General features: G+C 69.6%; 51 protein-coding genes, 2 tRNA genes and 1 pseudogene (1 of these 54 only partly in view). 22 read left to right on the forward strand and 32 right to left on the reverse strand.

The genetic code is table 11. The features are described from left to right. Positions 1–228: 228 nt before the first annotated feature. Positions 229–639, forward strand: coding sequence for a VOC family protein (locus IU476_RS17310; protein WP_195101367.1), 411 nt, complete (start codon positions 229–231; stop codon positions 637–639). Positions 640–650: 11 nt separating this feature from the next. On the opposite strand, the gene IU476_RS17315 is transcribed toward IU476_RS17310, so the two are convergent. From IU476_RS17315 to IU476_RS17335, 5 genes are all read right to left on the reverse strand, one after another. After that, positions 651–726: transfer RNA gene (locus IU476_RS17315), tRNA-Thr, on the reverse strand. Between the two features lie 57 nt (positions 727–783). After that, complete coding sequence (locus IU476_RS17320; RefSeq protein WP_195101368.1) at positions 784–2,001, reverse strand: DNA polymerase III subunit delta'; 1,218 nt, start codon at positions 1,999–2,001, stop codon at positions 784–786. Positions 2,002–2,070: 69 nt separating this feature from the next. After that, positions 2,071–2,595, reverse strand: a complete 525-nt coding sequence (locus IU476_RS17325) for a mycothiol transferase (RefSeq protein ID WP_195101369.1) — start codon at positions 2,593–2,595, stop codon at positions 2,071–2,073. A gap of 96 nt (positions 2,596–2,691) precedes the next feature. Continuing rightward, entirely contained in the window at positions 2,692–5,592 is a 2,901-nt protein-coding gene (gene topA, locus IU476_RS17330) for a type I DNA topoisomerase (protein WP_438944024.1), read from the reverse strand. Between the two features lie 241 nt (positions 5,593–5,833). Then, positions 5,834–6,040 carry a cold-shock protein gene (locus IU476_RS17335; RefSeq protein ID WP_019044597.1) on the reverse strand — a complete coding sequence of 69 codons (207 nt, stop codon included), beginning with the start codon at positions 6,038–6,040 and terminating at the stop codon, positions 5,834–5,836. Between the two features lie 434 nt (positions 6,041–6,474). Here IU476_RS17335 and IU476_RS17340 point away from each other — a divergent pair, with 434 nt between their 5' ends. After that, the gene (locus tag IU476_RS17340) at positions 6,475–8,871 is read left to right on the forward strand and encodes a DEAD/DEAH box helicase (protein ID WP_195101370.1); all 2,397 of its coding nucleotides are present in this window, start codon (positions 6,475–6,477) and stop codon (positions 8,869–8,871) included. A 299-nt stretch (positions 8,872–9,170) separates the two neighbouring features. Here the strand turns inward: IU476_RS17340 and IU476_RS17345 are convergent, their stop codons facing one another. From IU476_RS17345 to ssd, 7 genes are all read right to left on the reverse strand, one after another. Then, a complete protein-coding gene (locus IU476_RS17345) occupies positions 9,171–9,557 on the reverse strand; it encodes an Rv3654c family TadE-like protein (RefSeq protein ID WP_195101371.1) in 387 nt (128 codons plus the stop codon). After that, positions 9,554–9,865 carry a TadE family type IV pilus minor pilin gene (locus tag IU476_RS17350; RefSeq protein ID WP_195101372.1) on the reverse strand — a complete coding sequence of 104 codons (312 nt, stop codon included), beginning with the start codon at positions 9,863–9,865 and terminating at the stop codon, positions 9,554–9,556. Before IU476_RS17350 ends, IU476_RS17345 begins: the two co-directional genes overlap by 4 nt. 71 nt (positions 9,866–9,936) lie before the next feature. Then, a complete protein-coding gene (locus tag IU476_RS17355; RefSeq protein WP_195102009.1) occupies positions 9,937–10,122 on the reverse strand; it encodes a DUF4244 domain-containing protein in 186 nt (61 codons plus the stop codon). 354 nt (positions 10,123–10,476) lie between these two features. After that, the gene (locus IU476_RS17360; protein WP_195101374.1) at positions 10,477–11,079 is read right to left on the reverse strand and encodes a type II secretion system F family protein; all 603 of its coding nucleotides are present in this window, start codon (positions 11,077–11,079) and stop codon (positions 10,477–10,479) included. 433 nt (positions 11,080–11,512) lie between these two features. Further along, positions 11,513–12,184, reverse strand: coding sequence for a type II secretion system F family protein (locus IU476_RS17370; protein ID WP_324194106.1), 672 nt, complete (start codon positions 12,182–12,184; stop codon positions 11,513–11,515). A gap of 433 nt (positions 12,185–12,617) precedes the next feature. Beyond that, the gene (locus IU476_RS17375; protein WP_195101381.1) at positions 12,618–13,805 is read right to left on the reverse strand and encodes a TadA family conjugal transfer-associated ATPase; all 1,188 of its coding nucleotides are present in this window, start codon (positions 13,803–13,805) and stop codon (positions 12,618–12,620) included. 28 nt (positions 13,806–13,833) lie between these two features. Then, on the reverse strand, positions 13,834–14,943 hold the full coding sequence (gene ssd, locus IU476_RS17380; protein WP_195101383.1) for a septum site-determining protein Ssd: 1,110 nt from the start codon (positions 14,941–14,943) through the stop codon (positions 13,834–13,836). 369 nt (positions 14,944–15,312) lie between these two features. On the opposite strand from ssd, the gene IU476_RS17385 reads away from it, so the two are divergent. Further along, positions 15,313–16,155, forward strand: a complete 843-nt coding sequence (locus tag IU476_RS17385) for an HAD family hydrolase (RefSeq protein ID WP_228823885.1) — start codon at positions 15,313–15,315, stop codon at positions 16,153–16,155. Positions 16,156–16,588: 433 nt separating this feature from the next. Here IU476_RS17385 and IU476_RS17390 read toward each other — a convergent pair whose 3' ends face one another. The 5 genes from IU476_RS17390 to IU476_RS17410 are packed head-to-tail and all read right to left on the reverse strand — an operon-like array spanning position 16,589 to position 22,569. Then, positions 16,589–17,338, reverse strand: a complete 750-nt coding sequence (locus tag IU476_RS17390; protein ID WP_195101387.1) for a Fic family protein — start codon at positions 17,336–17,338, stop codon at positions 16,589–16,591. Positions 17,339–17,395: 57 nt separating this feature from the next. Continuing rightward, positions 17,396–19,087, reverse strand: coding sequence for a dipeptide ABC transporter ATP-binding protein (locus tag IU476_RS17395; RefSeq protein ID WP_195101389.1), 1,692 nt, complete (start codon positions 19,085–19,087; stop codon positions 17,396–17,398). A gap of 5 nt (positions 19,088–19,092) precedes the next feature. Next, positions 19,093–20,049 carry an ABC transporter permease gene (locus IU476_RS17400; protein WP_195101391.1) on the reverse strand — a complete coding sequence of 319 codons (957 nt, stop codon included), beginning with the start codon at positions 20,047–20,049 and terminating at the stop codon, positions 19,093–19,095. After that, entirely contained in the window at positions 20,042–20,968 is a 927-nt protein-coding gene (locus tag IU476_RS17405) for an ABC transporter permease (RefSeq protein WP_195101393.1), read from the reverse strand. Before IU476_RS17405 ends, IU476_RS17400 begins: the two co-directional genes overlap by 8 nt. 8 nt (positions 20,969–20,976) lie before the next feature. Then, a complete protein-coding gene (locus IU476_RS17410; protein ID WP_228823813.1) occupies positions 20,977–22,569 on the reverse strand; it encodes a peptide ABC transporter substrate-binding protein in 1,593 nt (530 codons plus the stop codon). A gap of 349 nt (positions 22,570–22,918) precedes the next feature. On the opposite strand from IU476_RS17410, the gene acs reads away from it, so the two are divergent. The 5 genes from acs (at position 22,919) to IU476_RS17435 (ending at position 28,276) form a co-directional block, all read left to right on the forward strand. After that, entirely contained in the window at positions 22,919–24,874 is a 1,956-nt protein-coding gene (gene acs, locus IU476_RS17415; protein WP_195101395.1) for an acetate--CoA ligase, read from the forward strand. Between the two features lie 144 nt (positions 24,875–25,018). Further along, positions 25,019–26,230: a Na+/H+ antiporter NhaA gene (gene nhaA, locus IU476_RS17420; protein WP_195101397.1), complete on the forward strand. Its 1,212-nt coding sequence runs from the start codon at positions 25,019–25,021 to the stop codon at positions 26,228–26,230. 36 nt (positions 26,231–26,266) lie between these two features. Beyond that, positions 26,267–26,788 carry a phage holin family protein gene (locus IU476_RS17425; protein WP_195101399.1) on the forward strand — a complete coding sequence of 174 codons (522 nt, stop codon included), beginning with the start codon at positions 26,267–26,269 and terminating at the stop codon, positions 26,786–26,788. Between the two features lie 24 nt (positions 26,789–26,812). Then, a complete protein-coding gene (locus tag IU476_RS17430; protein ID WP_195101401.1) occupies positions 26,813–27,760 on the forward strand; it encodes an alpha/beta fold hydrolase in 948 nt (315 codons plus the stop codon). A 90-nt stretch (positions 27,761–27,850) separates the two neighbouring features. Continuing rightward, complete coding sequence (locus tag IU476_RS17435) at positions 27,851–28,276, forward strand: carboxymuconolactone decarboxylase family protein (RefSeq protein ID WP_195101403.1); 426 nt, start codon at positions 27,851–27,853, stop codon at positions 28,274–28,276. Here IU476_RS17435 and IU476_RS17440 read toward each other — a convergent pair. The 4 genes from IU476_RS17440 to nth form a co-directional block, all read right to left on the reverse strand. Then, positions 28,273–29,466: a MarP family serine protease gene (locus tag IU476_RS17440; RefSeq protein WP_195101405.1), complete on the reverse strand. Its 1,194-nt coding sequence runs from the start codon at positions 29,464–29,466 to the stop codon at positions 28,273–28,275. The genes IU476_RS17435 and IU476_RS17440 overlap by 4 nt on opposite strands. Then, positions 29,463–30,236 (reverse strand): NUDIX hydrolase, encoded by a 774-nt coding sequence (locus tag IU476_RS17445; RefSeq protein WP_438944033.1) that lies wholly within the window; start codon positions 30,234–30,236, stop codon positions 29,463–29,465. The genes IU476_RS17440 and IU476_RS17445 overlap by 4 nt, the downstream gene beginning before the upstream one ends. Positions 30,237–30,562: 326 nt before the next feature. Further along, entirely contained in the window at positions 30,563–31,207 is a 645-nt protein-coding gene (locus IU476_RS17450; RefSeq protein WP_438944025.1) for a redoxin family protein, read from the reverse strand. Then, complete coding sequence (gene nth, locus IU476_RS17455; protein ID WP_195102016.1) at positions 31,204–31,884, reverse strand: endonuclease III; 681 nt, start codon at positions 31,882–31,884, stop codon at positions 31,204–31,206. Before nth ends, IU476_RS17450 begins: the two co-directional genes overlap by 4 nt. Positions 31,885–32,131: 247 nt before the next feature. Between nth and IU476_RS17460 the strand changes: the two genes are divergently transcribed. Further along, positions 32,132–32,374: a hypothetical protein gene (locus IU476_RS17460; protein WP_187686278.1), complete on the forward strand. Its 243-nt coding sequence runs from the start codon at positions 32,132–32,134 to the stop codon at positions 32,372–32,374. 187 nt (positions 32,375–32,561) lie between these two features. After that, positions 32,562–33,236, forward strand: coding sequence for a Crp/Fnr family transcriptional regulator (locus IU476_RS17465; RefSeq protein WP_011206875.1), 675 nt, complete (start codon positions 32,562–32,564; stop codon positions 33,234–33,236). On the opposite strand, the gene IU476_RS17470 is transcribed toward IU476_RS17465, so the two are convergent. The 3 genes from IU476_RS17470 to sp36 form a co-directional block, all read right to left on the reverse strand. Beyond that, the gene (locus tag IU476_RS17470) at positions 33,233–34,024 is read right to left on the reverse strand and encodes an MBL fold metallo-hydrolase (RefSeq protein ID WP_195101409.1); all 792 of its coding nucleotides are present in this window, start codon (positions 34,022–34,024) and stop codon (positions 33,233–33,235) included. The two genes, IU476_RS17465 and IU476_RS17470, sit on opposite strands and share 4 nt — an antisense overlap. A 65-nt stretch (positions 34,025–34,089) precedes the next feature. Then, complete coding sequence (locus tag IU476_RS17475; protein ID WP_195101411.1) at positions 34,090–34,548, reverse strand: RidA family protein; 459 nt, start codon at positions 34,546–34,548, stop codon at positions 34,090–34,092. Next, a complete protein-coding gene (gene sp36, locus IU476_RS17480; RefSeq protein ID WP_195101413.1) occupies positions 34,548–34,712 on the reverse strand; it encodes a Sp36 family protein in 165 nt (54 codons plus the stop codon). Before sp36 ends, IU476_RS17475 begins: the two co-directional genes overlap by 1 nt. Before the next feature lie 332 nt (positions 34,713–35,044). On the opposite strand from sp36, the gene bagA reads away from it, so the two are divergent. Both bagA and bagB read left to right on the forward strand, forming a co-directional pair. Then, complete coding sequence (gene bagA / locus IU476_RS17485; protein WP_195102018.1) at positions 35,045–36,064, forward strand: ATPase BagA; 1,020 nt, start codon at positions 35,045–35,047, stop codon at positions 36,062–36,064. Further along, entirely contained in the window at positions 36,064–37,308 is a 1,245-nt protein-coding gene (gene bagB, locus IU476_RS17490) for an ATPase BagB (RefSeq protein ID WP_195101414.1), read from the forward strand. Before bagA ends, bagB begins: the two co-directional genes overlap by 1 nt. 84 nt (positions 37,309–37,392) lie before the next feature. On the opposite strand, the gene IU476_RS17495 is transcribed toward bagB, so the two are convergent. Next, positions 37,393–37,716 carry a WhiB family transcriptional regulator gene (locus IU476_RS17495; RefSeq protein ID WP_024800988.1) on the reverse strand — a complete coding sequence of 108 codons (324 nt, stop codon included), beginning with the start codon at positions 37,714–37,716 and terminating at the stop codon, positions 37,393–37,395. 549 nt (positions 37,717–38,265) lie between these two features. Here IU476_RS17495 and IU476_RS17500 point away from each other — a divergent pair. Further along, entirely contained in the window at positions 38,266–40,632 is a 2,367-nt protein-coding gene (locus IU476_RS17500) for a penicillin-binding protein (protein ID WP_195101416.1), read from the forward strand. 110 nt (positions 40,633–40,742) lie between these two features. Here IU476_RS17500 and IU476_RS17505 read toward each other — a convergent pair whose 3' ends face one another. Continuing rightward, positions 40,743–41,207, reverse strand: coding sequence for a GatB/YqeY domain-containing protein (locus IU476_RS17505; protein ID WP_195101419.1), 465 nt, complete (start codon positions 41,205–41,207; stop codon positions 40,743–40,745). A 116-nt stretch (positions 41,208–41,323) separates the two neighbouring features. On the opposite strand from IU476_RS17505, the pseudogene IU476_RS17510 reads away from it, so the two are divergent. From IU476_RS17510 to IU476_RS17530, 5 genes and pseudogenes are all read left to right on the forward strand, one after another. Continuing rightward, positions 41,324–42,287, forward strand: a pseudogene (locus tag IU476_RS17510) (metallophosphoesterase). Continuing rightward, complete coding sequence (locus tag IU476_RS17515) at positions 42,200–43,684, forward strand: DUF8017 domain-containing protein (protein WP_500048429.1); 1,485 nt, start codon at positions 42,200–42,202, stop codon at positions 43,682–43,684. Before IU476_RS17510 ends, IU476_RS17515 begins: the two are co-directional and overlap by 88 nt. 55 nt (positions 43,685–43,739) lie before the next feature. Continuing rightward, a tRNA-Pro gene (locus IU476_RS17520) sits at positions 43,740–43,813 on the forward strand. Between the two features lie 335 nt (positions 43,814–44,148). Continuing rightward, the gene (locus tag IU476_RS17525; protein WP_195101422.1) at positions 44,149–45,411 is read left to right on the forward strand and encodes a hypothetical protein; all 1,263 of its coding nucleotides are present in this window, start codon (positions 44,149–44,151) and stop codon (positions 45,409–45,411) included. Between the two features lie 51 nt (positions 45,412–45,462). Beyond that, positions 45,463–47,979, forward strand: a complete 2,517-nt coding sequence (locus IU476_RS17530) for an ATP-binding protein (protein ID WP_195101424.1) — start codon at positions 45,463–45,465, stop codon at positions 47,977–47,979. A 56-nt stretch (positions 47,980–48,035) separates the two neighbouring features. Here the strand turns inward: IU476_RS17530 and IU476_RS17535 are convergent, their stop codons facing one another. Further along, on the reverse strand, positions 48,036–48,668 hold the full coding sequence (locus tag IU476_RS17535) for a TetR/AcrR family transcriptional regulator (protein WP_195101425.1): 633 nt from the start codon (positions 48,666–48,668) through the stop codon (positions 48,036–48,038). A gap of 163 nt (positions 48,669–48,831) precedes the next feature. Between IU476_RS17535 and IU476_RS17540 the strand changes: the two genes are divergently transcribed. Further along, positions 48,832–50,229, forward strand: coding sequence for a lipase family protein (locus IU476_RS17540; protein ID WP_438944026.1), 1,398 nt, complete (start codon positions 48,832–48,834; stop codon positions 50,227–50,229). A gap of 42 nt (positions 50,230–50,271) precedes the next feature. On the opposite strand, the gene IU476_RS17545 is transcribed toward IU476_RS17540, so the two are convergent. After that, positions 50,272–51,870, reverse strand: a complete 1,599-nt coding sequence (locus IU476_RS17545) for a succinic semialdehyde dehydrogenase (RefSeq protein ID WP_195101426.1) — start codon at positions 51,868–51,870, stop codon at positions 50,272–50,274. Between the two features lie 135 nt (positions 51,871–52,005). Here IU476_RS17545 and IU476_RS17550 point away from each other — a divergent pair, with 135 nt between their 5' ends. Continuing rightward, positions 52,006–52,827, forward strand: coding sequence for a crotonase/enoyl-CoA hydratase family protein (locus tag IU476_RS17550; protein WP_195101427.1), 822 nt, complete (start codon positions 52,006–52,008; stop codon positions 52,825–52,827). 34 nt (positions 52,828–52,861) lie between these two features. On the opposite strand, the gene IU476_RS17555 is transcribed toward IU476_RS17550, so the two are convergent. From IU476_RS17555 to IU476_RS17570, 4 genes are all read right to left on the reverse strand, one after another. Beyond that, entirely contained in the window at positions 52,862–53,629 is a 768-nt protein-coding gene (locus IU476_RS17555; protein WP_195101428.1) for an SDR family NAD(P)-dependent oxidoreductase, read from the reverse strand. 19 nt (positions 53,630–53,648) lie between these two features. After that, a complete protein-coding gene (locus IU476_RS17560; protein ID WP_195101429.1) occupies positions 53,649–54,332 on the reverse strand; it encodes an acetoacetate decarboxylase family protein in 684 nt (227 codons plus the stop codon). Positions 54,333–54,435: 103 nt separating this feature from the next. Continuing rightward, the gene (locus IU476_RS17565) at positions 54,436–54,633 is read right to left on the reverse strand and encodes a ferredoxin (RefSeq protein ID WP_195101430.1); all 198 of its coding nucleotides are present in this window, start codon (positions 54,631–54,633) and stop codon (positions 54,436–54,438) included. Beyond that, entirely contained in the window at positions 54,630–55,835 is a 1,206-nt protein-coding gene (locus tag IU476_RS17570) for a cytochrome P450 (RefSeq protein ID WP_195101431.1), read from the reverse strand. The genes IU476_RS17565 and IU476_RS17570 overlap by 4 nt, the downstream gene beginning before the upstream one ends. A 337-nt stretch (positions 55,836–56,172) precedes the next feature. Between IU476_RS17570 and IU476_RS17575 the strand changes: the two genes are divergently transcribed. After that, a complete protein-coding gene (locus tag IU476_RS17575) occupies positions 56,173–56,562 on the forward strand; it encodes a carboxymuconolactone decarboxylase family protein (protein ID WP_195101434.1) in 390 nt (129 codons plus the stop codon). A 13-nt stretch (positions 56,563–56,575) separates the two neighbouring features. Continuing rightward, positions 56,576–57,671 carry the 5' portion of an FAD-dependent oxidoreductase gene (locus tag IU476_RS17580; RefSeq protein WP_195101436.1) on the forward strand. It continues 401 nt past the right edge of the window, so only the first 1,096 of its 1,497 coding nucleotides appear in the window; its start codon is at positions 56,576–56,578; its stop codon lies off the right edge, out of view.

The following is a 57,671-nucleotide window of genomic DNA, read 5'->3' on the forward strand; positions in this document are numbered from 1 at the left end:
TTCAGTGCTATCTGATTCACGAGTCCGCATCGCCCGAAGCTAGGCCGCCACGCCCGGCTCCCACTACCCGCGTTGGTTGTGGAGCCGAGATGGCGACGGAGCGGCTGGCGTCGGGGCGAACCGAGGCTGAGTCCCCGGCCTTCGCGGTGGACGCTGGGCGAGAGGAATCGATGCTGGCTACGATCTTTCCCGTTCACCGACCCCCACGTTGATAAGGGAGACCCGCCTATGCCCGCCCTGCTGAATTCCGCGCATGCCGTAACCAAGCTTCCCGCGCAGGATCTCGACCGAGCGCGGCGGTTCTACCGTGACGTGCTCGGCCTCGAGGCCGTCGAGGAACGCGAGGGCGGGCTGCGTTACGTGTGCGGGACGACGGAGTTCCATCTGTTCCTCTCCTCCGGCGCCGCATCGGGAACCTCGACACAGATGGGCTTCGAGGTCGACGATCTCGACCAGGTCATGGCCGAACTACGTGAACGCGGACTCCGTTTCGAAGCCTTCGATATCCCGAACTTCAAGGTCGACGGCGACGTGGTGACCGTCCCCAGCAACTACCCCAGCAAGGGAACCGGCGAGCGCGGCGCGTTCTTCCGCGACAGCGAGGGCAACCTCCTGGCCCTCGGCCAAGCGATTCGATGACGTGGCGAGTATGGAGCCGCCTGGGGGAATCGAACCCCCGACCTTTTCATTACGAGTGAAGCGCTCTACCGACTGAGCTAAGGCGGCGTGCCTTTCGGCGGGTGAGAGTCTATCTGCTTGCGGGCGGAATGTGAAAACGGGTGGTCATCGGGTGGGGGTGCGGGCGGCTATGAGGCCGGCGACCATGGCGGCTACGGCGAAGCGGGGTTTGACGTTCTGGTCGAGCGCGGTGCGGCAGTCCAGGACGGCCTCGATGGAGCGGAGTAGGCCCTCGGGGCGGACCTCGGTGGCGAGGTCGCGGATCTGGTCGGGGAGGTCGGGGTGGGTGAGGGCGACGCCCGACGAGGCGGCGGGGTGGGCCGCGCCGAAGCGGACGGCGAGGGCGTCGCGGTAGAGGCCCGCGACGTCGATGAGGGCGCGGTCCAGGGAGTCGCGGCTGGTACGGGTGGCGCGCGACTTCTGGCGGCGTTCCAGGTCTTTGAGGGCGCCGGCCGAGCCGCGGGTGGCGGAGGCGGTGCCCTTGCCGGTGCCGCCGGCGCCCAGGGCGGTCGCGAGTTCTTCCTTCTCGCGCTCGTCGCGGGCGGCGCTCATCTGTTTGGCCTCTTCCTCGGCCGTCTTCACCAGCTCGTCGGCGGCCGCGTAGGCGGCGCCCGGGCGGGCGGTGGCCGATACCAGGGCCAGGGCACGCTGGCGGCGGGCCTGCGCCTCGGGATCGGTGGCCAGCCGACGGGCGCGGCCGACGTGACCGCCGCTGATCGAGGCGGCCCAGGCGGCCTTGTCCGGGTCCAGGCCGTCACGTTCGCGCAGCACTTGGGCCACGGCCTCGGTGGACGGGGTGACGAGGTGGACGTGGCGGCAGCGGGAGCGCAGCGTGACCGAGATGTCCTCCGGATCGTCGGAGGGGGCGCACAGCAGGAACACCGTGCGCTCCGGCGGCTCCTCGACCACCTTCAGCAGCACGTTGCCCGCGGCCTCGGTCAATCGGTCCGCGTCCTCGACCAGCACCACCTGCCAGCGGCCGGTACTGGGCCGGCGCGAGGCCACCTGCACGATGTCGCGCATCTCCTTGGTGCCGATGCTCAAGCCCTCGGGGACCACCCGCCGCACATCGCCGTGCGTGCCCGCCATGGTGGTGGTGCAGGCGTGGCAGTGGCCGCAGCCGGGCGTGCCCGAGTCGGTGCACTGCAGGGCCGCGGCGAAGCACAGCGCCGCGACCGAGCGGCCGGACCCCGGCGGCCCGGTGAACAACCACGAGTGCGTCATCGCCGACGACGCGACACCGCTGCGCGCGGCCACCGCCGCAGCGGTCAGCTCGGACTCGACCGCATTCTGGCCCACCAGCCGATCGAAGACACCCACCACGCCGTACACCCTAGCCGCCGCCACCGACAACCCCGACGAACAAGCAGAGCGAGCCCGCCGCCCGAAATCTCAGGACGCGCGCTGATGCGTCGTGTTCGCCCCGTCGAGCGCCTCACGGATGATGTCCGCGTGCCCGCTGTGGTGCGCGATCTCCCGCAGCATGTGCAGGAACGTGAAACGTACTGTCTGCCAAACCCTTTCGGGAGCCCACGGCGCGGTCGGAACCGGGATCGAGGCGTCGAGGCTGTCCACCGTGCGGATCAGGTCGGCGGTGTTCTCCGCCACCGCGTCCCACTCCTTCAACAACCCCTCGACGGTCTCCTCCGGAGCCAGCTTGTACTCCGAATCGAATTGCGACACATCGATTTCCGCGTTCTCGTCACGCTCGACGATCACCGTCGACCAGTGCTGTTCGACGTGCACGAGATGGTGCAGCAGCCCGCCCAGCGTCAGCTCGCTGACCGTCGTGCGCTGCCGCGCTTGCGCATCGTCGATGTCGCGCAACGTGATTCGGAACAGCTCACGCTGGTTCGCCAGCATCTCGATCAGTGATTCGCGTTCCCGGCCGGCCTGTTCGGTGGATGGTGCGGTCATCGAATGTCCTTCCGCTGGCGTGCCCGAATGGCTGCACACGCTACGGCAGAATATGGGCGCGAATCGGACATCGTCCGATTTCCGCTAGCGGAACGCTCAGGCCTTCTTCGCGGCCGCCTTGGTCGCCTTCTTCGCGGTCGACTTCTCGGCCGTCTTCTTCGCCGCCGTCTTCTTGGCCGTCGTGGTCTTCTTGGCGGCGGTGGTCTTCTTGGCGGCGGCCTTCTTCGTGGTCTTCTTGGCCGCCTTCTTCACCGGTCCCCGGGCGCGGCGGTCGGCCAGCAGCTCCGACGCGCGCGCATCGGTGATCGACTCCACCTCGTCGCCCTTGCGCAGGCTGGCATTGGTCTCGCCGTCGGTGACGTACGGACCGAACCGGCCGTCCTTGATGACCATCGGCTTCCCGCTCGCCGAGTCGGTGCCGAGTTCGCGCAGCGGCGCCGCACTGGCCGCCTGCCGCCCGCGCCGCTTGGGCTCGGCGTAGATCTTCAGCGCCTCCTCCAGCGTCACGGAGAAGATCTGGTCCTCACTCGTCAGCGACCGAGAGTCGGTGCCCTTCTTCAGATATGGGCCGTAGCGGCCGTTCTGCGCGGTGATCTCCTCACCGGAGGCCGGGTCCGTGCCCACCACCCGCGGCAGCGACAGCAACAGCAGCGCGTCGTCGAGGGTGATCGTCGACAGGTCCATGGACTTGAACAGCGACCCGGTGCGCGGTTTGGGACCGGCGGCCTTCTTCGACCCCTTCTTGGCGGTCGTGTCCTCCTCCGGCTCGGGCAGGATCTCGGTGACGTACGGCCCGAAACGGCCTTCCTTCGCCACGATCCGGTGCCCGGTCTCGGGATCGACGCCGAGTGTGCGGCCTTCCTGCGGGGTCGAGAACAGCTTCTCCGCGACCTCGGGGGTCAGCTCGTCGGGCGGCAGGTCGTCGGGCAGGTTGGCGCGCTGCGAGACCGGGTCACCGTCCGGGTCGTCGGGATTGACGACCATCCGCTCCAGATACGGCCCGAAGCGACCGACGCGGACGACGACATCGCGCCCCTCCTCGTCGGTGAACAGCTTGATCGAGTTGACCTCGCGCGCATCGATGTCGTCGAGCTGCTGCCCGACCATCTGCTTGAGCCCGCCCGACCGCGCGACCGACCCCTCGGCCCCCGAATCGCCGCCGAAGTAGAAGCTGGACAACCAGTTTCCGCGTTGCTCGCGGCCGCCGGCGATGGCGTCGAGATCGTCCTCCATCGCGGCGGTGAAGTCGAAGTCGACCAGTCTGCCGAAGTACGCCTCCAGCAAACCCACCACCGCGAACGCCACCCACGAGGGCACCAGGGCGTTGCCGCGCTTGTACACGTAACCGCGGTCGAGGATGGTCTTGATGATCGAGGCGTAGGTCGACGGGCGGCCGATCCCCAGCTCTTCGAGCGCCTTGATCAGCGAGGCCTCGTTATAGCGCGGCGGCGGGTTGGTGGTGTGCCCGTCCGGGGTCAGCTCGGTGGCCGAGACGCCCTGGCCCTCGGTCAGCGCCGGCAGCCGCGACTCGGCGTCGTCGGACTGGCCGCCGGACTCCTCGTCGACGCTCTCCACATACGCCTTGAGGAAGCCGGCGAAGGTGATGGTGCGACCCGAGGCGGAGAACACGCACTCCTCGCCGGTGCCCGCGTGGCCGGTGATCCGCACGGTCAGCGTGGTGCCGCGGGCGTCGGCCATCTGGGATGCGACGGTGCGCTGCCAGATCAGCTCGTAGAGCCGGAACTCGTCGGTGTCGAGGCGGGAGGACAGCTGGCCGGGCGTGGCGAAGGTGTCGCCCGCCGGGCGGATCGCCTCGTGTGCCTCCTGCGCGTTCTTGACCTTGCGGTTGTACTGCCGCGGCGTCGGATGCACGAACTGCGCGCCGTAGAGCTGCGTGGCCTGCGCCCGCGCCGCCGCGATCGCCGACTCCGACAGCGTCGTGGAGTCGGTACGCATGTAGGTGATGTAGCCGTTCTCGTACAGCCGCTGCGCCACCCGCATGGTGCGTTCGGAGCCGAAGCGCAGTTTGCGCGCGGCCTCCTGCTGCAGTGTGGAGGTCATGAACGGGGCGTACGGGCGGCGGGTGTACGGCTTCGACTCGACCGAGCTGACCTGGAAGTCGGCCCCCGCCAAGGCCTCCGCGAGCCGGCGCGCGTAGCCCTCGTCCAGAACCGTTACGCCACTGGTCTTCAGCTGTCCGTCGGCCCCGAAGTCCCGGCCGCCCGCGACGCGGGAACCGTCGACGGTGACCAGGCGCGCGCCGAACGTGCGCGGATTGGCCGCGTCACCCTCGCCGGTGCCGGCGTCGAATTTGGCGGCGATATCCCAGTACTCGGCCGAGCGGAACGCCATGCGCTCGCGCTCGCGCTGCACGATGATCCTGGTCGCGACGGACTGCACGCGGCCCGCCGACAGTCGCGGCATGACCTTCTTCCACAGCACCGGACTGACCTCGTAGCCGTACAGCCGGTCCAGGATGCGCCTGGTCTCCTGCGCGTCGACCAGGTCGTTGTCCAGGTCGCGGGTGTCGGCGGCGGCGGCGCGGATGGCCGGTTCGGTGATCTCGTGGAACACCATGCGCCGCACCGGCACCTTGGGCTTCAGCGTCTCGAGCAGGTGCCAGGCGATGGCCTCGCCCTCGCGGTCGGGGTCGGTGGCGAGGTAGAGCTCGTCGGCGTCGGCCAGCAGGCTCTTCAGCTCGGAGACCTTGGCCTTCTTGTCCGGGCTGACCACGTAGATGGGCTCGAAATCGTTGTCGACGTCGACGCCCAGGCGGGCCCAGGACTGGCCTTTGTATTTGGCGGGCACGTCCGCCGCACCGCGCGGCAGGTCCCGGATGTGGCCGACGGACGCCTCCACGGTGTAGCCGCGGCCGAGATAGGGGGCGATCTTGCGGGCCTTCGTCGGCGACTCGACGATGACGAGACGACGCAGGGGGCGGCCCTGGTCGGGCGCTGCCTGGGGCTTCGGCGCTGCACCGCGGTCTCGTGTTGCCACCGGCGAACACACCTTTCCTGTCGACCCGCGCGGCGCGGGCGGCGCAGCACGCGGCTGGGGCAAGCGGCGGAGAACAGATGTCCCCCGCCAGTCACGTTTATACCGTGTCGTAGCGCCACACTTCTGTTGCGGCGTGTTGGATAGCCCCGTTTTGCGGTCGAGTGTACTGCCCCAGATACGGCTCGTCCCCCACCGCGTCGGCGGTGAGGGACGAGCGATCTGACCTGTTGGGTTGACCCGCTCAGCTGAGCGCGCGAACTCCGGTGGCCTGCGGGCCCTTGGTGCCCTGGCCGACCTCGAATTCGACCTTCTGGTTCTCCTCGAGGGTACGGAAGCCCGTGCCCTGGATCTCGGAGTAGTGGACGAAGACGTCAGCGGAGCCGTCCTCGGGCGCGATGAAGCCGAACCCCTTCTCCGCGTTGAACCACTTCACAGTTCCCTGTGCCATTCTGTTCCTTCTCTTTCCATACCGGAACGGCGGACAAGTTTGGTTCGTCCACCGGGTCCGTTCCGACCGCTGTACTCTGTTCCCCCTGCAGGAAGCTCAAGCACACCGTTCGCAACATCGATCCTGCTGATGGTTTGGACCTTTGATCCGTTCCCTCGAACACAGAAGCTTGCGACCAGGAACCAGTGAACCATGTCTCCGAGCAATTCAACAGTCGAGTTACCGACAATTTGCAAAAAAGATGATCTTGCGAATGTGCAGGTGAGGGCGACAATGCCCAAATCCAGACTTGAAGTAGGTTTGCTTCCGGATAACCGAGCGAGCGTCAGGCAAACAGGCTGTGACGCAGATCGCTACTCGGTAGTGAAATGCCAGGTAGGACCGATGCAACACACACGATTCACACATTCTCTGCGCACCGAGGTCTCGACCCGATGAATCCGACCGACCCGTCTGCTCAGGCGGGCGCCGGCAAACAATCGAGCTATGGTCGATCGTTGCTGAATCGTGTCCTTTCCGGACTTCCGGATGGCGAGGCTCGTCTAACTCATGTGACCGACTTACCCGCGCGGCCCGCGCGAGTCACCGAGTGGCCGACCTGGTTACCGCGGGAAGTGGTCGAGGCATTACACGAGACCGGCGTGGAATTGCCCTGGTCACACCAGATCGCGACCGCCGAGGCGGCCGTGGGCGGACGCCATGTCGTGGTGTCGACGGGCACGGCGTCGGGAAAGTCGCTGGGATATCAACTGCCCGTACTCACCGCGCTGCTGGAGGATCCGCGGGCGACGGCGCTGTATCTCTCTCCCACCAAGGCATTGGGCGCGGATCAGTTGCGCGCGACCGCCGCCCTCACGCACGAGGGCCCGCTGCGCGACATCCATCCCGCCACCTACGACGGTGATACGCCCGCCGAGGTCCGCCAGTGGGTGCGCGCCAACGCTCGCTGGGTGTTTACCAACCCCGACATGCTGCACCTGGGCATCCTGCGGTCGCACCAGCGGTGGGCGCGGGTGCTTCGCCGACTGCGCTACGTGGTGATCGACGAATGTCATGCCTACCGCGGGGTTTTCGGCTCGCACGTGGCACTGGTGCTGCGCAGGTTGCGGCGCATCGCGGCGCACTACGGGGCCGATCCGGTGTTCGTGCTGTGCTCGGCGACCACCGCCGACCCCGCCGCCTCGGCGTCGCGGCTGATCGGAGCGCCGTGCGTGGCGGTCACCGAGGACGGGTCGCCGCAGGGCGCGCGGACCGTCGCGCTGTGGGAGCCGGCGTTGTTGCCCGCGGTGAGCGGGGAGAACGGGGCGCCGGTCCGGCGGCCCGCCACCAACGAGGCGGCCCGGATCATGACCGATCTGGTCGCCGAGGGCGCGCGCACGCTGACCTTCGTCCGGTCGCGGCGGGCCGCCGAGGTCGTCGCGCTGGAGACCCGCCGCATGCTGGCCGAGGTCGACCCCGACCTGGCCGAACGCGTGAGCGCCTATCGCGCCGGCTATCTCGCGGAGGACCGGCGCGAGCTGGAGGCCGGGCTGTCCGACGGGACGCTGCTCGGTGCCGCGACGACCACCGCGCTGGAGCTGGGCGTCGACATCGCGGGACTGGACGCCGTGGTCATCGCGGGTTTTCCGGGGACCGTCGCGTCGTTCTGGCAGCAGGCGGGACGGGCCGGGCGGCGCGCGCAGGGATCGCTGGTGATGCTGGTCGCGCGGGACGATCCGCTGGACATGTATCTCGTGCACCACCCGGACGCGCTGCTCGGGCGGCCGGTGGAGGCGACCATCACCGATCCGCGCAATCCCTGTGTGCTGGAACCACATCTGCTGTGCGCGGCCCTCGAGCAGCCGCTGACCGACGACGAGGTGCGCGAGTTCGGCGCGTCCGCGCTGGTGGACGAGCTGGCCGCGCAGGGACTGATTCGCCGCCGGGCCTTGGCGAAGGGCCCGGCGCGCTGGTTCGCCACCGCCGTGGAGCAGCCGCACGACGCGGTCGACGTGCGCGGCGGGATCGGCGCGCGGGTGGCGATCGTCGACGAGGAGAGCGGCCGGCTGCTCGGCACCGCGGATGCCGGGCGCGCGCCCGCCACCTTGCATCCCGGTGCCGTGCACCTGCATCAGGGCGAAACCTACGTGGTCGACGAACTGGACCTCGACGGCGGTGTGGCGTTCGTGCACGCCGCTCAGCCGGGCTGGACGACCAGCGCCCGGGCGGTCACCTCGATCACCGTCGACGAGGTGACCACCGAGCACGTGCACGGTTCGGTCACCGCCGCGCTGGCCGAGGTCCGGGTGAGCCGCCAGGTGGTCGGGTATCTGCGGACGCTGCCGACCGGCGAGGTGCTCGACCTGATCGAACTGGAACTGCCGGAGCAGACGCTGCCGACCCGGGCCGTGCTGTACACGGTCACGCCGAACCTGCTGGCCAGGGCCGGGATCGACCCGAAACGGGTGCCGGGGGCGCTGCACGCGGCCGAACACGCCGCGATCGGGATGCTGCCGCTGGTCGCCAGCTGCGATCGGTGGGACATCGGCGGGGTGTCCACGGCCGAGCACGCCGATACCGGGCTGCCCACGGTGTTCGTCTACGACGGGCATCCCGGTGGTGCGGGATTCGCCGAGCGCGGGTTCGCGCGGCTGCGGACCTGGTTGGCGGCGACGCTGGCGGCCGTCGAGTCGTGCGGGTGCCCCGGCGGGTGTCCGTCCTGCGTGCAGTCGCCCAAGTGCGGCAACGGGAATCACCCGCTGGACAAAGCCGGAGCGGTCGCGCTGCTGACGGCCGTGCTGGCGGAGTTGCCGGACGATCTGCCCGATTACGAGGGAGAACCCCGAACGTGACGGCCGAGTCATCCGCGTGAGACCGCTTCGCGATGCCTGTCCGGATCGTCCGATGCTGTCCGACCTCGGGCAAACCGCGCGACCTCGAATAAAGAGGACCAGTTTCATGTTAACTGAGGCATTGCCCCGCCTGATTAACTAGTCGATGCCCATTCGGTTCGAATAGCGCTCCGCGGACAAATTGAAAAGCGTCGATACCAGAATTCTTCGCCGGGCAATTCGCCAATCCGGAACACTCTTTGCGACCATATGTGGCTCGGGTCACGCATTCTTCCGGCACCAACCGTACGGTCTGAAAATCACTCGGCGGGTGCCGTCTCGGACACCGGTCCGGCGCGTGCGGACGCGCGGACCGTCCGTTCTCCTAATGGACTTATCGAGACGGTCAGCGTCACGGTGACGGTCACGTCCCATTCGGCGACAGCGCATGATTCGACGCGTCCTCCCATACGCCGTGTGAGTTCACCGGCTCGCGCGCAACCGGCCTCGGCGCCAGCGTCGAGAGCGCCGGCGGCGGCCAGGGCGCTCAGGTCGGCGGCGGACTGAGCGCGATGACGTGCCACGACGACCGTTCCGACGTGCATGATCAACAGCGTCGCCGCGAGCAGCGCCGCTAAGGCCAGGCAGGCGGTGACCGTGGCTATGCCGTCGTCGGTCCGCCACCGGTCGGGAGCTCGGCGAGTCATTCGGGTTCGCCCGGCTCTCGTTGCGCTGTCGCTTCGGCGTGTAGTTCGAGTGGGAGCAGGGGTGCGGGGGCGGTGACGACCGCGATCACCTGGTCGCCCTCCGTGCGGACAGTGACGGAGGCGCCGGGCGGTGCAATGCGGCGAGCGACTGGGACGGCGTCGGCGGTGGCGCCGCGGGCGGCCAGGCGGGCGGCCTCGCGGGCGGCGTCGACACAGCGGATCTGGGTCGGCGCCGCCAGCAGGCCTCCTATACACAGCACCACGACGACCACGAGGGCGGCGAGCGCGATCGCGGCCTCCACGGTCACCGCACCGACCTCACCGCGACCACGGCGGTGGGCGGGAACGGTTGTGGCCAGGGGACTTTCGCCCCTCGGCGTCACACCTTCGTGTTCAACGCCTGATCGATGATCCGCGTCAGGGCGTTCACGATCGAATCTCCGGTCACGACGGTGTAGAGCACCGCACCGAAGGCCGCCGCCGCAATGGTGCCGATCGCGTACTCCGCGGTACTCATCCCATCGTCGGCCACCACCGCCTGCGTCAACCGCGACCGCACCTCCAGCACCGCCCTCCGAATCGTCGACTGCACAGCTCTCCCCTTCCTCCTCCACCGGCGCGGCCGATCCGCACCGAAGTCCCCAGCCCCGCCCAGCTCCGACAAGCACCCGCCGTACTCCACACGCGCTCACAGCATCCCCGCCTCTCGTCACGCCAGCGGGCGGCCGCCTTCCACACGTGCTCACAGCACTCCGCTTCTCGTCACCGAGGCCAGCAGACAGCCGCCGTCTTCCACACGTGCTCACAGCACTTCGCCCTTTCGTCGCCGAGGCCATCGGACGGTCGCCGCCTTCCGCGTGCGTTCGTGGCCTGCGTTCCGGTGTCCGGCGTGGGATGGCCTGGTATTCCAGGCGCGCGCTCACAGCAGGCCGCCTTCGAGGACGTGGGTGGCCAGGCCGATGACCACCGGGACGATGCCGAGGCAGAGGAAGGCGGGGAGGAAGCAGAGCCCTAGCGGGCCGCTGATCAGGACGCCCGCTCGTTCGGCTCGGGCGGCGGTGGTGTCCTCCAGCGCGGCGCGGAAGTGTTCCGCCAGTTCGGCTACCGCGTCTGCGAGGGCGGAGCCGGAGCGGGCCGATCTGCGGACGAGGCGGGCCAGCGCCTGGACCTCCTCGGTGTCGGCTTCGGTGGCGGCCCGTTCCCAGGCCGCGATCGGGTCCGCGCCGAGTGCCATGAGGTCTGCCGCGCGCAGCAACGCGGTGCCCAATGGCTCGGGAGCGCTCCTCGCCACGGCTCGGGCGGCGGTGGCGATCGGCAACCCGGAACGGAGGCAGGCGGCGAGTAGCTGCAGCGCCGACGCGGTGGCCAGCGGATCGTTTGCGGCACAGCCGTTTCCGACGCGTCCGGGCGGGAGGACCCGCCCGGCGTGCACGGCCCGCAGACGGTCGGCGGGAGTGATCCGACCCGGCACGAGCAGTATCGCAATCGCCGAGAGCAGCAGCGGGAGCGAGGAAGCGGTCATGGCCTAGCCCCTCGCCGACCGATGCTCAAGGCTTGTCGGCTGCCGGTGCGCAAGGCTTGTCGGCTACCCGTGCACAAAACTTGTCGGCAGCCGGTACACAAGCCTTGTCCGCTGCCGGTGCGCAAGGCTTGTCCGCTGCCGGTACACAAGGCTTGTCCGCTGCCGGTACACAAGGCTTGTCCGCTGCCGGTACACAAGGCTTGTCGGCAGCCGGTACACAAGGCTTGTCGGCAGCCGGTGCACAAGGTTTGTCGGCTGCCAGTGCACAAGGCTTGCCTTGCACCGATCCACCACTGTCGCAACATCTTCGGAGGTCGGCGGGACTGCCGACCAACGTTCCCGAGCAGGACCGAGCGGGCGAGGCCGTAACCCGAAGTGCCGCGACGGCGCGCAGCTGCCACACCCTGCGCGGCTGTTGTGCGTCGTGTGGCTGTCATATCAGTACCTTTCGGGTGATGGTGTCCGTCCAGAGCAGGCCTGCGCTGATCAAGGCGGTGCCGAGGGGGAGTAGTACTGCGCCGGGGCCCGGGGTCAGCAGGATTCGGAGGGGTGTGGCGCCGAGTAGTTGTCCTAGTGCGATGCCGAGGAGGGGTAGGGCGGCGAGGACGGTGGCGGTGGCTCGGGGGCCGGCCAGGGCGGCGATGGTGCGGTCGCGGAAGCGTTTGCGGCTCAGGAGGTCTGCGCGCATGGTGGCGAGGAGGTCGGCGAGGGCGAGGCCGTGTTGTTCGGCGACCTGCCAGGCCGCGGCGACGTGTGCGAGTTCCGTGGCGATGACCGACTCCGGGGCCCGCAGGCCGTCCGCCGCCGAGCCGCCGAGTCGGCTGCGCGCCGAGCAGACCGCGAAGGCCCGCGCCGCCGCGCCCTCGAGGTCGCTCGCGGCCGTCGCCGCCGCGACGCTCGGGTGCGCACCGACCCGCAGCTCCCCTACCACCGTCTCCAGCCCCGCGGCCAGCGCCGCACACTCGTCATCGCGCACGCGATCCCCAGCACGCTGCCGCTTGCGCACGACGACGGTGCCGACCACGATCACAGCCGCGAGAAACGGCCCGGCCCCCACCACCGCGGTCCCCGCCACGGCCGACGCAACCACCGCTCGAAACACCATGCGACTCGGCACTTTTCGCCGCACTCGCCGACCGAACAAGCCGACCCACCTGCGCCGCGCCGCCGAATCCGGCACGACCAGCACCGCCCCCGCGAGACAACACAGCACCACACTCATGCCCGCGCCACCGACAGCCGGACCCGGCCAACCCACGTCACGAACGAACCGGCGACGGCAGACTGGCCCCACCAACGGCCCAGTGCAGGAAGACGCGCGGCGGACGAACCGGCGACGGCCAGCCAGCCGCAACCACGAACCGGTACGGAAAGTTGCGCGGTGGTCGAGTTTGTATGCGGCCCTGCCACGCTCGTCCACTGGGCGCGGGCTTCCCTGGTAATGCCCTGTTCAGCAACGAGAGTCGGTGGCCTGTTTGTGACGACGGGCGCATAGACGCCAGCATGGGGAGGGTGTTCTGCCAGGTTGGGGGGTGGCTTCATGGGGTGAGCCGATCGGTGAGTAGGTGGGCCATGCGGGTGGCGGCGGGGGCGGGGGTGCCGTCGGCGTGCCAGGAGGGTTCTATGTGGACCTGGCCGGTGGGGTCGCGGGTTACCAGGCCGATTTCGCGGAGGGTGCGGGAGCCGTCGGGGTGGCGGTGGACGTGGAGGATCACCTGGACGGCGGCGGCCAGTTGGCTGTGCAGGGCGGGGCGGCCCATGCCGCCCAGTGCCGCGAGGGCTTCCAGGCGGGCGGGGACCTCCTGCGGGGAGTTCGCGTGGACGGTGCCCGCGCCGCCGTCGTGGCCGGTGTTGAGGGCGGTCAGCAGGTCGACGACCTCGGCGCCGCGCACCTCGCCGATGACGATGCGGTCGGGCCGCATGCGCAGGGCCTGGCGGACCAGGTCGCGGACGGTGACCGCGCCCGCGCCCTCCACGTTCGCGGTGCGGGCCACCAGGCGCACCACGTGCGGGTGCGGGGGCGCGAGTTCGGCCGCATCTTCCACACAGACGATGCGTTCCGCCGCAGCGACTTTCGCCAGCAGTGCCGACAGCAGCGTGGTCTTGCCCGCACCAGTGCCGCCCACCACGAGGAACGCCAGGCGCGCCCGAACGATGCGCTCCAGCAACAGTTTCGCGGCCGCGGGCACCGACCCGGAGGCCGCCAACGCGTCCAGGCCTTGCGCGGCCGGGCGCAGCACGCGCAGGGACAGGCAGGTGCCGCCGTGCGCGATCGGCGCCAGCACGGCGTGCAGCCGCACACCGAACGAATTGCCCGGCACGCCTTCGACTCCGGGCAGGCGGCCGTCCACCCACGGCTGGGCGTCGTCGAGCCGCCGGCCCGCGGCCAGGGACAGCCGCTGCGCCAGCCGCCGGACCGCGGCCTCGTCCGGAAAGGTCACCGAGGTCCGCCGCAGGCCCTGCCCGCGATCCACCCACACCGCGTCCGGCCCCGTGACGAGCACATCCGAGACGTCCGGATCGTGCAGCAGCGGCTCCAGCACCCCCACCCCCGTCATCTCGGTCTGCAACAGCCGCAGCACCCGCAGCAGATCGGTATCCCCCAGCACGCCACCGGCTTCGGCCCGGATCGCCGCCGCCATCCGCGCCGGATCGGGCTCCCCCGACTCCACCGCCAACCGCTCCCGCACCCGATCCAACAGCGCGGGCGTCACCAGCCCGCTCACCATTCACCTCCGACGCTCGCGCGGGTGCTCATCGGTCGTCCTTCGAGAGCGTGGCGAGAATCGTGGCGGCGGCCGTGCGGAGGGGGCCGCGAGGCAAGGTGAGGCCGGTGCGTTCCAGGTGCGTGGTGAGGGCGGGCTGAGGGCGAAGAGCGGCCAGCAGGGGCAAGTCGAGGGCGTCGGCAACCTCGCCGGCGGACAGGCCGCCGGGTGCGGGTCCGCGAACGACCAAGGCCTGGTTGGGATTTCGGCGGGCCACGTGGGCGGTGACGGCTCGGGCGGCGGCGACCGCGCGCAGGCGGGCGGGGACGACCAGAACCACCAGGTCGGCGGCGTCGAGCATCTGGTCGGCGTGCGGGCCGCGCTCGCCGGATACGTCGCAGACCACGAGATCGCCGGCGAGGCGGCCGGCCTCGACCACCGCGCGGACCGCGCCCGGGGCGAGCTCGGGCGGGATCTCGCCCGGGCCCGCGCGCCCGCAGGCCAGCACCGCGAGGCCGGGGCAGGCGGACGGCAGGGCGTCGTGCAGTGCCGCGGCGGCCACCCGGCCCTCTTCGACCACCAGGTCCGGCCAGCGCAGGCCCGGCGTGGACTCGATGCCGAGCAGCAGGTCGATCCCGCCGCCCAGCGGGTCGCCGTCGACCAGCAGCGTCGCCTCCCGGAATCGCCAGGCCGCGCCGGTCAGCGCGACCGCCGCGGCGAGTGTGGAGGCGCCCGCGCCGCCGCCCGCGCCCAGCACGGCGACCACCGACCCGTCGCCCGGGCCGCGCTGGGCGTGGTGGGCGAACGACTCGATCAGCGCGTCGGCCTCAGCGGGCAGCGCGAGCACCCGTTCGGCGCCGACGGCGGCGGCCGCCTGCCAGTCGAGCAAACCGGGTTCGCCCTCCGTCACCAGCAGGGTGCCGCCGCGGCGCGGATAGCCGGCCGCCGCGCAGGCGTGGGCCGCGGCGGTGTCGAGAATCACGAGCGCCGCCCCGGCCCAGGCGTGCCGGCCGAGCGGCATCGCGGCGGCCGCGATCCGGCGGTCGGCCGCGGCCGCCACTCGCCCGACCTCCTCGCGCAATCGCTGAGGGGTGACGAGCACCACCACCGGCGGCGACGACGCGGGCTCGCAATCCTGGCTCGCAGCAATGGAATTCATGCGACCAGCGTCGCTCGGCGGGAACGGCGCGAACAGGGCCCACACGGCGAGTGTGGATAACTCGGGGGCTGTGAGCACAGAGTTGACGGCGAGTACCGCACAAACGTGCCGGAAATAGAGGACGGCCCCAGCCGGGGGGGGAGGAGGCTGGGGCCGTCGGGGTTCAGCCCCGGGGGGTCGGGCTGAACACGCCTGGACCATGTCCAGGTGCCAGCAATACTACACCCAGGCCCCGGCGGAAACGCAAGTCCACCGGCCGAGGAAGTTTCCGCCGGGAGCCTCAGCGTCGCGGCGGCAAACCCCTGCCCGACCGGCCCGGAGACCGACAGCGGCCCCCCCGCCGCCACATCGACCGCAAATCTCCCTATTCTGGACCGCGTGACGGCCGAGGGCGCCCCGACAGCTGCGGGAAAACGGACGAACGCGGGCCGGGTCGCGGCCTTCTTCGACCTCGACAAGACGGTGATCGCCAAGTCCAGCGCGTTCGTGTTCAGCAAGCCGTTCTTCGACCAGGGCCTGCTCAACCGGCGCACCGTGCTGGAGAGCAGCTACGCGCACTTCCTGTTCCTGCTCTCCGGCGCCGACCACGACCAGATGGAGCGCATGCGCGAGCATCTGACCAAGATGTGCGCGGGCTGGGACGTGGGCCAGGTCAAGTCGATCATCGCGGAAACCCTGCACGAACTGGTGGATCCGCTGATCTACGCCGAGGCCGCCGACCTGATCGCCGACCACAAGATCCGCGGGCACGACGTGGTGATCGTGTCCGCCTCCGGTGAGGAGATCGTCGGCCCGATCGCCGACGCCCTGGGCGCGACGCACACCGCGGCCACCCGGATGGTCGTCGAGGATGGGCGGTACACCGGGGCGGTCGACTTCTACTGCTACGGCGAGGGCAAGGTCGAGGCGATGCGGCGGCTGGCCGAGGCCGAGGGCTACGACCTGTCGCGGTGCTACGCGTACTCGGATTCGATCACCGATCTGCCGATGCTCGGCGCGGTCGGGCACCCGACGGCGGTCAATCCGGACCGAAATCTGCGGCGGGAGGCCATATCTCACGGCTGGCCGATCCTGACCTTCTCGAATCCGGTGTCGCTGTGGGCCCGGCTGCCGGCGCCGTCCTCCACCACCGTCGCCGCGACGGCCGTGGTGGGAGTGAGCGCGGTGCTGGCGGGCGCGCTCAGCTACCGGCTGCTGCGCCGACGCCGTTGAACTCTCCAACCCCGGGTGATCGACACCAACTATCAATAACACCACGAAAAGCCGTGCGTCGTGTCCGTTGGAAGAATGTTTTCGGAGGCCTTGCTGTGACGGGGCACACAGAGTAACAATGGACGCACGGAAGGACGGAAGGCCAAGATCGGAGCGGAAGAGAAGGTTCGGTCTCCCATCCACTCCTTCCCAGCACGGACGTCAGGTACCCACGCGGAGCACGCCGCGCAAGGGCAACAGCGTTGTGGGCTTGCGAAATCCGGGCTTCCGGCGGCGAGGGCCTCGCACAGGTTGTGGGGATGAACCGCCGAGGTACGGACGATCGCCGAGGCCGCAGAACACAACCCGAAAAGCACGCATGGTAACCGGGCGGTCCGTGCTAGCGGGCGGTGAGGTCGTCGCAAGACGGCAACGCCGCCCGCTTTGATGTGCGCTAGCTTCCCGACGCCGCGTCCGCGATCGAACGAGCCTCGCGCGCACCGTCTTCCAAGGCCCCGCAGCAGAAGATCACCCAGCCGCCGACGCCCTCCGCTGTGCCGCTGCCGAATCCCGCCGCCGCGTCCAGATAGGCCTGGCGCCGCCGCAGCAGAAAGACCTCGGGCACGCCGAGACTGTGCGGGTCCAGCCCGCTCGACACGGCAACCAGCCTGGACGCCGCCCGCGCGACGATCCCGTCCGCGCTGCCGAACGGACGCAGCGACAGCAGCTCGCCGTGCGCCACGGCCGCCACCACCGGAGCCGGGGCGCTCGACGTCAGCACGGTCTGCGCGAGCAGGTCCAGGCGGTCGGCGACGCCGGCGTCGGCCCGCGGCCGCCCCAACTGTTCCTGATCCGTGACCAGGTCGGCGGCGGCCAGCAGATGCAGCCGGGCGAGCGCCTGCAGCGGTGCGCGCTGCCACACCCCCACCAGGTTCCGCAACGCGTCCCCGTCGAGCGCCTGCCCGACCCGCAGCGACCCGGCGAGAATCGGATCCGCGACATTGCCGTCGGCGGGCAGCTCCGTACTGCCCCCGTCGATCGCCGCCGACGAGCGAGCCGCCCGCACCGCTGCCTCCGCCGCGGTGGTCGGCCAGCCCCGCCGATTCGCCTTGTGCCTGTGCACCTCGGCCAGCGCGTCGCGGGCCCGGTCGGCCGCTTCGCGCACACCCGGCAGGTCTACCAGCGCCTGAAGTACATCGCTCACGAGAGGACACGCTACTCGAGCTGTCCGCCCGGCCCCCGATCGCGACCGTTGAAAGGTCTACTGCACCGCGCGCATCAGATCCCGACCCGGGATAGCGGCCAGCAGCCCCCGCGTGTAGTCGGACGCGGGGTTGTCGAAGACCTCGGTGGTCGCGGCGGCCTCCACCACTTTGCCCTCCCGCATCACCACCACGTCGTCGGCGATCTGCCGGACCACGGCGAGGTCGTGCGTGATGAACAGGTACGACAGCCCCAGCTCGGCCTGTAGTTCGTTGAGCAGGGCCAAGATTTGCGCCTGCACCAGCACATCGAGCGCGGACACCGCCTCGTCGCACACCACCACCTCGGGCGACAGCGCCAGCGCCCGCGCGATGGCCACCCGCTGCCGCTGGCCCCCGGACAGCTCGTTCGGGTAGCGCCGCATCACCGACGCCGGCAGCGACACCTTCTCCAGCAGTTCCCGCACGGTGGCCTCGCACTCCTTCGAGGTGCCGATGCGGTGCGTGCGCAGCGGCTCCTCGATGGTGCGATAGATCGAGTACATGGGGTCCAGCGACCCGTAGGGATCCTGGAACACCGGCTGCACCCGCCGCCGGAACGCCAGCGCGCCCGCCCGGTCCAGCTTCGCCACCTCGCGCCCGTCGAAGGTCACCGACCCCGAGGTCGGCTCCAGCAATCCCAGAACCATTTGCGCGACAGTCGATTTCCCCGATCCCGACTCCCCGACGATCGCGGTGGTGGTGCCGCGCCGCACCCGGAAGGACACGTCGTCGACCGCCGTCAGGCTCGACGACCTCCAAGGCGCGCTCCCCCGGATCTTGAAGACCTTGGTCAGATTCTCCACAACCACCACATCGTCTGTGGCAGTGGCGAATTCGGCTTCCTCCACCGCCAGCTGACCCGCTGCCCGCACGGCCTGCTCGCGCACCTCGGCGCGCTTGCGCACCGACGACAGCCGCTGCGACGCCAGCGACGGCGCGGAATTCACCAGCTTCTTGGTGTAGAGATGCTGCGGCTCACGCAGAATCCGCAGTGCCGGACCGGATTCCACGACGCGGCCGCGGTACATCACCACCAGGTGCTCGGCGCGCTCGGCGGCCAGGCCCAGGTCGTGGGTGATGAGCAGCACCGCGGTGCCCAGCTCGGCGGTGAGCCCGGCGAGGTGGTCGAGAATCTGCCGCTGCACCGTGACGTCCAGCGCCGAGGTGGGCTCGTCCGCGATCAGCAGTTTCGGCCGGCAGGACAGCCCGATCGCGATGAGCGCGCGCTGCCGCATGCCGCCAGAGAATTCGTGCGGATACTGGTTGACCCGTCGATCCGCGTCCGACATCCCCGCCTCGGCCAGCAGCTCCACCACCCGTTCCCGCGCGGCCTTGCCCTTGGCGATGCCGTTGGCCGCCAGCGTTTCCCGGATCTGGAAGCCGACCTTCCACACCGGATTCAGGTTCGACATCGGGTCCTGGGGCACGAATCCGATGCCGCGGCCGCGCACCGCCACGATGTCGCGTTTCGAGGCCGTGGCCAGGTCCTTGCCCTCGAAGAGCACCGACCCGGACGTGATCTTGCCGGTGCCGGGCAGCAGGTCCAGGACGGCGTGCGCCGTGGTCGATTTGCCGGAGCCGGACTCGCCGACGATGGCCACGGTCTGGCCCGGATACACCGACAGGTTCACCCCGCGCACCGCCGGTATCTCCCGGCCGTCGGCGGTGAAGGACACGTTGAGATCGCGTACGTCGAGCAGGGGGTCCATCGCCGTCACCTCTTGCGGGCCTTGGGATCCAGCGCGTCGCGCACCGCGTCGCCCAGCATGATGAAGCTGAGCACGGTGAGCGCCAACGCCGTCGCGGGATAGAACAGGATCGCCGAGGTGCGGATCTCCTTCTGGTCGGCGGCGATGTCCGAACCCCAGGACACGATGGTGCGGGACAGCCCGACCCCGAGATACGACAGCGTCGCCTCGGTGACGATGAAGACCCCGAGCCAGATCGTGGTGATGACGATCAGCGGACCCGCCGCGTTGGGCAGCACGTGCCGCAGCAGGATCCGGAAGCGCGAGACACCCAGAGCCTTTGCCGCCGTGACGTATTCGCTGTTCTTGGCCTGGATGACCGCGCCGCGGGCGATGCGCGCGGCCTGCGGCCAGGTGAACGAGGCCAGGATCAGCATGACCGTGAACACGGTGCGCGAGTCCAGCAGCTGCATGATCACGATGGCGGCCAGCATCAGCGGCAGCGCGAAGAAGATCTCCGCGATGCGCGACACCACCGAATCGAACAGGCCGCCGTAATAGCCTGCGAGCGAACCCAATACGCCGCCGATCAGCACGAACAGCACGGTCGCGCCGAGGCCGGTCACCACCGACGCCCGCGCCCCGTAGACGGTGCGGGCGTAGATGTCGCAGCCCTGCTTGTCGAAGCCGAACGGGTGGCCACCGCCGGGCGGGTCCATGCTGAAATCGCCGCTGCAGTACCGCGGATCCTGATCGGTGAACAGGCCCGGCCACACCACGACCACCAGCACCACGAGGATCAGCAGCGCGGCGACGACGAAGATCGGATTGCGCCGCAGCTGCCGCCAGGCGTCGCGCCACACGCTGGTCGGCGCGGTGGTCTCGTCCAGGCGGTCGGTGGCCAGCACCTCCACCTCGTCCGGCGGCGCCACGAAATGCTCCTGCCCGGGCCGTGTTTCGGGTGCGCCGGTCTGCTCAGGCATAGCGGATCCTCGGGTCGAGCGCGGCGTAGAGCAGGTCGACGATCAGGTTCGAGATCAGGAAGATCACGATCAGCACCGTCACGAAGGCCACCACCGTCGGCGGCTCGCCGCGCGTGATCGCCTGGTAGAGCGTGCCGCCCACGCCGGGGATGTTGAAGATGCCCTCGGTGACGACCGCGCCGCCCATCAGCGCGCCGAGATCCGCGCCGAGGAAGGTGATCACCGGGATCATCGAGTTCCGCAGGATGTGCACGCCGATCACCCGCCGCCGGGTCAGTCCCTTGGCGGTGGCGGTGCGCACGTAGTCGGCGGACATGTTCTCCGCCACCGAGTTTCGGGTCAGCCGCAGCACATAGGCGAACGACAGCGCGCCCAGCACGAACGCCGGAACGAGCAGATCGGTGAAACTCGCCTTGCCCGTGACGGTCACGGGCGCGATGCCCCATTTCACGCCGAGCAGGAACTGCGCGAGGAAACCGAGCACGAAGATCGGCACCGCGATGATGACCAGGCTGAGCACCAGCATCGTGGAGTCGAACAGCTTGCCCTTGCGCAATCCGGCGACCAGACCGAACGCGATGCCGAACACGGCCTCGATCACCACCGCCATGACCGCCAGGCGCAACGTGATCGGGAAGGCCCGCGCCAGCTCGTCCCGCACCGGACGCCCGGAGAACGAGGTGCCGAAATCGAAGGTGACGATGCCCTTCAGATACTCCAGATACTGGATGACGAACGGCTGATCGAGGTGGTAGCGGGCGCGCAGGGTGGCCTCGACCGCCGGGGTCATCGGCCGGTCGCCCGCCAGCGCCCGGATCGGATCACCGGGGATCAGGAACACCATCGCGTAGATCAGCAGCGTCGCTCCGAGGAAGACCGGAATCATCTGGAGCAGCCGCCGCACGACATACCAGGCCATGCGCGCGGCTACTTCTCGATGTTCTCGAAATCGAACAGACCGCTCCAGGCGACCTGCGCGTTCTTCACCTTGTCCGAGCGCCCGGCCGCGACGTCGTAGTCGAAGACGGGGATGTCGGCCATGTCCTTGAACAGCACCTGCTGGGCCTGGGCGACCAGGTCGTAGGCCTGCTCCGGGGTGGGCGCGGCCTGCGCGGCGAACAGCAGGCGGTCGAAGTCGGGGCTGCTGTAGTCGGCGTTGTTGGTGGCCGAGCCGGTGAGGTACAGCGCGGTCAGGAACTCGAACATCGACGGGTAGTCGCCCTGCCAGCCGTAGCGGAACGCCTTGCCGACGGTCTTGGCGTTGATCTCGTCGCGAATGTTCTTGAACGTCGGATACGGCACGCCGACCGCCTCGATGCCCAGCACGTTCTTGACGCTGTTGGCGACGGCCTCGATCCACGCCTGGTGGCCGCCGTCGGAGTTGTAGGCGATCTCGTACCTGCCCGACCACGGCGAGATAGCGTCGGCCTGCGCCCACAGCTTCTTGGCCTCGTCCGGGTTGTATTGCAGCACTTCGGATCCGGGCAGGTTGTCGCGGAAGCCGTCGAGGGTGAAGGCGGTGAAGTCGCGGGCCGGGACGCGGGTGCCGTGGAAGATGTTCTCCGCGATCTGCGGGCGGTTGATCGCCATCGAGATCGCCTTGCGGCGCAGCACGCCCTCCGGCCCGGCGAAGTGCGGGACGTTGGACTGGATGCCGATGTGCTGGCTGTAGGCGATCGGCTTGCTGATCGCGCGGTCGCCGAGGTCCTGCTTGTAGGTGGCCAGGGCGGTGTCGGGGATGACGTCGAGGGCGTCGAGGTTGCCGGCCTGGAGATCGGCGTAGGCGGTGTCGAAGGACTGGTACATCACGAAGCGCAGGCCCTTGTTCTTGGCCGGGCGGCCGCCGTGGTAGGCGGGATTGGGCGTCAGCTCGATCTTGACGTTGTGTTCCCAGCTGTCGAACTTGTAGGGGCCGTTGCCGATCGGCTTCTCGCCGAACGCCTTCATGTCCTGGTAGGCCGATTCGGGCAGCGGATAGAACGGCGCGAAGCCGAGTTCCAGCTCGAAGTCGATGGACGGCTGCTTCAGATCGACGGTGAAGGTGTGGTCGTCGACCACCTTCAGGCCCGACATCGTCTGTGCCTTGGGCGGATTCGCGGTGACGTCGTCGTAGCCGGCGATGGACGAGAAGGCCCAGTTCTGCAACTGGGCGTTGGTGCCGAGGGCGCCGTAGTTCCAGGCGTCGACGAAGGACTTCGCGGTCACCGGCGTGCCGTCGGAAAACGTCCAGTCCGGCTTGATGGTGATGGTGTAGTGCTGCCGGTCGGTGGTGTCGATGGACTGCGCCATCTCGTTGTGCGCCTTGCCGTCCGCGTCGTAGTACTTCAGCCCCGCGAACAGCCGGTCGACCACGCGGCCGCCCATGTTCTCGTTGGTGTTGGTCGGGACCAGCGGGTTCTGCGGCTCCCCGGCGTTGACCGTGACGAGGTCGGTGCCGCTGTCGGAGGAACATCCCGTGAGTGCGAGGCCGGTGGCCAGCAGAGCCGCCGCGGCCAGCGCGGTGATCGTCTTCAGTCTCAACGCAAACTCCCGACTTCAGGAACGGCTGGTGAGTCGGACAGTAGCCACCGCACCGACCGTTGTCAGCGGTTCGCCTCGGGTTTGTTCGCCTTGTTAGCAATCCGGCAACACGGCCGACTCACACGACCGACACAGCGTGACACATTGCACAACGAGTCCGAAATCGGCTGGGCGATGCGATTACCGATGCGCGCCGGCACTGAGCAGTCCGCCGAGTCGGGGTGACAGCGCTGCAACCGTTCGGCACGGACACGCGGGACCCGAACCCGGCCCAGGTCGCGGTCCACTAGGGTCGGAATCGTGGCCGCGGTCACCCCCGGCCGTAGGTGTACGCGAAAGAAGAGACGAGATGACCGATACCGAACACCGGGACGTGTATCCGCCGAGCGCCGAATTCGCCGCCGCCGCGAATGCCGACGCGTCTCTCTACGACCGGGCCGCGGCCGATCGCGAGGCGTTCTGGGCCGAGCAGGCCGGACGGCTGCATTGGCATCAGCCGTGGACGCGTGTATTGGATTGGGACGACGCGCCGTTCGCGCGCTGGTTCGTCGGTGGCGAGTTGAATGTCGCCTACAACTGCGTGGACCGGCACGTGCTCGACGGGCACGGTGAGCAGGTCGCCATCCACTGGGAGGGCGAGCCGGGCGACTCGCGCGCCATCACCTACGCCGAGCTGCTGGCCGAGGTGTCCCAGGCCGCGAACTATTTCACCGAGCTGGGGCTCGAGGCCGGGGATCGGGTGGCTATCTATATGCCGATGGTGCCCGAGGCGATCGTGGCGATGTTGGCGTGTGCGCGTTTGGGTTTGACGCATTCGGTGGTGTTCGCGGGTTTCTCGCCCAGTGCGTTGCGTCAGCGTGTCGACGACGCGGAGGCGCGGTTGGTGGTGACCACCGACGGGCAGTGGCGGCGCGGGAAGGCGGCGCCGTTGAAGGAGGCGGTGGACGAGGCGTTGTACGCGCAGGGCGGCACGCCGTCGAGTGTGGAGCATGTGCTGGTGGTGCGGCGTACCGGGATCGAGGTGCCGTGGACCGAGGGCCGGGACCTGTGGTGGCACGAGACCGTCGGGCAGGCGTCGCCCGAGCACGAGGCACGCGCGTTCGATGCCGAGCATCCGTTGTTCATCCTCTACACCTCCGGCACGACCGGGAAGCCGAAGGGGATCCTGCACACCTCCGGCGGCTACCTCACCCAGACCTCCTACACCCACCACTACGTGTTCGATCACCGGCCGGGGCGGGACGTGTACTGGTGCACCGCCGATATCGGGTGGGTGACCGGGCACAGTTACATCGTGTACGGGCCGTTGTCGAACCGGGTGACGCAGGTGGTGTACGAGGGCACCCCGAATTTCCCCGACGAGCACCGGCATTGGCAGATCGTCGAGAAATACGGTGTCACCCTCTATTACACGGCGCCGACGCTGGTGCGGACGTTCATGAAGTGGGGGCGTGAGATTCCCGCGGCGCATGATCTGTCCAGTATCCGGGTGCTGGGGTCGGTGGGTGAGCCGATCAATCCGGAGGCGTGGCGCTGGTATCGGGAGGTGATCGGCGCGGACACCGCGCCGATCGTGGACACGTGGTGGCAGACCGAGACCGGCGCGATCATGATCTCCCCGCTGCCCGGTGTCACCGCCGCCAAGCCCGGGGCCGCGATGACCCCGCTGCCCGGTATCTCCGCGCGGGTGGTCGACGAGGAAGGCACCACCGTCGAGCGCGGGGAGAGCGAGGCCAACGGGTATCTGGTGCTCGATCAGCCGTGGCCGTCGATGCTGCGCGGTATCTGGGGTGATCCCGACCGCTACCGGGAAACCTATTGGGCGCGTTACGCCGAGCGGGGCTGGTATTTCGCGGGGGACGGCGCGAAGCTCGACACCGACGGCGACCTGTGGGTGCTGGGCCGGGTGGACGATGTGATGAATGTGTCCGGGCATCGGATCTCCACCGCCGAGGTCGAATCCGCGCTGGTCGGGCACTACGGTGTCGCCGAAGCCGCGGTCGTGGGGGCCAGTGACGCCACCACCGGGCAAGGGATCGTCGCGTTCGTCATCCTCACCGGCGAGGCCACCGACACCGGCCAGGACCTGGTCGATGAATTGAAGGCGGAGGTGTCGCGGGAGATCAGCCCGATCGCCCGGCCCCGCGAGATCCACATCGTGCCCGAACTGCCCAAGACCCGCTCCGGCAAGATCATGCGCCGGCTCCTGCGCGATGTGGCCGAGGGCCGCGAGCTCGGCGACACCTCGACCCTGGTCGACCCCAACGTCTTCGAAGCCATCCGAGCACGGCAGACGAACTGGTAGGAGCGCGCACGAAAACAAACTGGGCGGACCCGTTAGAATTGCGTAAGGAGTGCCGGGAAGTCTGGTCGGCGTGTGGTGGGCGCACCGAGCGAGGGATCGGGGTGCGTGTCCGCAGCCCCAGTGCCGCCGACCGAAAGTTGCTTCGTGATCGCAGAACTCCGCTCCGAATTCGCCCGCTTCCTCCGGACCGAGACCGTGGGCGGGGCGCTGCTGCTGGTGTGCGCGGCCGTCGCGCTGCTGTGGGCGAATTCGCCGTGGAGTGACAGTTACTTCACGCTGTCCGGTGCCGACCTCCCGATTCCGCCGCTGCATCTGGACCTGACGCTCGCGGACTGGGTGAAGGACGGTCTGCTGGCGATCTTCTTCTTCGTCGCGGGCCTGGAACTCAAACGCGAACTCGTGGTCGGCGAACTCGCCGACCGCAAACGCGCCGCCCTGCCGATCGTCGCCGCGGTCGGCGGCGTGGTGCTGCCGGCGATCATCGCGTCGGCGATCGGCTTCGGCATCGACGGCATGGAACGCGGCTGGGCGATTTCGGTCGCCACCGACATCGCCTTCGCGCTGGCCGTACTCGCGCTGACCGGGTCGAGGATCCCGGCCACCGCGCGGGTGTTCCTGCTGAGCCTGGCGGTCGTCGACGACCTGATCGCGATCGTGCTGATCGCCATCCTGTTCACCACCTCGGTCGCGATCTGGTGGCTGCTCGGCGCGGTGGCCTGCTTCCTCGCCTGGGCACTGGCCCAGCGGCTCCGGCTGCGGTCCCCGCTGATCTATGTGCCGCTCGCCCTGGTGGCCTGGTATGCGTTGCACGAGGCGGGAATTCACCCGACGCTGGCCGGTGTGCTGTGCGGTCTGCTGACCCGCGTCCGCCCGGACGCCGACGAGGACCAGGCTCCGGCCGCGCGGCTCGAGCACCTGTTCCAGCCGATCTCGGCGGGTCTGTGCGTGCCGCTGTTCGCGCTGTTCGCGTCGGGAGTTCCGTTGTCGGGCAAGGTGTTCGGCGAACTGTTCACCGATCGGCTGGCCCTGGCGATCATCGTCGGCCTGCTGGCCGGGAAGACCATCGGGCTGTTCGGCACGAGCTGGGTCGCGATCCGGCTCGGAATCGCCGAGCGGCCCGCCGGTCTCGGCAACCGCGACATGTTCGCCCTGTCGGTACTGGGCGCGATCGGCTTCACCGTTAGCCTCTTGGTGGCAGAACTCGCGTTGGCGGACGATGTCGCCGCCGCCGAACTGGCGAAAGCAGCCGTGTTGCTGACGTCAATGGCGGCTTCCCTGATCGGTTCGGCGCTACTGTTGCGACGGGGCCGCGCTCATCAGGCGCGACGGCACGCCGACGCGGCCGCACACGTGTAGGGCCGGACAGCACCGGGACATGAGAAGGGTCGAGCATTGAGCGTCACAAACGGCGGTAACGGTAACGACGGGGGCCGCAACCGGACCATCACCGCTATTCCGCTCTCCGAGGTCGATACGACCGGCAACGCCAGCATCGGTGATCTGGTGCGCGACGCCGCCGAGCAGATGTCGACCCTGGTCCGTGCCGAGGTGGCGCTGGCCAAGGCGGAGGTGACCGGCGAGATCCGCAAGGGCCTGCAGGGCAGCGTGTATTTCATTCTGGCGCTGACCATCCTGCTGTTCTCCTCGTTCTTCTTTTTCTTCTTCCTCGCCGAACTGCTCGACGTCTGGCTGTACCGGTGGGCGGCGTTCCTGATCGTGTTCGCCCTGATGGTGGTGGCGGTCGCGCTGTTCGCCTTCCTCGGGTATCGCAAGGTGCGCAAGCTGCGGGCGCCGGAGAAGACGATCGAGTCGCTGAAGGAGACCCGCTCGGTGCTGCCGCAGGGTCTCGGCTCGCACGCCGAGCCCGCCACGCTCGAGGTCGCCGCGACCTCGGCCGATCGATCGGACCGGTAGTCCCGGCGACTACGCTCTATCGGCGTGTCGTCGAATCCGAGTCCGGATCCGTCCATCGTCCGTTACGACGGACCGTGGGCCCATAAGGACGTGCATGCCAACGGCATCCGGTTCCACGTCGTCGAGGCGGAGCCGGCGCGGCGCGGCGTCGTGCCGGACCCGCCGCTGGTGGTGCTGCTGCACGGCTTCGCCGACTTCTGGTGGTCGTGGCGGCACCAGCTGACCGGGCTGGCCGAGCAGGGCTTCCGGGCGGTCGCGGTCGACCTGCGCGGCTACGGCGATTCCGACAAACCGCCGCGCGGCTACGACGGCTGGACGCTGGCCGGCGACGTGGCCGGACTCATCCGCGCGCTCGGCCACACCGAGGCCACCCTGGTCGGGCACGCCGAGGGCGGACTGGTCTGCTGGGCGACCGCGGTGCTGCATCCGCGGCTGGTGCGGTCCATCGCGCTGATCGGGTCGCCGCATCCGGTCGCGCTCAAGCAGGCCGTGCTGCGCGACGGGCGGCAGCGCTCGGCCTGGCTGCCGAACTTCCTGCGCTATCAGCCGCCGCGCTACGGCGAGCGCCTGCTGACCGTCAACGACGGCTACGAGGTGGAGCGGCTGCTGCGGCAGCGGGCGGGCGCGCACTGGACGAATACCGCCGACTTCGTCGACACCGCGCGGCGCATGCGCGCGGCGATCCGCATCTCCGGCGCCGCGCACTGCGCGCTGGAGTATCAGCGCTGGGCGTTCCGCAGCCAGTGGCGTCCCGACGGCGCGCGCTTCATGGCGGCGATGCGCGAGCCGGTGCGGGTGCCGGTGTTGTCGCTGCACGGCGGCGGCGACCGCTACATCCTCGAGGCCACCGTGCGGCGCGAGCACCGGCTCGCGCCCGATCGCCGGGTGGTCGAGATTCCCGGCGTGGGCCACTTCGCGCATCAGGAGGATCCGGACGCGGTTACGGCGGAGCTGACGAAGCTGCTGGGCTGACAAGTTGACTTGGAGTCGACTCCAGGTTCTACGGTTCTCGGTGTTCACCATCGCATCGCCGCCGCGCGCGGCACCAGGAGAGGACACCTCATGGCCGACGACGCCGCCGAGACCCGTGACCAGCGTTTCGAGCGCGGGCTGGAGATTCTGACCCGCATCGACGGCGAGGCGGGACAGCGGGTGATCGACTCGCTGTCCGACATCTCCCCCGAACTCGGGCACCAGATCGTGGCGTGGGGATTCGGAGAGATCTATCAGCGGCCCGCGCTGCCGCCGCGCGACCGCCAGCTGGTCACCCTCGGCATGCTCACCGCGCTGGGCGGCGCCGAGCCGCAGCTCGAGGTGCACATCAACGCGGCGCTCAACGTCGGCCTGACGCCCGCGCAGATCACCGAGGCGTTCCTGCACGCCGCCGGGTACTGCGGCTTCCCGCGCGCGCTGAACGCGACGTTCGTCGCCAAGAAGGTGTTCGGCGAGCGCGGGCTGCTGCCGGTCGAGCCGGACCCGGAAGGCTAACTCAGCACGCACTCCCCGGTCGGGACCTGCGCGCTCGCCGACTCCGCGGAATCCAGCGCGGTGCGGATCTCGTTGAGGGTGAGCGCGTACCCGGTGTCCTCGTCGACCACGGCCGCGCCGAAGACCAGTCCGAGCACCTGGCCGTCCGTATCCACCAGCGGCCCACCGGAATTGCCCGCCCGCACCCGGCCGCGCACGGTGTAGACCTCGCGCTCGACCGTGCCGGTCTTGTAGATGTCCGGTCCGGTCAGCTCGAGGGTCTCGCGCACGCGCGCGGCACTGGCCGTGTACGGGCCGCCGCCCGGATAGCCGAGCACGATCGAACTCTGGCCCGACTTGGCGGCCTCCGGCGCCAGCGGGATCACCGGCGCGTTCAACCCCGGCACCGCGAGTACGGCCACGTCCTTGGACGGATCGAACAGCACCACGGTGGCGTCCAGCGCGCCGCGCGCGGTGTCGACCTGGACCGTGTTGGTGCCGGCGACCACGTGCGCGTTGGTCATCACCCGCTCGGGCGCCACCACGAAGCCCGAACCCTCCAGCGCGCGTTGGCAACTCGGCGCGACGCCGCGGATGCGCAGCACGCTGTGCTGCAGGTTCAGCGCGACCGGGCTGTCCAGCACGGTCGGGTCGGGCGGTTCCACCGCGGCGATCGGCGCCCGGCCGAACGGGCCGATGACGTCCGGCAGCCCGGAGGTGTTGAGCAGCTTGGAGAACTCGTTGGGCAAGCGGCGCAACCAGTTCGGCGCGACCTCGTTGACGTCGGAGAGCACCCGCGAGCCGTTCACCGCGGCCGCGATCGCCGGCTGCGACGACGACGCCAGCGGCAGCGCCAGCAGCCACGCGGTGACCAGCACGGCGACGGTCTGCAGCGCCGCGCCCACCACGCTGTCGACGCTGCGGGTGAACGGATGCCGCATCCCGCTGCGCGCCGCGCGGCCGAGCACCATGCCGGCCACCTCGCCGATGATCACCAGCGCGACGATCAGCACGACGCCGACGAGCACCCGTTTGCGGCCCTCGCTGATGTGGATCAGGATGTGCGGCGCGATCAGTATGCCGGCGACCGCGCCCAGCACCACGCCGAGAAAGGCGAGAGCGGACGCGACCGCGCCCTGCCGCCACCCCGAGGAGGCGGCGAGCAGCGCGATGATCACTACCGCGATGTCGAGCCAGGCCGACGAACTCATAACGTCATCCCCACTGCCGCGAGCGAGGCCTGCAGATCACGCACATCGTGGTGATCCCAGTCCCGCTCCCATCCCGAAACCGCCAGCAGTCCGGCCAGGACACCGGCGGTGAAACCCCAGACGAGCATGCCGTCGACGGCGAACGCCGGGCCCATGTACCCCAGCGGATGCCGCACGACGAACCGATTGGCCGGGTCGATCAGTTCCGCGATCGGCACCCGCACCACGCGCGTGGCCTCGGCCTCGCTGACCACGCCGACTGTGCCCGGCGTGCGCCAGTACGCGAGCACCGGGGTGACGTCGAACCGCGAGGGCGGCACGAAGATCTTGGGTAGCACCGCGATCGGCTCGACACCGGCCGGGTCCAGCCCCGTCTCCTCCTGCGCCTCGCGCAGCGCGGTGGCGATCGGGCCGCTGTCCGCGGGCTCGACGCCGCCGCCGGGGAACGCTACCTGCCCGCTGTGCTGGCGCAAAGTGGCCGCCCGCTGGGTCAGCAGCACGTCCGCGTCCGCGGGCAGTCCGCCCGGCGCCCGCGAATCCGGTTCGGGCGCACCGCCGAACAACACCAGCACGGCCGCCTGCCGCGGGCGCAGCGCCGCCGCGACCAGCTTCCCGGCGGACCGGTTCAGCACCTGGTTGACCCCGGTCGGGTCGGCGGGCTTGCGCTCGACCACACCGCGCAACCAGGCCGGGATGTCGTCGGTCACCAATTCCGGTCTCGCGCCGGGCTCACTCTCACGGTCGTGCACGCTGCCTCCTCCCGCCCCGATCCTCATCCTGTCCGCGCCGCGCGCGGCACGGCCACCGGCCACCGGCGCACCGGTTCGGCGCGCCGCTCGGACAGTAATGCGCCGGACCGGTACTCGCGCGTCGCAACCCCCGCGCGGGCACCGCTCGCACCCGCACGCCGTACCGATTCGACCACGGTCCCGCCCGCGCGAGCGAGTCGGGCGGCGCGCCGAGCCCGTTCCGGAGTCGCGCGCCGGGCCGCATCCCACCCCGGCCATCGCCATTCGCTCAGCGGCCGTCGCGGAATCGAGGTGGTGGTTCGCGCTTGTGCGAGAGGCCGTCCGCCGCGAGTGGGACGCGCGTTCGCTCACGCGCCGGCTCCCAGTTCGCCGGCGACCGCCGACGCGATGTCGTCGGCGCTGTCGAACGGGCGGACCAGGACCTTCGCGACCGAGCCGTCGGGGCGAATCAGGATCGAGACGGGTAGCACGGCAGGTGCGCCGACCGCGGTGCGCACGCGGGCGTCACCGTCCTGCACGCCGGGCAGGTGGACGTCGAGGTCGCGCAGGCGGGCCAGCGCCTTGGCCTCGTCGGGATCGCTGTGCGCGGTGACGACGGTGATCGCGCCGGGGCGAGCGGCGTACTGCTGGAGCGCGGGCAGTTCCCGGGCGCACGGCTCGCACCAGTACGCCCACAGGTTCACCAGGGCGGGCCGACCGGCAAGGGCCGCACCGAGGTCCAGTGGACGGCCGTCCCGCAGACATCCGACGGTGATCCCCGCCAGCGGGCCCGTCGCGGGAGCGGGCGGTGACTGCGGTGATCGCGCGGGACATTCGGGCAGCGCGGCGGCGGCGCGTTGGCCCTCCGACGCGGGCGCGGAACCACCCCGTACCGCTGTCGCGGTAGTCGACGGCGACGCCCCGTGCTCGCGCGGCCAGAGCGCGACGGCCAGCGCGACGACGGCGATCAGCGCCACCAGAGTCCAGCGCCAAGCCGCCGGAATCGACCTCACCGGCCCACCAGTTCCAGCAGGTGTTCGGCCTCGGGGCCCTTGATCAGGGCGGCGGCGGTCGCGGGGTCGGTGGGGCCGGCGCCGAACGACGGGCAGTCGTTGGCCAGCACGCAGGCGCCGCAGGCCGGTTTGCGGGCGTGGCACACCCGGCGACCGTGGAAGATCACCCGGTGCGAGAGCATCGTCCACTCCTTGCGCTCGATCAGCTCGCCCACGGCGTGCTCGACCTTCACCGGGTCTTCCTCGGTGGTCCAGCCCCAGCGCCGCACCAGGCGGCCGAAGTGCGTGTCCACGGTGATGCCCGGTACGTCGAAGGCGTTGCCCAGGATGACGTTCGCGGTCTTGCGGCCGATGCCGGGCAGGCGCACCAGCTCGTCGAGCGTGTGCGGCAGCACGCCCTCGTACTGCTCGGTCAGCGCCTGACCGAGGCCGATCAGCGAGGTGGTCTTGTTGCGGTAGAAGCCGGTGGGCCGGATGTACTCCTCCAGCTCCACGCGGTCGGCCTCGGCGTAGTCGCGGGCGGAGCGGTAGCGCGCGAACAGGGCCGGCGTCGTCTGATTCACCCGGACGTCGGTGCACTGCGCGGAGAGGATGGTCGCGACCGCCAGCTCGAGCGGGGTGGTGAAATCCAACTCACAGTGCGCGTTCGGGAACGCCAGGGCGAGGGCGCGATTCATCCGGCGGGCGCGGCGCACCCGGCCCAGCTGGGTCTCCTTCGCGAACTTGCGCGCCTGCGAGCCACCAGGCTTCTTACCGCGGACCGGCTTGCCGTCGGCGGCCGCGACATCCGTATCGGGAGCGGGCGCGGACACGGTGGATCGGGGTTCACGCACGGGTCCACCATACGGAACCCCACCGACGAGGAAGCGGCCGTGCGGACCCGCCGTGTTCCATCTGAGACCTATTCCGTGTTTACTCACGGTTATGCAAGGACTTGCTGTAGTGCTCTTCCCGGTACTGCTGATGCTGTTCGCGCTGTTCATGGAACGCGTCGAAAACCGGCTTCGCAAACTGCTCGAACCGGAGGAAGAGGTCCAGCAGTACCTGGATCGAGCCAGCAATGCCGAGGTCAACGAGCTCGCCAAGCTCGGTGTCCCCGCCGCCGCGGCCCATTCCGGCCGCCGACGCGCCCGTGGCGACGAATTGGATGTCGCGCAGGCCAGCTGAGGCCGCGACAACCCCAACCGCACCCCGTTCGCGCGGTGATTCCGGGAACCAATCCCGCGCCGCGTGCGTTTCACAGACCGTTCGTTACGTGGTGTCTGTCACTACGCTGCGCGAACGCAAAGTAGACTGCACTGTCGGCCGAAGCGCTTCGGTCCAGGACAGAGCCAATCCCATAAGGAGCACATTCGTGGACGAGGCCCTCGCCAGAGCAGGCATCTTCCAAGGCGTCGAGCCCACCGCGGTGGCGGCTCTCGCCAAACAGCTTCAGCCCGTGGACTTCCCGCGCGGCCATGTCATCTTCAACGAGGGCGAACCCGGCGACCGGTTGTACATCATCACGTCGGGCAAGGTGAAGATCGGCCGCCGCTCCCCCGACGGCCGGGAGAACCTGCTGACCATCATGGGCCCGTCGGACATGTTCGGTGAGCTGTCGATCTTCGACCCGGGTCCGCGCACCTCGACCGCCACCACGGTGACCGAGGTCCGCGCCGTCACGATGGATCGCGACGCGCTGAAGTCGTGGATAGACCAGCGCCCCGAGATCGCCGAGCAGTTGCTGCGGGTGCTCGCCCGCAGGCTGCGCCGCACCAACAACAACCTGGCCGACCTCATCTTCACCGATGTCCCCGGTCGCGTGGCCAAGGCGCTGCTGCAGCTCGCGCAGCGGTTCGGCACCCAGGAGGCCGGTGCCCTGCGCGTGACCCACGACCTCACCCAGGAGGAGATCGCCCAGCTGGTCGGCGCCTCCCGCGAGACCGTGAACAAGGCGCTCGCCGACTTCGCGCACCGCGGCTGGCTGCGGCTCGAGGGCAAGAGCGTGCTGATCTCCGACTCGGAGCGACTGGCCCGCCGGGCGCGCTAGTCGGCCCGACGCAGATAGGCCAGCTGGGCCTTGACCGAACTGCGCGCGGCGGGCCACAGCCGCTTGTCCACGTCGGCGTAGACCTTCGCGACCACCTGTAGCGGCTTGGCGTCCGGCCCGAGTTCGGCCAGCGCCTGCCGCACCTGGTCCAGGCGTTCGCGCCGGTGCCGGATGTAGTAGTCGATCACGGGCCCGGCCTCGGGATGATCCGGGCCGTGCGCGGGCAGCAACGCCCGGCCGGGCGCGACCTCGGCCAGCCGGTCCAGGGATGCCAGATAGTCGCCGAGCGCGCCGTCGCGCGACTCCAGCACCGTGGTGCCGCTGCCGAGCACGGTGTCGCCGGTGAGCACGGCATCGTCGAGCAGGAACGAGACCGAGTCGGTGGTGTGGCCGGGCGTGGCCAGCACGGTCAGCCGCAGCCCCGCGGCCTCGACGACCTCGCCGTCGGTCAGGGTCGACGTGGCGTCGCGCAGGAAACGCTCATCGTGCGCGCGGACCGCGGTCCCGGTCAGCTTCACCAGCCGGTCGATGCCGCCGGTGTGATCGTGGTGGTGATGGGTGACCAGGGTCAGCGCGATCTCGCCGTCGGTGGCGCGCGCGATCGCCTCGACGTGCGACCGATCCTTGGGCCCCGGGTCGATCACGACACAGTCGGATCTCCCCGGGGCACGCAGAATCCAGGTGTTGGTGCCCTGCAACGTCATTCGGTTCGGGTTGTTCGCGAGCAGCACGGCGGCGGTCGGCGTCACCGGCCGCAATTGCCCGTACGCGGGGTGAGTGAGGGTCATGTGCTGTCCTAACGCCCTGTGCTGCAACGAACTTCCGTGCCGGATTCCTTACCGCACCTTACGACCTAGCGCACCTCGGCGATGAGCTCCACCTCGACCGGGGTGTTCTTCGGCAGCTCGAACACGCCCACCGCGGAGCGGGCGTGCACCCCGGCATCGCCGAACACCGCGCCGAGCAGCTCCGACGCGCCGTTGATCACCAGCGGCTGCTCGTTGAATCCGGGCGCGGAGGCGACGAAACCCACCACCTTCACGATGCGCACCACCTCGTCGAGACCGACCAGGTCGTGCACGGCCGCCAGCGCGTTCAGCGCACACCACTTGGCGGCCTCCTTCGCCTGCTCGGGGCTCACCTCCGCGCCGACCTTGCCGGTCACCGACAGCTCACCGCCGACGAACGGCAACTGACCCGAGGTGTACACGTACGAGCCCGTGCGCAGCGCCGGGATGTAGGCGCCGGCCGGCGCCGCCACGCCGGGCAGCTCCAGCCCGAGTCGCTCGAGGTTCTCGCGCCAGGCCGTCATCAGCTCTTCGCTCGCTTCAGGTAGGCGACGTGCTGCTCGCCGGTCGGGCCGGGCAGCACCGTGACCAGTTCCCAGCCGTCGCTGCCCCACTGGTCGAGGATCTGCTTGGTCGCATGCGTCAGCAGCGGAACGGTCGCGTATTCCCACACGGTCACATCACTCATGCGGCGAGCTTATTCTTTTGGCGCCGCCTGCGGCGTCGCGGGTTCGCGGCCCCTTTGGGCCGGGTCTTCCCTCCTCCGCTCCTCCGCTTCGCTCCCCCGCTCCGTCAGTCCAGACCCGGCCGGGGCCGCGAACTTGGGGGTGGGCCAATTTTGGAAGGTGGGCTGGGTAGTCGTGCGGGCGTTGTGTTCGTGGGCTGTGTAGTCGTGCGGGCGTTGTTCGTGGGGTGGGTGAGTTGTGTTGATCGTTTGTGGTGTACCAGACAGCGGGTGGAGTCTGTAGCAGGTGTTTCGGCGCGGGCTATAGGCTCGCGGACGTGGGAGTACCGACAGCGGTGCCCGTTTCGACGGAATCGGGACTGAAATCAGGGTGGCCGGAGCGGGCGGACAAGGCCCGTCTGCACTACGTCTCCGGCAAGGGTGGGACGGGCAAGTCCACGGTCTCCGCGGCATTGGCACTGGCGCTGGCGGCGGGGGGCCGCCGGGTGCTGCTGGTGGAGGTGGAGGGCCGGCAGTCGATCGCGCAGCTGTTCGATCTGCCGCCGCTGCCGCCCACCGAGACGAAGATCGCGACCGCCGACGGCGGCGGCGAGGTGATGGCGCTGGCCCTCGACATCGAGCACGCCTTCCTCGAATACCTCGACATGTTCTACAACCTCGGCTTCGCGGGGCGGGCGATGCGCCGGATGGGGGCCATCGAGTTCGTCACGACCATCGCGCCGGGTCTGCGCGACGTGATACTGACCGGCAAGATCAAGGAGTGCGCGGTCCGCACGGACAAGTCGGGGCGGCACGTCTACGACGAGATCGTCATCGACGCCCCGCCGACCGGCCGCATCGCCGGCTTCCTGGATGTCACCAAGGCCATGGCCGAGGTCGCCAAGGGCGGGCCCATCGCGGCGCAGGCCGAGGGCGTGTCCAAGCTGCTGCACTCCGACCAGACCGTCGTGCACCTGGTCACCCTGCTCGAGGCGCTGCCGGTGCAGGAGACCGCCGACGCCATCGCGGAGCTGACCGAATCGGAGTTCCGCGTCGGCACCGTGATCGTCAACCGCGCCACCGAGGGCTATCTGGCCCCGGCGCTGCGCGCGCGGGCGGCCGCCGGCGACATCGACACCGACGCCCTGCGCGCCGGACTCGCGGAGGCCGGAATCACGCTGTCCGACACCGAGTTCCAGGGCCTGCTCCGGGAGACCGTCGAGCATTCGGCAACTCTGCGGGCCCAGGACGACAGCTCCTCGGAACTGGCCAAGGTCGACCCGGCCCGGCTGTACCTGCCCGCGCTGCCGGACGGAATGGACCTGGGCGGGCTCTACGAACTGGCCGATCAGCTGAGCGCACAGGGAGTCCGGTGATGAACCTACCCAGCACCGTCGTACCGCTGGACATCGCGCGCATCATCGACGACCGCACCACCCGGGTGGTGGTGTGCTGCGGCTCCGGCGGCGTCGGCAAGACCACCACGGCGGCGGCGATCGCCCTGCGGGCCGCCGAACGCGGCCGCAAAGTGGTGGTGCTGACCATCGATCCGGCGCGGCGGCTCGCGCAGTCGCTCGGCGTCAGCGATCTCGGCAACGTCCCGCAGCGGGTCGAACTCGGGCCGGACGCGACCGGCGAGCTGTACGCGATGATGCTGAACATGCGCCGCACCTTCGACGAGATGGTGCTCGAGCACACCAGCCCGGAGAAGGCCGAGCAGATCTTCGCCAACCCCTTCTATCAGACGGTCGCCTCCTCCTTCGGCGGTACGCAGGAGTACATGGCGATGGAGAAGCTGGGTCAGCTCGCGGGCAAGAAGCAGTGGGATCTGATCGTCGTCGACACCCCGCCGTCGCGGAACGCGCTGGATTTCCTCGACGCGCCCAAACGTCTCGGAAACTTCCTCAACGGCAGGATGATTCGCGTGATCATGGCCCCGGGGCGCGGCGTGGGCCGGTTCGTCACCGGCGCGATGAGCCTGGCCGTGCGTGGTGTGTCGACCGTGGTGGGCGGGCAGATGCTCAAGGACGCGTCGCTGTTCCTGCAGTCGCTGGAGTCGATGTTCGGCGGCTTCCAGGACCGGGCCAACCGCACCTACGAGATGCTGTCGCGGCCGGGCACCCACTTCCTGGTGGTGGCCGCCGCGGAACCGGACGCGCTGCGCGAGGCCTCGTTCTTCGTCGACCGGCTCTCGACCGATCACATGCCGCTGGCGGGCTTGGTGCTCAACCGGATTCATCCCGTGCACTGCGCGCTGTCGGCCGAGACCGCGCTGGCCGCCGCCGACCGGCTGGCGCCCGGCGCCGCGACCACGGCTGACGGAACCACCGCGACCGGAACCGGCACCGACTCCACCGACGATGCTGCCGCCGCCGCACCGACCGGCAGCGCCGCGGAGCCCGCCGATGTCGACCCGTCCGCGCTGGCCGCGGACGTACTGCGGATCCACGCCCACCGGGCGATCACCGCCAAGCGGGAACAGCATCTGCTGCACCGGTTCACCGGGGCGCACCCCCGGGTGCCGATCGTCGCGGTCACGGCGCTGCCGTTCGAGGTCTCGGACCTCGAGGCGTTGCGTGCCGTCGGCGATCAGCTGACCGACCCGAGTGCGGCGGCCTGACTCCCGGCCGAACGCACCCGGCGAACCGGGGACGAAAACGGTCCGAGCCCGCATTCGCGGGCTCGGACCGAATCGTCGGCGGGACTACATTGCCACTTTCTGCTGCCGCTGGGCGCGGAAGAACTCCGCCCAGGACGTCACCTCCGGATGCTGCTTGAGCAGCGCACGCCGCTGCCGCTCGGTCATTCCACCCCACACACCGAACTCCACTCGATTGTCCAGGGCGTCGGCTCCGCACTCCATCAGCACGGGGCAGTGCCGGCAGATCGTCGCCGCCTTGCGCTGCGCCGCGCCGCGGACGAACAGTTGATCGGGATCTACTTCCTTGCATCGGGCCTGGGAAACCCAGGCAATCCTTGCTTCGGCCTGCTCCACGTCCAATCGAGCGATGGGGGTAGTCATATGCATTTGGTGTGCCCCTTTGCAGTCCGAACACCGGGTCAACGGCGCTCCGGAATCGCGTACGGTGCGCAGCAACCCAACCCCACTGCGTCCCGCACCACATTCCACTTTGAGTGTTAGCTCTATCACACTGGGTTCTCAATCTAGGTAAAGGTATGGGGACTGCGCAAGACCGTCCCGAGATTTTTTGGTACGCCCGTCCCTGCAAATGCGACAAAGAACCGGGCAGTCTGCCCAATCAGTGCGACACGCCCGGTCCACCCCCGAAGACGCGCCGCTCTCCCCCCGCGTCTATACCCCTGACAGCACCTCCGGGAACCCCCGACCCCCGATCGTTACGAGACCGCGAACCACCGCCCCCACCCCCACACCAACCCCGGGCCGCCAGGCCCCGAGGCCCCTCACCCACCAAGGTTTTCGGCGCGGCTCGGTTTCGGGGTGTCGCTGCGCCGCGACGAAGGAGCAAGCAGCGACACCCCGAAACCGAGCCACTGAGGCGCCGAAAACCCGCGACGCCGAAGGCGTCGCCAATAACAGAGCCTCTACCCTTGGTGCGTGCCGATCTCACAAACGCTCGCGAGGCTCGCCGGTGCGTGCGTCCTGGCGGCCGTGCTCATCGCCGGGCTGTTGTTCCCGCTCGCCGGTGGTTTCGGGTATGTGTCCAACCGGGCCGCCGACGCCGTGGACAACGTGTCCGCGGAACTGGTCGAGGGCAACGCGCCCGCGGTGTCGACGATGGTGGACGCCGCCGGTAACCCCATCGCCTGGCTGTACGAGCAGCGCCGCTTCGAAGTGCCCAGCGACCGGATCTCCAACGACATGAAGTTGGCGATCGTGTCCATCGAGGACCGCCGGTTCGCCGAGCACGGCGGTGTGGACTGGCAGGGCACGCTGCGCGCGTTCCTGACCAACACCTCGAGCGGCGAGGTGCAGCAGGGCGCGTCGACGCTGGATCAGCAGTACATCAAGAACTTCCAGCTGCTGGTGGTCGCGAAGACCGACGCCGAGCGCCGGGCCGCGATCGAGACGACGCCGGCACGCAAGCTGCGCGAGATCCGGATGGCGCTGACGCTCGAGAAGCAGCTGACCAAGGACGAGATCCTCACCCGGTATCTGAACATCGTCCCGTTCGGCAACGGCTCCTACGGCATTCAGGACGCCGCCCAGACCTACTTCGGCGTGGACGCCAAGGATCTGAAGGTGTCGCAGGCGGCGATGCTGGCGGGCATGGTGCAGAGTTCGTCGAAGCTGAACCCCTACACCAATCCCCAGGGTGTGCTCGATCGCCGGAACACCGTGCTGGAAACCATGATCCAGAACATCCCGAGCCGCGCCGAGGAGTTCCGCGCCGCCAAGACCGAACCGCTGGGCGTGCTGCCGGATCCGAAGGGTCTGCCGCGCGGCTGCATCGCCGCGGGCGACCGCGGTTTCTTCTGCGACTACGCGCTGCAGTACCTGGCCAATTCGGGCATCAGCAAGGAGCAGATCGACAAGGGCGGCTACACGATTCGCACCACCCTGGATCCGGCGGTGCAGAATTCGGTGAAGGCCGCCGTGTCGGGGGTGACCAAGCCGGATCTGGAGGACATCGCGGAGGTCACCAGCATCATCGGCACGGGGCAGGACGCGCATCCGGTGCTGGCGATGGCCTCGAGCAGAACCTACGGCCTCAGCGGCGAGGGTCACGAAACCGTGCAGCCGCAACCGTATTCGCTGGTGGGTGACGGCGCGGGCTCGATCTTCAAGCTGTTCACGACGGCCGCGGCGATGGAGAAGGGGCTGGGTATCGCCGCCCAGCTGGACGTGCCGTCGTTCTTCTCCGCCAAGGGCATGGGTAACAGCGGCACGCCCGGGTGTCCGCCGGAGACGTACTGCGTGAAGAACGTGGGCAACTATCGGTCGCCGATGTCGGTGACCGAGGCGCTGGCGCAGTCGCCGAACACCGCGTTCGTCAAGCTCATTCAGGATGTCGGGGTGACGCCGACGGTCGACATGGCGGTCCGGCTGGGCATGCGGTCCTACGCCGCGGCGGGCACCTCCGGGCACGGCAACCAGAGCCTGGCCGACATGGTCAAGCAGCAGAATCTGGGCTCGTTCACGCTGGGCCCGTTCGCGATCAACCCGCTGGAGCTGTCCAATGTGGCGGCGACGCTGGGTTCGGGGGGCAAGTGGTGCCCGCCGTCGCCGATCCGCGAGGTGATCGACCGCAACGGCAAGCAGGTGCCGCTGACGCAGCCGTCGTGCGAGCAGGTCGTGGAGCCGGGGCTGGCGAACACGCTCGCGAACGCGATGAGCAAGGACAGCATCAGCGGCACCGCGGCCGGTTCGGCGCACGCGGCCGGCTGGACCGCGCCGATGTCGGCGAAGACGGGAACCACCGAGAGCCACCGGTCCTCGGCCTTCCTGGGCTTCACCAACTCGCTGGCCGGGGCGGCCTACATCTACGGCGACTCGCCGACGCCCGGCGAGATCTGCTCGTTCCCGCTGCGCAGCTGCGGCGACGGCAACCTGTACGGCGGTAACGAACCGGCCCGCAGCTGGTTCGACGGCATCAAACCGGTGCTGGATCGCTTCCCGCCGCCGGGCCTGCCGGCGGAGGACGACAAGTACGTGCGGGGTGCCAACAATTCGCAGATCCCCGACGTGGTGGGCATGACCGAGGCCGAGGCGCGCTCGACGCTGATCGGCGCGGGGTTCCAGGTGACGATGGTGACCGTGCCCGCCGCCCCGGCCAAGGGCACCGTCATCGGCACCACGCCGAACGGCTCGGCGATCCCGGGCTCGGTGATCACGGTGAACATCAGCGACGGGACGCTGCGCGAACCGCCGCCGCCCGGCCCGCCCCCGATCCCGAACCTGCCGGGGCTGCCGCCACCACCGCGCCTGCCCCCCATCCCGATTCCGATCCCGATTCCGCGGTGATCCCGGCCGAAAAACATGCCGGGATGACAGAGGCGGGAGAGGCCTGAACCACGAGGGCCCGCTACCTGTTCGGGTAGCGGGCCCTCGTGTGTTCGGTGTCGGCTGCGGGGCTACAGCCTCGCCTTCACCGCCGCGGAGACGCGGGAGCCGTCGGCGCGCCCGGCCGCCAGACCGGTGGCGACCTTCATGACCTGGCCCATCTGGCGCATGCCGGGCCGCTCCCCGAGTTCCTCGGCGACCTGGGCGATGGCGGTGTCGGCGAGGTCGGCCACCTCCGCGTCGGTCAGCGGGGTGGGCAGGTACTCGTGGATGATCTCTTCCTCGGCGCGCTCGTTGGCGGCGAGTTCGCCGCGCCCGGCCTGCTCGTAGACCACGGCGGCCTCGTTGCGCTTCTTGGCCTCCTTGCCGAGCACGGCGAGGACGTCGGCGTCGCTGAGTTCCCGCGCCTGCGGCCCGGCGACCTCGGCGTTCTGGATCGCGGCCAGCAGCATCCGCACGGTGTTGGTGCGCAGCGCGTCCTTGGCCTTCATCGCGGCGGTCAGATCGGTCCGCAGCTTGGCTTTGAGTTCCGACATGCGCTCACGGTAGCCCGCCCGCGAGCGCGGTCACACTCCATTTGCGCCACGCCCGGCCGTGTCCCTGTGCGGAATCACACTCGGTGTTCGTCACACCGGTCGCCTATCCTGAGCGAATGCCCGTCTTCTCGTCCCAGGTACTCCGACGAGCCGCGCTGGGCACCGCCGCAGCAGGTGCCGCCGGGATCGGATACGCCTCGCTGATCGAACGCAATGCCTTCGTGCTGCGGGAGGCGACGCTGCCGGTACTGCAACCGGGCTCGGCGAGCCTGCGGGTACTGCACCTCAGCGACCTACACATGACGCCCGGCCAGCGCCTCAAGCAGGCCTGGGTGCGGGAGCTGGCCCGGCTGGAGCCGGATCTCGTGGTGAACACCGGCGACAATCTCGCCCACCCGCGAGCCGTGCCCGCGGTGGTGCAGTCGCTGTCGGAGCTGCTGGCCCGCCCGGGGATCTTCGTGTTCGGCAGCAACGACTACTTCGCGCCGGTGCCGAAGAACCCGCTGAAGTACTTCGACAAGAACCACAAGCGCGTGCACGGGGCGCCGCTGCCCTGGCAGGACCTGCGCGCGGCGTTCACCGAGCGCGGCTGGCTGGACCTGACCCACGTGCGCCGCGATCTCGAGGTCGCCGGGATCAAGATCTCCACCGCCGGCGTCGACGACCCGCACCTGAAGCGGGACCGCTACGAGACGGTGGCCGGCAGCCCGAACCCGTTGGCGGAGTTGAGCATCGGCCTCACCCACTCCCCCGAGCCGCGGGTGCTGGACCGGTTCGCCACCGACGGTTACGACCTGGTGCTGGCCGGTCACACGCACGGCGGGCAGCTGTGTCTGCCGGGCTTCGGCGCGCTGGTCACCAACTGCGGCATCGACCGCTCCCGGGTGAAGGGCGCCTCCCGCTGGGGCGCGCACACCCGGCTACACGTGTCCGCCGGACTGGGCACCTCGCCCTGGGCGGCCCTACCGGTTCTGCTGCCGTCCCGAGGCGACATTGCTCACTCTGGTCGCGGCTCCGCCCGAACGCCCGATTGCCGACAGCGGCCACGGGGTATCGGAATCGGAGGCGATAGCGCGCTAGGGTGTCGCCGAGGCGGCGGAACATCAGGCAGGGGACGAGGGTTGAACAGCGGTTTCGAGCGACGACCGAACGATCCGACCGCGGCGAGCGGATCCGTCCCGAGTCCCCCGCCACCCGGCGGCCCGCACCCGGCGCCCGACGAGTCGGCGCAGACGGAGGAGTTCCGCCGCACCGACCGGCACGAGACGAGCGCACCGGCGCAGCAGCTGAATTTCGCGGCGGGCGCGCGGCCGTTGGCGTCCGGGGCCGCCGACGCGCTTGCCGCAGAACGCTTTCCCGACTCCGACGCGGTCCCGACGCAGGAATTCGCGTCCACGGTGCCGCACGCCCGGACCGCCGCGCCGACGAATGCCGATGCGGCGCAGGACTTCTCGGATCACGTCAGGTCCGCTCGGCAGGACGCGCCGCCGAGTAGCGGTGCGCCGCAGGGCACGTCGGACCCGATGCCGCTGTGGCAGTCGGCCGCGGCGACGACGCCGCTCATGCAGCAGCAGCGATTACCGACCGGGCCGGGCCCGTCCGCCGCGCCGCGGCCGGAGCAGCCCTGGCAGCTGGGACCGGCGTCGCCGCAAGCGAATTCGTCGTGGAACGGGCCGCAGCATCCGCCGACCTCGACCTACGAGGTGCCGCCGTACCGGCCGGCCGAGGGCGGGGGCAATCGCACGGCATGGGTGTTCGGCGGGATCGGCGCACTCGTGGTGGTGGCGCTGGCCGTGACGGTCGCGTTGATCGTGTCCGGCCGCAACTCGCCCGAGTCCGGCGCACCGGCCGCCGGGCCGTCCATGGTGAGCGCGCTGACCAGCGGCAAAGGCGCACCTCCCACGACGCGCCCGAGTCCGGCGGCTCCCGTACCGAGCGCGGTCGCGCCGCTGGTGCCCGGCTACCAGGTGGTGTCCATCCCGGAGCGGGGTGCGGCCTACGACGTGCCCCAGGACTGGAAGATCGACCCGCTCGGCACGGCCGTGTGGGGCAGCCCGCCCGACAGCGTCGACATCGCGGGGCTGACCCAGGACGGCAAGGACTACTGCCCGAGCTACACCCGCACCAACACCTTCCTCACGATGTCGCCGCAGCGCGATCCGGGCGCCGCGGCCACCGATGTCGGCGCCCGCATGGCCAAGGTCGGCTGGGCCTCGACCGCTGTCACCGCGGGCGCAGTGGAACCGCTCGAGTCGCTCGACGGCCAACTGCACGGCAGCTTCGTCGAAACCACCGGCACCGCACCGCCGCCCGCCCCCGGCTGCGCCGCCACCTTCTCCGTCTACACGTTCGCGTTCCCGAGCGAGAACGGCAGCTTCGTGATGACGATCGCCGCCGACACCGGCGTCGACAAGGCCGTCGACAAGCCGACCGCCAAACGCGTCCTCGCCAGCATCCGCCCCCTGCCGGACCGGTGACCAGCGGATTTAACGCGTGACCGAACCCTGTTGTAAGCTACGACAGGTTCGCTCACGGGGTGTGGCGCAGCTTGGTAGCGCGCCTCGTTCGGGACGAGGAGGTCGCAGGTTCAAATCCTGTCACCCCGACTCGTGTGTGGAGACACGACAGGGCCCTCGATCAGCATTGCTGGTCGGGGGCCTTACTCGTTTTCGGGGGCCGTCTGTTCGCGCCGCTTACGTACGTAGGTGTCGCTGTCTGCGGATGTCGCTCCGGCGTCCGGTCGCCAGAATCGCGCCATGGAGATTTCACAGGCCGTACGGAATCGGAAGCGATGAATTATCCACCGGGACCGCGACATTCGAATCCTGGCGGGCCCATTCCAGGGCCGGTGCCGCCGCGGCAACCGGGATGGGGGCCGCCGCAGCCGCCGCCGCGGTGGCAACCGCCTCGCAAGCCGCGGCGGTCCGCGTGGGGTGTGGTCGTGGCGGTCGCCTGCTGCGTGCTCGCCGTGGTGGCGGTCGTGGTGTTCGCGGTGGTCCGGCAAGCCGTGCGGTCGCCGGGCGACGGGGGCGGTGCGGTCGCCGCCGACAAGACCATCGTGCGGCCGGGCCACGAGAAGGACGGACCCGCGGTGGCGGACGGCGCTCCGCTACACGAGACCGCGAATCCCACCGCGTCGGTGTATCAGGGCACGCCCGTGGTGCAGGCCTGCAATCTGCTGAGCCTCGCGGACCTCGCCCGGCTGGGTATTCCGATCGATGCCAACACCATGCCGAACAGCGTGACCTTCGAGCGCACGTATATCGCCGCCGACGGCGCCGGGCCGCTGGTGCCCGGTCAATTCCGCGCGAAGGCCGCCACGTTCGCGCTCAACAAATGCGACTTCTCCTTCGTCACTCCCCCCGGTGGCACCGGGAACAGGCTGAACATCGCGGTGATGCAGGATGCCTACCAGCCCGGCGTCGGCGAGCAGGACAAATATCCGGGCGCCCAGAAATTCGGCGACGTGAATGTGTCCTCGCACCTGGACGATCTGCCGAACCCGGACGATCGCCGCGGCGGAGTGTCGATGTGGTACCACGGCGTGGTGGTCGATCTCGACGTGTCGCTCACCCCGGACGGCTACGGCTCGAAAATGCACGACATCGCCACCGTGATCGCGAACAATCTGCAAACGCAGGCGACCGCGCCCACCGGCCTCGCGACGCTGTCCTACGACCAGGCGACATTCCCGAAACCGGTCGCGCAACCCTGTCCGCTGCTCACCGCCGACGTCTTCGGAGCGGCCTATCAGGCACCCTTGTCGCCGCTGGTGGTGGAGCAGCCCGCGACGGCGGTCGGAAAGGTCAGCTTCGCCACCGAGGGCGATTCCAACAGCTACAACTATGTCGAGATCAATTGTTCCCGGGGCACCGGTCAAGTGGATCCCGGTGACCGACAGGCGATTTCGCTACAGATCACCAGCTATCTGTCGGAGCAGCCCGCGAAGAACAACTTCGCCTTCGGCCGCGAACACCACAACGGAAAGCCGACCGGCGTGCCGCTCGGCGACGACGCCATGATCCTCGCCGACCCCAGCCTGCCGGGGGCCTATGGTGTATTGCAGATCCGCAAGGGCCGTTTCGTGCTCGAACTCAGCGCCCGGGACGAGAAACATCCGCAGGGGCTGACGCCCGACGAGGCCGCGACGCTGCTCGTCCCGGCAGCCCGGCAGGTGATGCGGAATTTCGGCGATCAGAACTAGCCGCGCCGGGTAGCACCGCGGGCCCGGCGCGTTATCGAGAAGGAATGCTGTTTGCGGCACGAGGAGGGGTGGCCGACCGGCGACGCTGACGCCTTGGTCGGCCGCGAGCCGGAGCTGGACGGGTTGGCGGCGCTGCTGCTGGAGGCAGCGCCCTTGATCACCGTGGTGGGGCCGGGAGGGGCCGGGAAAACCCGGTTGGCCGCCGAGGCCACGCGGCGCTATCGGCGGGCCAGCGGCACGCCGGTGCATTGGATTCGGCTGTCCCGTCTCCCGGCGGCGGCGGACGCCGCGGCCGTCACCGACGAGATGATGCGCGCGGTAGCCGCCGGTGACATCCCTGGCAGTTCGTCTAGGCAGGCGCTGGTTTCGGCGTTCGAGCGCTCGGGTTCCGCGGGCGAGAGCGTTCGCGCGGTGCTGGTTGTGGACAATTGCGAGCACGTGCACGCCGGTGCCGGTTTCGTGGTGGCGCGGCTGCTCGACACGGTTCCGGGATTGACGGTGCTGGCCACCAGCAGACAGCCGCTCGGCGACCCGCGTGAACGGTTGCTGCCCGTGCCGCCGTTGACGCGGGCGCAAGCCGTCACTCTTTTCCGGCGGCGCGCGAGTTTGACGGACACGGTCATCGCCGACGACCAAGTGCCGATCGTCGAATCGATCTGCCGGCGGGTGAACAATCAACCGCTGCACATCCGATTGGCGGCGGCCAGGGTGCGGTACCAGCCGCTGCGCGCGATTCTCGCCGACCTCAGCGGAACCGCCACCGATCGCCGCCTGCGCTGGCCGCGCGGTCCGCGTGGCGGGGTCGAGGCGCGGCATCACAGCATGGCGGATGTCATCGCGTGGTCTTTCGAATTGTGCGGGGAGAAAGAGCGCCTGCTGTTCGAGCGGATGTCGATCTTCGCCGCGGGATACGACAACAACTCCGCCGAGGAATCGAAAACGGACGTCGGGTGCCACGCAGGCGTGACAGCGGCCGCGATACGAGCCGTCTGCGGCGGCAGCGACAGTGCGGGAGCCGTCCTGAACCCGGACGAGATCGAGCCGCTGCTGGAACTGCTGAGCGATCGGTCCCTGGTATCCGTCGACACGTCGACGGCCGCGCGCCGCTATTGGCTGTCCGATAATTTTCGGGTCTTCGCCGCGGAACGACTTCGCGAACGGGACCGTGCCGAACCGACGCGGTTGTCCGGCGCATACTGCCGCTACTACCGCGACAAAGTCGCCGAGGCCGTATCCGCCTGGCGGGAAACGCCCGACCGCCGGCTGCTGGATTGGGCGTCAGACGAATGGGACAACCTGCTCTCGGTGCTCGAAATCAGTCTGGCCGCACCGGATCGAGCGGTGATCGGACTGGAGATCGCGACCGGCTTGTTCGCGCTCAATGTGCCGTTCTTCAACGGCCGGACGCGCGATGCCTGCCGATGGGCCGAACGCACCCTGGCAGCCACCCGTGACGCGGATCCGAAGCCCGTGGACCTGCAAATCGCCGCGATGGGTTTGATCGCGCGGATCAAGCTCTCCGAGGGGCGACCCGACGAGGCGCGCCGGCTGGTGAAATCCGGAATGGAGCTGAGCCGAGTGGCCGCCGCCGATCGCATCGCCTGGCGCGAGCATCCGGACCGAGACGTCGGACTACCGGCGACGCTCGAATTCGCCACGGGCGCCTTGCTCATGTTCGAACACGAGGATTCCGGCGCGGTCGATGCGCTCCGCCGGGCGAGTGCGAAATTCGCGAGAGCGCAGAACCGTGGCGGCAGTGCGGTCGCCGAAGGTTTCGCCGTGCTGGCCGCCGCGCTGCTGAAACCTCCGGATCAGGCACTCGACATCACCGGGCGCCACCTGGCGGGCACCGGACGTGCGGGCGACAACGGCGTGCGGGCGTGGGCGGAAACGGCCTCCGCGATCGCCCGGATCAGATACGGAAATCCGCGCTCCGCCTTGGCTGTCGGGCGTGAATCACTGCGGAGAATGCTCGATACGCGGGATACCTGGGGCGCACTGTGGGCCGCGCACGTGTGCGTGTGGGCGCTGGCCCACGAGACGGTCGGCGCGAGAACCGGAAGACGCGAGCCGACACGACGCGCGCCCGAGGTAGCGCGTTTGCTCGGCGGGTTGGCGGCAGTGCGCGAGCGACTCGGAACAGATATCACGACCCTGCGCCCGTTCGCGTCCGAGACGGCCCGCGCCGACGAGGCCGTCCGCACCGCCCTCGGCCGGCGACTGTTCGACGCGGCCCGCGGCGACGGCACCGGACTCCGACCGGCACTGCCCGAACTGTGCGAGTGGATCCTCGCCGTCTCGGCACCGGATTGGTCACCCCCGGCCGATCCGCACCGCCGCGACAAGGCCTCGTCGTGGCAACGGCTGTCCGCCGCCGAAATCGACGTCGCCGCCCTGGCCGCGGCGGGCTGGACCAACACGGCCATAGCCCGGCAGCGGGGCAGCTCCCGCCGCACCGTCGAAACCCAGATCGCGAACATTCTGAACAAGCTGACAATCGGATCCCGCACGGAGATACGCTCGGCGCTTCCGCCCGAATACCGCCGAATAATCGACACGGACGCCTAGGCGAATAGCAGCGGCAGATCGACTGAAACGCTTCCCGGGCAATAGCTTCCGCCTGCTCAGTCGCCCGTTTCGATCAGTGCGACGGCGACGGGGACGAGGAGGTCGGTGAGGTCGGAGACGGGTGGGCGGGGGTCCATGAGGAGCCATTCATGGGCGAGGCCGTTGACCGCGCCGATGAGGGTGCTGGCGGCCAAGGCTCGGGAGCCGCGTATCCGGGCGTTCGGGCCGGCGACGGGGGCGACGGCGAGTTCGACCAGTTGGGCCCAGACGTGGCGGCGGGCGCGGCGGTGCCGCTCCATGCGCTCGCTCACGCCGACCACCTCGATGAAGGCGACCTTCGCGCGATACGGGTCGGAGTCGATGGACTCGAGGTAGGCGGTGAGCACGACGGTGAGGGCCGCGCGGGCATCGGTCTCCGCGCCGGCCGCGGCCAATGCCCGGGTGACCGCCGCGGCGGCCTCGTCCTGGATGCGGTCGTAGGCCGCGGCGAGCACGTCCTCGCGCGTCTCGAACTCTTCGTAGAACTGCCGCTTGGACAGGCCCGCGCCCGCACACACGTCGGCGAGCGAGCAGCCCGCGTAGCCGCGCTCGGCGAACAGCCGGGTCGCGGCGCGCAGAAATCGTTCGCGCCGTTCGGCTTTGCGATCGGCGACCGCGCGCCCGCCGTACTGCCGCTCCACGATTGTCACCGCACCACGGTAGCGCGGCCGGGTGACACGGCGAGCAGCGCGAATTCGCGGCGGTCCGGAGACGCGCGGCACTCCGGCGAAAGTCTTGCGACGGCGATCACAGCTGTGCCATAGTTCCAGCCTATGTGAACCTATACGGTCTCACATAGACGAAGGAGTCGAATTGACCGAGCCGAGAGCGGGCCGCGCCCGCCGGTGGGCGGCGCTGGCGGCCACGACGGTGGCGCTCGCGACGCCGCCGATCGCCGCCGCGACCGCCGATCCCCCACCCGCCCCCGCAGCGCCGGTCGCGCCGGCCGCGCCGATTCCCCTGCCGCCCGAGCTGGATCCGGGTTTCTATCACCCGCCCGCCGAGGTGGTCGCGGCCAAGGCGCCGGGCGAGGTCATCGCCGCCCGGCAGGTCAACGTGGCGAATTTCGGCCTGATTCCGGTCAATGTCGACGCCTGGCAGCTGTCGTATCGGTCCAACGACAGTCGCGACGCGCCGATCGCCGCGGTGACGACGGTATTGAAACCGCGCGGTTCCGCACCCGACAAGGTGCTGTCGGTGCAGATCGCCGCGGACTCCCTGGGGCAGTACTGTTCGCCGTCCTACGCCGTGCAGCAGTGGTCGGTGGCGCCGTTCGTCGGCCAGATCACCGCGCCCGCGGAGTTCGTCATCGCGCAGGGCGCGATCCAGCAGGGCTGGAGTGTGGTGATCCCGGATCACCAAGGTCCGAACCAGGCCTACGCGGCCGGACCGCTGGCGGGCCGGATCACCCTGGACGGCATTCGCGCCGCCCGCGATTTCGAGCCCATGCGCATCACCCCCGACGCCCGCATCGGCCTGTACGGCTACTCCGGCGGCGCGATCGCCACGGGCCATGCCGCCGAGCTGAAGCAGTCCTACGCACCGGAACTGAATATCGTCGGAGCCGCCGAGGGCGGGGTTCCGGCGGACCTGGGCGTGGTGCTCGACGTGGCCAACGGCCAGGCCACCGCGGGCCTGGTTCTCGGTGCGGTGCAAGGTCTTTCGCGGGAGTACCCGGATTTCGCGAAGTTCCTCGACGAGCGGATGGACCTGGTCGGCCGGACCGTCAAGACGATTCAGAGCGGGCTGTGCGTGCAGTACATCTCGTCGTTCCCGTTCCTGAATCTCAAAGGTATGCTGCGGGTTCCGGGCGACCCGATGCAGGAACCCGCGGTGCGGGACGTGATCGACCGGACCCGCATGGGCCAGGCCGTGCCCGACATGCCGATGTACATCTGGCAGGGCAACCCCGACGAGATCATCCCCGTCGGCCAGGTGAACACACTGGTGGACACCTACTGCCGCAATCCCGACGCCGATGTGCAGTACACCCGCGAGCACCTCGCCGAGCACGTGGCCACCGAAATCTCCGGTGCCGCACCGGCGCTGCTGTGGATGAAGGACCGGCTCGACGGCCTCCCCGCCACGTCCGGCTGCCACACCGCCGAGGCGGGCTGGCTGGCCTTGGACCCCGAGGGCGCGCAGCTGCTGGCCACCACGTTCGGCGAGACGTTCGCGTCGTTCTTCGGCAAGCCGATCGGCGTGAAGTAACCGCGGCGGCCCGGACCCGAAAGTGTCCGGGCCGCAACCGGTTCAGCGAATTCGCAACCGCCGCATCAGCCGCAACGTCAGCTTCGTGGTCTTCAACTGCTTGGCGTACGGCATGGCCGCCCGGGCCGCGAGCACCTGCTTCTTCTGCACACCGATATTGATCGTGTCGGTGTACTTCAGCAATCCCGCCTCGCCGTGCCGCGTGCCGACACCCGACTGCTTCACCCCGCCCGACGGCGTGCCCTTCGCCGAATAGGTGGCGACGAAGCCGTCGTTGATATTGATGTTGCCGGCCTCCAGCAGATCGGCAATCCGTCTGGCGCGGGCCAGGTTCCGGCTCCACACGCTCGCGTTGAGACCGTAGGTGGTGGCGTTGGCCTGCCGGATCGCCTCCTGCTCGTCGGTGCAGCGGTACACCGTGACGACCGGGCCGAAGGTCTCCAGGGTGGCGTGCGCCATCTCGGAGGTGACGCCGGTGAGCACCGTCGGCTCGTAGAACGCCGGGCCGAGATCCGGGCGCCGCTTGCCGCCGGTCAGCACGGTGGCACCCTTGGCGCGGGCGTCCTCCACGTGCGCGGCCACCCGTTCCATGTGGTCCACCGACACCAGCGAACCGAATTCGGGCTCGTAGTCGTAGGCCGCGCCCGCCTTGGCGCCCAATTCCTCGGTGGCGGCGACGAATCGGCGCACGAACTCGTCGTACAGCCGATCGTGGACATAGATCCGTTCGATGTGCATGCACGCCTGCCCCGAATTGCCGTACACGGCGAACACGGCGCTGGGGATCACCTCGTCGAGGTCGGCGTCGTCGAGCACGAGCATCGGATTCTTGCCGCCCAGCTCCAGGCTGCAACCGATCAGGTGCCGTCCGGCCAGCTCGCCGATGGTGCGCCCGGTGGCCGTGGAGCCGGTGAACATGACGTAGTCGGAGTTCTCGATCAGCGTCGGGCCCACGTCCGGCCCGCTGCCGCAGACCACCTGCACCAGGCCTTTCGGCAGCCCGGCCCGCTCCAGCAGCTCGACCCCGTACAGCGTGCACAGCGCGGTCTTGTTGTCCGGCTTCAGCACCACGCCGTTGCCGGCGATCAGGGCGGGCACCGAATCCGACATCGAGATGGCGAACGGGAAATTCCACGGGGCGATGACCGCGACGACGCCCTTGGGCCGGTGCTGCTCGGTGGAGGTGGTGATGATCGGCATCGCGCCGCCGCGCCGGGTCGGTTTCAGGGTCCGCTCGGCCGTCTTGAGGTAGTGGCTGATCACCATGGGCGGATCGCACGACTCCTCGATCGCCATCCGCCGGGTCTTCCCGCAGCCGATCTGGATCAGGTCGGCGATGGTCTCCAGCTCGGACAGGATCAGCTCGTGCGCCCGCTCGAACACGGCCAGCCGCTTCGACACCGGCAATCGCGCCCAATCACGCTGCGCGGCACGGGCATTCGCGGCCGCGGCGGTCACGTCCGCGGGCGCGGACTGCGGCAGCTCCCCCACCACGGCCCCGGTGTAGACCTCGATCATCTCGTACGGTTCGCGCTTGTCGCCGGCGGTGCCCGCGGTCACCCTCGCGGTCAACCGGTCGATGAGCGTCGAGGTGATCCGCGGCGGCAGCGTGGACGCGCCGCTGTGCGTGGTTGTCTCCATCGAATCTCCCTAACTTGCCGTCGCGTGACGGCGGTCACCAGGCTCCAAACTAGAACACGTTATTGTCATGGACAACGGCGCGGGGTAACTTCGACCGCAATACGCAGGTAATGCCCGGAGGAAAGAGGGTCGGCGATGACGACGGCAGCCACTGAAACAAGTAGCAATACAGAACCGCACGCGCTGATCGAGCGCCGCGGCCACACGCTCATCGTCACCATGAACCGCCCCAAGGTCCGCAATGCCCTCTCCGGCGAGATGCTGGAGTTGATGGCGCAGGCCTGGGACACCGTCGACAACGACCCGGAGATCCGCTCCTGCGTGCTCACCGGCGCGGGCGGCGCTTTCTGCGCGGGCGCGGATCTGAAGGCGATGACCAAGCAGAGCCCCGGCGACAACATGAGCGAGGGCGGCAAGTTCGACCCCAGCTACCTGCCCGGCCTGCTCAAGGGCCGCCGCCTCACAAAGCCGCTGATCGCCGCGGTCGAGGGCGCGGCCATCGCCGGCGGCACGGAGATCCTGCAGGGCACCGACATCCGCGTCGCCGGCGAGAGCGCGAAATTCGGTGTCTCCGAGGCTCGCTGGAGCCTGTTCCCGATGGGCGGCTCCGCGGTCCGGCTGCCCCGGCAGATCCCCTACACCGTCGCCGCCGAGATCCTGCTGACCGGCCGCCACCTGAAAGCCGCCGAGGCCAAGGAGATCGGCCTGATCGGCCATGTCGTCCCCGACGGCACCGCGCTGGACAAGGCCCTGGAGATCGCCGAGCTCATCAACGCCAACGGCCCGCTGGCGGTACAGGCCATCCTGAAGACCATGCGCGACACCGAGGGCCTGCACGAGGAGGACGCCTTCAAGATCGACGCCAAGCTCGGCCTGGCGGTGTTCCGCAGCGAGGACGCCAAGGAGGGCCCGCGGGCGTTCGCCGAGAAGCGCAAGCCGGAGTTCAAGGGCCGCTGAGGCGCGCGGCGGGCCGCCCGGCATCGCGGCCCGCCTACAGGTCCGGTTTGACCATACGAGCGATCTGCTTGCGCAGCAGATTCGGCGCGAAGCGGCGGGCCAGCACCAGCGGCCGCGCCGGGCCCGGGAAGACGAACAGCGGGGCCTTCGGATTCGCGACCGCCTTCTCCAGCGCGTCCACGATCTTCTCCGGCGCGACGCCGCGGCTCCCGCCCAGGATGCCGGGGTCGACGGCCCGAATCCCGTCCAGGAACGGCGTTTCCACGTGCGGCGGGCAGATCGCGATCAGCCGCACGCCCGTCCCCGCCAGCTCCAGCGACAGCGCCTCGGCGTAGCAGACCACCGCGAACTTCGAGGCGGAGTAGGCCGCCAGTCCGGGCGAGGGCAGCCAGCCCGCGACCGACGCGAACAGCACGACGGTCCCCGCCCCGGCGTCGCGCATGCCGGGGATCACGGCCTGGCAGATGTTCACGGTGCCGACGTAGTTGACGTCCATCACCCGGCGGATCTCCGAAACATCCTGCGACAGTGTGGATCCCACCCGGCACAACGCGGCGGCGTGCACCAGGTGGTCGATCGGCCCGAGGTCGGCGCGCACCGTTTTCACCAGCGCCGCGACCGCCTCGGTGTCGGAGACGTCGCAGGTGTAGGTGGTGGTGTTCGGGGAGCGCCGGGCGGTGTCGGCGAGCCCGGACTCGTCGAGGTCGACCGCCGCGACGCGGTAGCCGGCCGCCGCCAGGCGCTGGGCGACCATGCGGCCCATGCCGCTGGCGGCCCCAGTCACCAGTGCCGTCTTGTTCATCGTGTCTCCCGGTGGGTGGTCATCGGATCTCCGTGGCGTCCTCGAACGCCATGCGCAGCGCGCCGATGTGGCTGGTGAACAGCGCGCGGGCGGGGAGGCCGAGGGCACGCAGTTCGTTCGCGATCGGATGGTCGCCCAGCTCGATTCGGCTGCCGCCCAGCCGCATTCGAACCCGCGCCGGTTCCATCAGCCAGGGTGTGCCGCGCAGCACGCCGTCGCGGTAGGTATAGGTCCGCATCGCGGCGCCGCCCAGGTTCGCGGGTGCGGGCACGCCCCCGGCGGTGTCGAGCGCGAGCACGAGTCGGTCGTCGAGCCGCACCTCGCAGCGCCTGCCGCGGCCCCGGCGCTCGATCCGGATGTCGGCGATCTCCTTCGGGAATCCCCAGAGTTCGCGGCCGACGGCGCAGGTGAAGGTCTGGTTCACCGGCAGCCAGCGAATGTAGGCCCCGGTGCTGCCGCGGCGACCGGGCAAGCGGGCGAGCAGCGCGTACGCGAATTCGTGGTAGGGACCGAGGTCGGTGTCCAGATGCCGGACGAAGGCCAGTGCGCACAGCGCCCGGCCCGCGACCCGGACCGGTTCCAGGCCCGTGCCCGCCAGCACGCTCCGCGCGACCGCCGAGTCGACCGGGAACAGGCTGGAGGACGCCTCCGCCTGCCGGACCTCGACGGGGACCCGGATCTGCTCGCCGAGTATCGAGTGCACCTGCGCCACCTTCCGATTAGAACACGTTCTACCGTGCCTCGGTCGCGCATTCGGCGGGCCGGATTCGGCCGATCCGTCTCACTGGGCGGGAGCCGCGCGGCGGCTACGACTCGTCGACGATCGAGAGCGCCTGGGTCGGGCAGTAGCGCACGGCGGCGCGGACGCCCTCCGGGTCCGCGCCCGGATCGGTGGTCAGCAACTCCACCGTGCCGTGTTTCGGGACGCGGAACACCTCGGGCGCCTCGTCCTGGCAGACGGCATGGCCCTGGCACAGATCCGGATCGAACTCGATGCGCGTCATCGTCGCTCCACGGTCACCGGGAGGTGCGCGAAGCCGCGCACGTTGGTGGAATGCACGCGCTGGATGCCGGTTTCGTCGATGCCGTACGCGCGCACTCGATTCGCGAACTCCCCCAGCGCGATTCCCGCCTCCAGCCGGGCGAGGTGCGCGCCGAGGCAGAAGTGCACGCCGCGCCCGAAGCTGAGCAGCCCGCCCTTGTCGCCCCGCTCGATGTCGTAGGTGTCGGGGTCGGCGAACACCTCGTCGTCCCGGTTCGCCGAGCCGACCAGCAGCAACACCTTGTCCCCGGCGGGGATGGTGCCGCCGTGCAGGTCCAGATCCGCCGTGGCGGTGCGGGCCAGGATCTGACTGGAGGTGTCGTAGCGCAGCGTCTCCTCCACCCAGTCGCCGACCAGTTCGGTGTTGCCCGCGACCTTCGCGTACTGTGCGGGATCGATTGCGGCCCAATACAACGCGTTGCCGAGCAGCTTGGTGGTGGTCTCGTTGCCGGCCACCACCATCAGGAACATGAACCCGATGATCTCCTCGTCGGTGAGCTTGTCGCCGTCGAGTTCGGCGTCCAGCAGCGCGGAGGTCAGGTCGTCGGTGCGGGACCGGCGCCGCTGGGCGAGCATGTCGGCGTAGTAGCCGACCAGTTCCAGCGAGGCCTCCATCGCGGGCACCGGCACGTCGAGCACGCCGTCCTCGCGGTGCATCACCAGGTCCGCCAACCGGCGGATCTCGGCGCGGTCCGGCGCGGGGACGCCCATCATGTCGGAGATGACGTCCATCGGCAGCTTGCCGGCGAAATCCTCGATCCAGTCGAAACTTTCGCGTTCCAGCGCGGGCTCGAGATGCTGCCGGGTGAGCGCCCGGATGCTGTCGGCCATGCCGGTGACCCGGCGCGGCGTGAAGCCCTTGAAGACCAGCTGGCGCATGCGCAGGTGCCGGGGGTCGTCCATCGCCAGGAACGACATCGTCTTGTGGGCGTGCGGACCCCAGGCCGCCGGATCCAGCGAGACCCCGTTGGCGCTCGACAGCTGCGTGCTGTTGCGGAACCCGGCACCCACGTCGGCGTGCCGCGACAAGGCCCAGAAGCCCAGTGTCGCATTGTGATACAGCGGAGCCTCGGCCCGCAGTCGCCGGTAGACCGGGTACGGATCCTCGTGCAGGGCGTAGTCGTAGGGATCGAATGTGAGCGGTTCCAGATGCGCCGCGGTCATCGCCACCACCCCACCTTCGAGAACGAGTTCGACCGCGCGCGGCGGGTGCGGGCCGCCGCGAGAGACACATAGCTGGACATGTGTCTGGACGGTACCATCACCGGCGCGGACCGACAACGACGCAGCCTCGCCGCCGAGTCGGCGGTACGGTTCGGAGCGAGGCCATAATTGAAACAGGTTCTTGCGGCGGACCGTGCCACGAACCTATAGTCCGTACACGTGTCCAGACAGCGGGGAGCAACCGGATGAGCAAGCTCGTCACCACCGGCGGCCCGCTGCCCGCGCGCGGGGGCAAACAGGTGTGGCACAGCGGCCGGCGACCTTGCTGAGGAGAACGATGAGCACCGAACCCACCGGCGAATCGGCGGCCGAACGCCGTCGGCGCGGCCTGCGGAAGATGTCCGAGGTCTACGGCTGGGAGTTCGCCGACGGTCCCGGCGAGCACTTCGCCGTGACCGCCGACCACCTGTTCGCCGACATCTGGTCGCGGCCGGAACTGTCCGTGCGCGACCGGCGGCTGCTGCTGCTCGGCGCGCTCACCGCGCAGGGCCTGTTCGACGTCGCGGAGATCCAGATCGGCGCCGCCCTGCGCAACGAGGAACTCACCGCCGACCAGCTGCGCGAGATCGCGCTGTTCCTCTGCCACTACGTGGGCTGGCCGTCGGGCACCGCGCTGGACGGCGTCGTGGGCAAGGTCGTCGCACAGCACCAGAAGTCCGAGAAGTGAGGAAGACCACACGATGACCGAGACACCAAGCCTGCGCCCGGCGCGCGCCGCCGCGATCACCGAGTGGGACCTCGAGGCCGACGTGGTGATCGCCGGCTACGGTGTCGCGGGCGCCGCCGCCGCCATCGAGGCCGCGCGCGCGGGCGCGGAGGTGCTGGTGCTCGAGCGCACCGGCGGCTGGGGCGGCGCGGCCGCGCAGGCCGGCGGTTTCATCTACCTCGGCGGCGGGACGCCGCTGCAACGCGCGCTCGGCTTCGACGACACTCCCGAGAACATGGAGAAGTTCCTGGTGGCCGCGCTCGGCCCGGGCGTGAACAAGGCCAAGATCCACGACTACTGCCAGGGCAGCGTGGCGCACTACGAGTGGCTGGTGGCCCAGGGCGTGCCGTTCAAGAAGGAGTTCTGGGGCGAGCCCGGCTGGGAGCCGCCGCACGACGAGGGCCTGATGTACTCCGGCGGCGAGAACGCCGCGCCCTTCCTCGATCTGGTCCCGCCCGCGCCGCGCGGGCACGTGCCACAGATGGCGAACAAGCGCACCGGCGCGAAGGGCGGCGGCTACATGCTGATGAAGCCGCTCACCGACACGGCCGAATCCCTCGGTGTGCGAGCCGAATACGACCTGCGCATCCAGCGGCTGGTGGTCGACGACGACGATCGGGTGGTCGGCCTCGTCGCCAAGCGCTACGGCAAGCAGCTGACCGTGCGGGCCCGGCGCGGCGTGGTGCTGGCCACCGGCAGCTTCGCCTACCAGCAGCAGATGATCGAGGGCTATGCCCCGCGGCTGATCGGGCGGCCCGGCGCCGCCATCGAGGAGCACGACGGCATCGGCATCCGTCTCGCCCAGGCGCTCGGCGCGGACCTCGCGCACATGGACGCCACCGAGGTCGCCTTCTTCGGCGACCCGCAGCGGATGGCGCGCGGCATCCTCGTCAACGGCCGCGGCCAGCGCTACATCGCCGAGGACACCTACCCGGGCCGCATCGGCCAGGCGACGCTGTTGCAGCAGGAGAACCAGGCCTACCTGATCCTCGACGAACAGGCGCTCGAGGCGGCCGACGCGACCGAGACCTCCACGCCGTTCTTCCGCCAGCCCCCGACCTGGGTGGCGG

Origin of the sequence: Nocardia blacklockiae (assembly GCF_015477355.1) — a bacterium.
Taxonomy (GTDB): domain Bacteria; phylum Actinomycetota; class Actinomycetes; order Mycobacteriales; family Mycobacteriaceae; genus Nocardia; species Nocardia blacklockiae.

Coding starts and splice junctions, on each gene's coding strand:
- IU476_RS17470 (WP_195101409.1), bottom strand. CDS start 34,024: ATGACCCTCACTCACCCCGCGTACGGGCAATTGCGGCCGGTGACGCCG.
- IU476_RS17360 (WP_195101374.1), bottom strand. CDS start 11,079: ATGACCGCTTCCTCGCTCCCGCTGCTGCTCTCGGCGATTGCGATACTG.
- IU476_RS17395 (WP_195101389.1), bottom strand. CDS start 19,087: ATGGACCCCCTGCTCGACGTACGCGATCTCAACGTGTCCTTCACCGCC.
- IU476_RS17570 (WP_195101431.1), bottom strand. CDS start 55,835: ATGACCGCGGCGCATCTGGAACCGCTCACATTCGATCCCTACGACTAC.
- IU476_RS17340 (WP_195101370.1), top strand. CDS start 6,475: ATGAATCCGACCGACCCGTCTGCTCAGGCGGGCGCCGGCAAACAATCG.
- IU476_RS17575 (WP_195101434.1), top strand. CDS start 56,173: ATGAGCACCGAACCCACCGGCGAATCGGCGGCCGAACGCCGTCGGCGC.
- IU476_RS17345 (WP_195101371.1), bottom strand. CDS start 9,557: ATGACTCGCCGAGCTCCCGACCGGTGGCGGACCGACGACGGCATAGCC.
- IU476_RS17400 (WP_195101391.1), bottom strand. CDS start 20,049: ATGCCTGAGCAGACCGGCGCACCCGAAACACGGCCCGGGCAGGAGCAT.
- IU476_RS17505 (WP_195101419.1), bottom strand. CDS start 41,207: ATGTCGGAACTCAAAGCCAAGCTGCGGACCGATCTGACCGCCGCGATG.
- sp36 (WP_195101413.1), bottom strand. CDS start 34,712: ATGAGTGATGTGACCGTGTGGGAATACGCGACCGTTCCGCTGCTGACG.
- IU476_RS17550 (WP_195101427.1), top strand. CDS start 52,006: ATGACGACGGCAGCCACTGAAACAAGTAGCAATACAGAACCGCACGCG.
- IU476_RS17335 (WP_019044597.1), bottom strand. CDS start 6,040: ATGGCACAGGGAACTGTGAAGTGGTTCAACGCGGAGAAGGGGTTCGGC.
- IU476_RS17545 (WP_195101426.1), bottom strand. CDS start 51,870: ATGGAGACAACCACGCACAGCGGCGCGTCCACGCTGCCGCCGCGGATC.
- IU476_RS17370 (WP_324194106.1), bottom strand. CDS start 12,184: ATGGTGTTTCGAGCGGTGGTTGCGTCGGCCGTGGCGGGGACCGCGGTG.
- acs (WP_195101395.1), top strand. CDS start 22,919: ATGACCGATACCGAACACCGGGACGTGTATCCGCCGAGCGCCGAATTC.
- IU476_RS17310 (WP_195101367.1), top strand. CDS start 229: ATGCCCGCCCTGCTGAATTCCGCGCATGCCGTAACCAAGCTTCCCGCG.
- IU476_RS17460 (WP_187686278.1), top strand. CDS start 32,132: ATGCAAGGACTTGCTGTAGTGCTCTTCCCGGTACTGCTGATGCTGTTC.
- bagB (WP_195101414.1), top strand. CDS start 36,064: ATGAACCTACCCAGCACCGTCGTACCGCTGGACATCGCGCGCATCATC.
- IU476_RS17405 (WP_195101393.1), bottom strand. CDS start 20,968: ATGGCCTGGTATGTCGTGCGGCGGCTGCTCCAGATGATTCCGGTCTTC.
- nth (WP_195102016.1), bottom strand. CDS start 31,884: ATGAATCGCGCCCTCGCCCTGGCGTTCCCGAACGCGCACTGTGAGTTG.
- IU476_RS17565 (WP_195101430.1), bottom strand. CDS start 54,633: ATGACGCGCATCGAGTTCGATCCGGATCTGTGCCAGGGCCATGCCGTC.
- IU476_RS17555 (WP_195101428.1), bottom strand. CDS start 53,629: ATGAACAAGACGGCACTGGTGACTGGGGCCGCCAGCGGCATGGGCCGC.
- IU476_RS17325 (WP_195101369.1), bottom strand. CDS start 2,595: ATGACCGCACCATCCACCGAACAGGCCGGCCGGGAACGCGAATCACTG.
- ssd (WP_195101383.1), bottom strand. CDS start 14,943: ATGAATTCCATTGCTGCGAGCCAGGATTGCGAGCCCGCGTCGTCGCCG.
- IU476_RS17435 (WP_195101403.1), top strand. CDS start 27,851: ATGGCCGACGACGCCGCCGAGACCCGTGACCAGCGTTTCGAGCGCGGG.
- IU476_RS17495 (WP_024800988.1), bottom strand. CDS start 37,716: ATGCATATGACTACCCCCATCGCTCGATTGGACGTGGAGCAGGCCGAA.
- IU476_RS17440 (WP_195101405.1), bottom strand. CDS start 29,466: ATGAGTTCGTCGGCCTGGCTCGACATCGCGGTAGTGATCATCGCGCTG.
- IU476_RS17475 (WP_195101411.1), bottom strand. CDS start 34,548: ATGACGGCCTGGCGCGAGAACCTCGAGCGACTCGGGCTGGAGCTGCCC.